36 protein-coding genes, 1 tRNA gene and 2 pseudogenes are annotated in these 43,642 nt (G+C 43.0%); 11 read left to right on the forward strand and 28 right to left on the reverse strand.

Annotation, left to right across the window (positions count from 1 at the left end; genetic code table 11):
• Together D1136_RS10085 and D1136_RS10090 are read right to left on the reverse strand one after the other, a co-directional pair.
• Nucleotides 1-244, reverse strand: a 244-nt coding sequence (locus D1136_RS10085) for a hypothetical protein (RefSeq protein WP_202623109.1), incomplete at its 3' end; no start/stop codon positions are given.
• A gap of 166 nt (nucleotides 245-410) precedes the next feature.
• Nucleotides 411-1,700, reverse strand: a complete 1,290-nt coding sequence (locus D1136_RS10090; protein ID WP_161877536.1) for a DUF4143 domain-containing protein — start codon at nucleotides 1,698-1,700, stop codon at nucleotides 411-413.
• A gap of 1,032 nt (nucleotides 1,701-2,732) precedes the next feature.
• On the opposite strand from D1136_RS10090, the gene D1136_RS10095 reads away from it, so the two are divergent.
• Complete coding sequence (locus tag D1136_RS10095; protein WP_161877512.1) at nucleotides 2,733-2,918, forward strand: hypothetical protein; 186 nt, start codon at nucleotides 2,733-2,735, stop codon at nucleotides 2,916-2,918.
• Here the strand turns inward: D1136_RS10095 and D1136_RS10100 are convergent.
• Nucleotides 2,896-3,738, reverse strand: coding sequence for a DUF748 domain-containing protein (locus tag D1136_RS10100; RefSeq protein WP_161877513.1), 843 nt, complete (start codon nucleotides 3,736-3,738; stop codon nucleotides 2,896-2,898). The two genes, D1136_RS10095 and D1136_RS10100, sit on opposite strands and share 23 nt — an antisense overlap.
• A gap of 6 nt (nucleotides 3,739-3,744) precedes the next feature.
• Nucleotides 3,745-4,467 (reverse strand): hypothetical protein, encoded by a 723-nt coding sequence (locus tag D1136_RS10105; RefSeq protein ID WP_161877514.1) that lies wholly within the window; start codon nucleotides 4,465-4,467, stop codon nucleotides 3,745-3,747.
• A 135-nt stretch (nucleotides 4,468-4,602) separates the two neighbouring features.
• On the opposite strand from D1136_RS10105, the gene D1136_RS10110 reads away from it, so the two are divergent.
• The 3 genes from D1136_RS10110 (at nucleotide 4,603) to D1136_RS10120 (ending at nucleotide 7,842) form a co-directional block, all read left to right on the forward strand.
• On the forward strand, nucleotides 4,603-5,391 hold the full coding sequence (locus D1136_RS10110) for an SDR family NAD(P)-dependent oxidoreductase (protein WP_161877515.1): 789 nt from the start codon (nucleotides 4,603-4,605) through the stop codon (nucleotides 5,389-5,391).
• 11 nt (nucleotides 5,392-5,402) lie between these two features.
• Nucleotides 5,403-6,482, forward strand: a complete 1,080-nt coding sequence (locus D1136_RS10115; RefSeq protein WP_161877516.1) for a linear amide C-N hydrolase — start codon at nucleotides 5,403-5,405, stop codon at nucleotides 6,480-6,482.
• 67 nt (nucleotides 6,483-6,549) lie between these two features.
• A complete protein-coding gene (locus tag D1136_RS10120) occupies nucleotides 6,550-7,842 on the forward strand; it encodes a TIGR01777 family oxidoreductase (RefSeq protein WP_161877517.1) in 1,293 nt (430 codons plus the stop codon).
• Nucleotides 7,843-7,894: 52 nt separating this feature from the next.
• Here the strand turns inward: D1136_RS10120 and D1136_RS10125 are convergent, their stop codons facing one another.
• Nucleotides 7,895-8,593, reverse strand: a complete 699-nt coding sequence (locus D1136_RS10125; RefSeq protein WP_237567053.1) for a YitT family protein — start codon at nucleotides 8,591-8,593, stop codon at nucleotides 7,895-7,897.
• 194 nt (nucleotides 8,594-8,787) lie between these two features.
• On the opposite strand from D1136_RS10125, the gene D1136_RS10130 reads away from it, so the two are divergent.
• Nucleotides 8,788-9,357 carry a DNA-3-methyladenine glycosylase I gene (locus D1136_RS10130; RefSeq protein WP_161877519.1) on the forward strand — a complete coding sequence of 190 codons (570 nt, stop codon included), beginning with the start codon at nucleotides 8,788-8,790 and terminating at the stop codon, nucleotides 9,355-9,357.
• Between the two features lie 23 nt (nucleotides 9,358-9,380).
• Here D1136_RS10130 and D1136_RS10135 read toward each other — a convergent pair whose 3' ends face one another.
• The 4 genes and pseudogenes from D1136_RS10135 to D1136_RS10150 form a co-directional block, all read right to left on the reverse strand.
• Nucleotides 9,381-10,985 (reverse strand): type I restriction-modification system subunit M, encoded by a 1,605-nt coding sequence (locus D1136_RS10135; protein WP_161877520.1) that lies wholly within the window; start codon nucleotides 10,983-10,985, stop codon nucleotides 9,381-9,383.
• 2 nt (nucleotides 10,986-10,987) lie between these two features.
• Nucleotides 10,988-12,121, reverse strand: a complete 1,134-nt coding sequence (locus tag D1136_RS10140; RefSeq protein ID WP_161877521.1) for an AAA family ATPase — start codon at nucleotides 12,119-12,121, stop codon at nucleotides 10,988-10,990.
• Nucleotides 12,088-13,302, reverse strand: coding sequence for a restriction endonuclease subunit S (locus D1136_RS10145; RefSeq protein ID WP_161877522.1), 1,215 nt, complete (start codon nucleotides 13,300-13,302; stop codon nucleotides 12,088-12,090). The genes D1136_RS10140 and D1136_RS10145 overlap by 34 nt, the downstream gene beginning before the upstream one ends.
• A pseudogene (locus D1136_RS10150) lies at nucleotides 13,292-14,809 on the reverse strand (type I restriction endonuclease subunit R); the annotation flags it as partial. The pseudogene D1136_RS10150 and the gene D1136_RS10145, both read right to left, overlap by 11 nt.
• An 18-nt stretch (nucleotides 14,810-14,827) precedes the next feature.
• Between D1136_RS10150 and D1136_RS10155 the strand changes: the two are divergent.
• A complete protein-coding gene (locus D1136_RS10155) occupies nucleotides 14,828-15,241 on the forward strand; it encodes a hypothetical protein (RefSeq protein ID WP_161877523.1) in 414 nt (137 codons plus the stop codon).
• Nucleotides 15,242-15,308: 67 nt separating this feature from the next.
• Here D1136_RS10155 and D1136_RS10160 read toward each other — a convergent pair whose 3' ends face one another.
• The gene (locus D1136_RS10160) at nucleotides 15,309-16,340 is read right to left on the reverse strand and encodes a hypothetical protein (RefSeq protein ID WP_161877524.1); all 1,032 of its coding nucleotides are present in this window, start codon (nucleotides 16,338-16,340) and stop codon (nucleotides 15,309-15,311) included.
• 1,184 nt (nucleotides 16,341-17,524) lie between these two features.
• Nucleotides 17,525-17,716, reverse strand: a pseudogene (locus D1136_RS10165) (MBL fold metallo-hydrolase); the annotation flags it as partial.
• Between the two features lie 98 nt (nucleotides 17,717-17,814).
• On the opposite strand from D1136_RS10165, the gene D1136_RS10170 reads away from it, so the two are divergent.
• The 3 genes from D1136_RS10170 (at nucleotide 17,815) to D1136_RS10180 (ending at nucleotide 22,702) form a co-directional block, all read left to right on the forward strand.
• Nucleotides 17,815-19,953 (forward strand): Tex family protein, encoded by a 2,139-nt coding sequence (locus tag D1136_RS10170; RefSeq protein ID WP_161877538.1) that lies wholly within the window; start codon nucleotides 17,815-17,817, stop codon nucleotides 19,951-19,953.
• A 74-nt stretch (nucleotides 19,954-20,027) separates the two neighbouring features.
• Complete coding sequence (locus D1136_RS10175) at nucleotides 20,028-22,256, forward strand: cation-translocating P-type ATPase (protein WP_161877525.1); 2,229 nt, start codon at nucleotides 20,028-20,030, stop codon at nucleotides 22,254-22,256.
• A gap of 65 nt (nucleotides 22,257-22,321) precedes the next feature.
• Entirely contained in the window at nucleotides 22,322-22,702 is a 381-nt protein-coding gene (locus D1136_RS10180; protein ID WP_161877526.1) for a hypothetical protein, read from the forward strand.
• A 59-nt stretch (nucleotides 22,703-22,761) separates the two neighbouring features.
• Here D1136_RS10180 and D1136_RS10185 read toward each other — a convergent pair whose 3' ends face one another.
• Both D1136_RS10185 and D1136_RS10190 read right to left on the reverse strand, forming a co-directional pair.
• Nucleotides 22,762-25,275, reverse strand: a complete 2,514-nt coding sequence (locus D1136_RS10185) for an AsmA-like C-terminal region-containing protein (protein ID WP_161877527.1) — start codon at nucleotides 25,273-25,275, stop codon at nucleotides 22,762-22,764.
• A gap of 61 nt (nucleotides 25,276-25,336) precedes the next feature.
• Nucleotides 25,337-25,930 (reverse strand): helix-hairpin-helix domain-containing protein, encoded by a 594-nt coding sequence (locus tag D1136_RS10190; protein WP_161877528.1) that lies wholly within the window; start codon nucleotides 25,928-25,930, stop codon nucleotides 25,337-25,339.
• 198 nt (nucleotides 25,931-26,128) lie between these two features.
• Between D1136_RS10190 and D1136_RS10195 the strand changes: the two genes are divergently transcribed.
• Nucleotides 26,129-26,201: transfer RNA gene (locus tag D1136_RS10195), tRNA-Lys, on the forward strand.
• A 271-nt stretch (nucleotides 26,202-26,472) separates the two neighbouring features.
• Complete coding sequence (locus tag D1136_RS10200; protein ID WP_046146156.1) at nucleotides 26,473-27,699, forward strand: site-specific integrase; 1,227 nt, start codon at nucleotides 26,473-26,475, stop codon at nucleotides 27,697-27,699.
• Between the two features lie 381 nt (nucleotides 27,700-28,080).
• Here D1136_RS10200 and D1136_RS10205 read toward each other — a convergent pair whose 3' ends face one another.
• The 15 genes from D1136_RS10205 to D1136_RS10275 form a co-directional block, all read right to left on the reverse strand.
• Entirely contained in the window at nucleotides 28,081-28,941 is an 861-nt protein-coding gene (locus tag D1136_RS10205) for an RteC domain-containing protein (RefSeq protein WP_051572934.1), read from the reverse strand.
• An 18-nt stretch (nucleotides 28,942-28,959) separates the two neighbouring features.
• Nucleotides 28,960-29,928, reverse strand: a complete 969-nt coding sequence (locus tag D1136_RS10210) for a permease (protein WP_046146155.1) — start codon at nucleotides 29,926-29,928, stop codon at nucleotides 28,960-28,962.
• Nucleotides 29,929-29,973: 45 nt separating this feature from the next.
• Nucleotides 29,974-30,423 (reverse strand): arsenate reductase ArsC, encoded by a 450-nt coding sequence (locus D1136_RS10215; protein ID WP_161877529.1) that lies wholly within the window; start codon nucleotides 30,421-30,423, stop codon nucleotides 29,974-29,976.
• Nucleotides 30,420-31,133 carry an aromatic aminobenezylarsenical efflux permease ArsG family transporter gene (locus D1136_RS10220; protein ID WP_046146153.1) on the reverse strand — a complete coding sequence of 238 codons (714 nt, stop codon included), beginning with the start codon at nucleotides 31,131-31,133 and terminating at the stop codon, nucleotides 30,420-30,422. The genes D1136_RS10215 and D1136_RS10220 overlap by 4 nt, the downstream gene beginning before the upstream one ends.
• 10 nt (nucleotides 31,134-31,143) lie before the next feature.
• Nucleotides 31,144-31,548, reverse strand: a complete 405-nt coding sequence (locus D1136_RS10225) for a nitrophenyl compound nitroreductase subunit ArsF family protein (protein ID WP_046146520.1) — start codon at nucleotides 31,546-31,548, stop codon at nucleotides 31,144-31,146.
• Nucleotides 31,549-31,559: 11 nt separating this feature from the next.
• Nucleotides 31,560-31,790 carry a thioredoxin family protein gene (locus D1136_RS10230; RefSeq protein WP_046146152.1) on the reverse strand — a complete coding sequence of 77 codons (231 nt, stop codon included), beginning with the start codon at nucleotides 31,788-31,790 and terminating at the stop codon, nucleotides 31,560-31,562.
• A 70-nt stretch (nucleotides 31,791-31,860) separates the two neighbouring features.
• Nucleotides 31,861-32,241 (reverse strand): helix-turn-helix transcriptional regulator, encoded by a 381-nt coding sequence (locus D1136_RS10235; protein WP_175551331.1) that lies wholly within the window; start codon nucleotides 32,239-32,241, stop codon nucleotides 31,861-31,863.
• Nucleotides 32,242-32,720: 479 nt separating this feature from the next.
• On the reverse strand, nucleotides 32,721-33,146 hold the full coding sequence (locus D1136_RS10240) for a DUF3244 domain-containing protein (RefSeq protein WP_161877530.1): 426 nt from the start codon (nucleotides 33,144-33,146) through the stop codon (nucleotides 32,721-32,723).
• A gap of 154 nt (nucleotides 33,147-33,300) precedes the next feature.
• Nucleotides 33,301-34,269 (reverse strand): DUF5106 domain-containing protein, encoded by a 969-nt coding sequence (locus D1136_RS10245; protein WP_161877531.1) that lies wholly within the window; start codon nucleotides 34,267-34,269, stop codon nucleotides 33,301-33,303.
• 14 nt (nucleotides 34,270-34,283) lie between these two features.
• Nucleotides 34,284-37,325, reverse strand: coding sequence for a DUF4906 domain-containing protein (locus tag D1136_RS10250; RefSeq protein WP_161877532.1), 3,042 nt, complete (start codon nucleotides 37,323-37,325; stop codon nucleotides 34,284-34,286).
• 20 nt (nucleotides 37,326-37,345) lie between these two features.
• Entirely contained in the window at nucleotides 37,346-38,452 is a 1,107-nt protein-coding gene (locus D1136_RS10255; protein ID WP_161877533.1) for a hypothetical protein, read from the reverse strand.
• Nucleotide 38,453: 1 nt separating this feature from the next.
• Nucleotides 38,454-39,464: a FimB/Mfa2 family fimbrial subunit gene (locus D1136_RS10260; protein ID WP_370461331.1), complete on the reverse strand. Its 1,011-nt coding sequence runs from the start codon at nucleotides 39,462-39,464 to the stop codon at nucleotides 38,454-38,456.
• A 15-nt stretch (nucleotides 39,465-39,479) separates the two neighbouring features.
• Nucleotides 39,480-41,486 carry an Mfa1 family fimbria major subunit gene (locus D1136_RS10265; protein WP_202623111.1) on the reverse strand — a complete coding sequence of 669 codons (2,007 nt, stop codon included), beginning with the start codon at nucleotides 41,484-41,486 and terminating at the stop codon, nucleotides 39,480-39,482.
• 28 nt (nucleotides 41,487-41,514) lie between these two features.
• Nucleotides 41,515-42,927: a DUF3868 domain-containing protein gene (locus D1136_RS10270; protein WP_161877540.1), complete on the reverse strand. Its 1,413-nt coding sequence runs from the start codon at nucleotides 42,925-42,927 to the stop codon at nucleotides 41,515-41,517.
• Nucleotides 42,928-42,939: 12 nt separating this feature from the next.
• Nucleotides 42,940-43,536: a DUF3575 domain-containing protein gene (locus tag D1136_RS10275; RefSeq protein WP_161877535.1), complete on the reverse strand. Its 597-nt coding sequence runs from the start codon at nucleotides 43,534-43,536 to the stop codon at nucleotides 42,940-42,942.
• Nucleotides 43,537-43,642: the final 106 nt, after the last annotated feature.

A 43,642-nucleotide genomic window follows, 5' to 3' on the forward strand; every position in this document is an offset into this window, starting at 1 on the left:
TGTCTGTCATGGATAATAAACATTTTGCCGTATGCACGGGTAAAGATAAACGTTTATGGCTTTCTTCCGACATTATGCGAGGTTTATATTTACGCAACCAATCTCCGAAGGTGGAAGAACTCACGCTGTATTTCTCCAAGACTTCGGAATAATCAAGCTCATGGATCACACGATCCCGGACTGCCGATAATTTTACTCGAACCGGAAAGTGGCGACGATGAATAGGTTTAGATAATTCTGACATAAGTTTACTCTTTTATGTTGTAAACTTTTTTCAGGGTAATACACTACCTTAGTTTCGATTTTTAGTTTATTTACAAAAATATCTGTTATTTTCATTATCGTTTCTTTTTTACACTCTTAAATCCCTGCAAATATTTCAACAATTCTCTGCATCGGAATATACATATTTAATCTTTCAAACATCCGATAGGTATGATTTTTACACTATCTTCACGAGTATATGCCATTTCTCCGCCGGTAAGGACAATCAGCAAATCCGGTTCCCGCAATTTTATTTGTTTTTCAGATTTATTCTTTTCTGCTACAAGACGTTTGATTTCAAGAAGATGATTTGCTCCTTCTTCAATCTCCCTACTGCCAAGTTTACATTCTATCAAAGCATATCGTCCATCATCAAGGTGTAAGACAGCATCCGCTTCCAATCCATGTCTGTCATGGTAATAGGATAAACGTCCGCCCATTGCCTGTGAATACACCCGCAAATCACGGAAACAGAGGCATTCAAATATGAAACCGAATGTATTTAGGTCAAGTTCCAGACTTTCCGGCGATGCACCCAATGCAGCGACTGCAATAGAGGGATCCACAAAACAACGCTTCTTACCTGTACGAATGACGGTTTTGGAACGTATTGCAGGTGACCATGCCTCTATGTCATCTATAACAAATAATTTCTCCAATGCGCCGACATATTCATCAAATGTCGGCATTGAAGTACCCTCCATTTCCTCTGAAACATCAGCAAGCATTAACGTTTTCTTTGCCAAAGTACAGATGTTTCTTGCATATGAGCGAAGAATCAGCCGCGCTAATGCCGGATTACGCCGTATTTTATCCACTCGTGAAATATCCTCGTTGCAAATTACATCAATGTAATCTTTCGCTATCAATAGCTTTGCCTTCCTACTTATCTCATCAAGCGAAGCCGGCCATCCTCCACGACAAGCTGCAAATATAAGTTGTTCAATAGAAAGCTGAGAGATTGCCCCGTCAATATCATATTCAGGTTCATCAAAAAGGCGTCCTAACGAAACAGTTCCGTTTGATTCAAGTGATTCAAACAGACTCATCGGATACATTGCCATTTTGGAAATACGCCCTGTACCAGTATGCATTATCTGCTCATCATCAATCACCGTGGAGCCGGTTAAGATAAACTGGCCTTTAGCTCTCCGCTCATCTACGGCGTGACGCACGGCATCCCATATTACCGGAGCAACCTGCCATTCATCAATAAGGCGAGGTACCACACCTTTGAGCAACAGCGACGGTTTTGTCCTTGAAGTTGCAAGATAACCTTCCCGTCGGTCAGGATCCTGCATCTTAATAACGCTTGCCGCGCGACGTTCGGCAGTGGTAGTCTTTCCACACCATTTGGGACCGGCAATTTGTACTGCACCGAAAGCTTCAAGTCTTAAATCAAGAGTCTTGTCAGCAATTCTACTTAGGTATTTTATATCTTTCATAATCAACACAAAAGTAGTGATTTAATCTGAATGAACAAAACAATATAGTGTTTTTGATGAATTTTATTTTGTGTTTTTGATATAAATTGCTTTGTTAAATTGATGCAAAACATTCCTGTAATTACATAACACCACATTAAATGATTAACTTTACATATACAGAACGAATATTGAGGTGTAGGTAAAAATGCCGGATACATATATTCAAGCGTAAAATGCACAAATATAACGATAGATTGCGCAGAACTTTTTCTCCACTTTACAAGATATACCATCGTAATTACTAAAATTTGCAAATGAACTTTTAGGTAATACAAAGATATTCCTACTTTTGAGTCCCCATGTTCAAATGATTTTAGTTAATTCTCCCTGCAATATTTGTTCTTTATAAAGAAAAACAAGTATATTTGTACATATTCTTAGACTTACTACAAAAAGCCGAGTAAAACAGTGAAACCTGCACATTAGGATTAAACATTGAACTTTAAAAATTTTGACGGATTAAGATATTGGTAACAAAAGGATTACGAAGTGTATTCGAGTCCCGTCCGCACCGCTTAAAGTCAAGACGTTACATTAACAAAAGCGGACAAAGCACGTAATATTCAAAGGATTACGTGCTTTTTTTATTGCTCTTCAGAAAACTACAGAAGTTACAAAAATGCCCCAAAAAGACAAAGTTCAGTTACAAATTCGTTACAGAAAAAACGTGAGAGAAAAATTGTAACGATTTTTGAGTTAAAATCTGATTTTGTACTTCTTGTCTCTCAAATGTCTGCCTTGATTTTAGTCGCACTCCCTTCCTTTCCTCTCTCGTTTCACTTTTCTGATTTAATACTTCGGAACTTCCCCTTTTCCCACTCCTCCAACAAAATTACCTCAAACCTGCAATTGCTGTGGGCTTATTCGTTGGACTTTTCCCTATCTTGAAAAGTCCAACGTTTTAAGTAATTTCCCACTAATGCACAACACCTTACCTATAAATTGTCTTATTAGTCCACTGCCAACGGAAATACGCCGGTGATGAACATTCCACCTGATGAATGCGGACGCATACGCGAATACGAAGCGAATGCAACTATCAGACCGGGCAAACGGCCGGAACTGAAGCAAGGAAAGCCATTGCTCAAAAACAGCCGTCCGAAAGGCGAAAAAAAACACCATACCAATGCCCCGTCCCCATGCGTCATAGCCCTACGGACTTTTTGAGGCCGGAAAATAAGGTTTTCCAAAGATAATTGAACTGCGAGCGGTAAGGGTCCCTTTCCGCCGAACCGCACACTTTGCGCTCGCCGCCGGAACCGGGATTGTTCTCCCTCACGATAAGCCCGTTGGCTAACGTGGTAAGAAATGAACGGGTTTCCAGATGCCCGTCCTTTTCCTTCATAATGCGGATGCGCAATTTTTCATACAGGAACAACACATCCGCATCCGCCCTCTGCGCATCCCCTTTCATGCTGAAAGTCATTCCTTCCACCCGGCCTGAGGCGATTTTTACTTTAGCCAAAGGCTCCGTCATCGGATTCAATGCCGCCAGATTCATGGCCCCCAGACGGCCCTCCACTTCAAAAAACGGATTCGAACGCCCGGCAGGCAAACGGAAAACGGCCTGCATCTCCCCCCGATTCATCAACTTCCCTTTAGCCTTAACAGTAAAAGCAGTGCCCCGGTTTGTCAGCCCGTAAAACATCCCCTGCAAACCGTTAAATGTAATCCGCCCCGGAGCCGAACCGTGCTTCGCCAGCTCCAGGTATTCCACATCGGCATGCTGCAAGGCTATCCGCCGCACGGACAACGGAAACGGAAACTCCTGCACCGACTGGTAAAACAGGCGTTTGACCCTGGGCGTCTGCTCTATCTGCCGGTTCTTGAAGTTCCGGACAGAGAGCTTTCCGAAAGAAAGGCTATCCACGTCTATCCATCTCTCCGCCATAAACCGCCGCCAATCAACCCCGGTCCCTTCCAGTCCCGCCGCCTCTATGCGGGTCCAGTCCGCATGCCCCGGCGACCTTCGGGCAAACTCATACATCCCGTACTACGGCAGCAACCGGAGCGCACCCACCGTGAAACGCTCCTCATCCCCCTGCCACCGTAAAGAATCCACTTCCAACAGGGAAGCCCCCTTTGCAAAACGACATTGAAAGGAAGACAACGCCAACTGAATATCCCCGCAGGCGAAAGGCCAGCCCTTTCCCGCCGGAAAGGTACGGAACTCACCGTCCGTGACTTTCCCGGAAAAACCATTCAGGCGATAGTCCACAGAATCCCTGCCCTCTATCACCCGGCAATACATCCGGTCCAGCCGCACACTGACAGTTTCAACCTCCACCTGCACCCCCGCCAGTGTCCGGGCCGCAGACCGTCCGCCCGGCCCCGGCTTCAATATATCAGCCGCCAACCGGGATATTCCCGCATCCAATTCCCTGGCCCGCAGATAAAAAAGCGAATCTCTCTTGCGGAAATGCACCCCCCTGGCCCCTAAGCGGTCAAAATACCCTTCAACCCTTTTAAGAGGCCACCCGGAACGACGCAAAGCCACCGTGTCCGAACTGATTTTCACCTCCTCCAGCCACAACGACCTGCCAATCAGCCGCAACGATACAGAACCGATTTCCGCACGGACAGCCCCCCGGCTCACCTCCTCTACCTTCTTTTCCACGAAATACCGGATTTTTGCCTCCAAAAACCACTCTACAACGAAATAAAGCACCGTCAGTGCAAAAACAACATAAACCGTAACCCTGATACCCTTTCTCATTTCATCTCCGTTTTTCCTTACAAACGGGAAACGGCACAAGAAGTTACGCGCCCGGCCCCGTCCAACCCGTCAAACCTCCCCTCCATTCAAACCATTTCCCCGCCCCATCGTTATAAAAGAAAACAACAAACGAAAATGTACAGATTCAAAAACAAAGTCATCCTCATCACAGGAGCCGCTTCCGGCATCGGGGAAGCCACCACCCGGCGCATCACCTCGGAAGGCGGCACAGTAGTCATGGCAGATTTTGCCAGGGAAAAAAACGAACTCCTGGCCAGGGAACTGAAAGCGGGAAAAGCAGAAGTTTTTCCGGTCTATTTCTCAGCAGAAGACCTGGAAAGCTGCCGGAGCCTGATAGAACAGACGCTGGATAAATACGGACGGATAGACGTCCTGGTCAACAACGTGGGTGGCACCGACCTGCAACGCGACACAGACATCGGAACCCTCGACATCACATTTTTCGACCGGGCTTTCCACCTCAACCTGCGTTCCGCCATCTGCCTAAGCCAGCTCGCCATCCCCGCCATGCTCCGGCAAAAAGGGGGAAATATCGTCAACATCGCCTCCATCGGAGGATTCACCGGAGATTTCAGAGGCACTTACTACGGCACATCCAAAGCGGCACTTATCAACCTAACCCGCTACATCGCCACCCAAACAGGGCGTCACAACATCCGCTGCAACGCCGTTGCGCCGGGACTTGTGCTGACACCCGCCGCACTGAAAAACCTGCCGGAAGAAACACGCAGGATATTCGAACGTCACAATGCCCTCCCCTATCTGGGAGAACCGCAGGACATCGCCTCCGCCATAGCCTTCCTCGCCTCCGAAGACGCCCGGTACATCACCGGACAGACCCTGACCGCCGACGGGGGGCTGACCATCCACAATCCAACCATAGCAGATTTTACAAACCATTAAACACCATACCCATGAAATATCTTATCATCAGTCTGTCCGTTATCCTCCTGAACCTCCCCTCCTCCCTGAACGCCTGCACCGGTCTCTCGCTCAAAGCCAAAGACGGCGCATACGTCCAGGCACGCACCATCGAATGGGGAAGCAGCGACCTGCCAAGCGAATATGTGATTATCCCCAGAGGACAGCAAATTACGTCCTATACCCCGACAGGCGTAAACGGCGCGGTGTTTCAAACCAAATACGGCGTCGTGGGACTCGCCATCATGCGAAAAGAGTTCATCGCCGAGGGACTGAATGAAGCCGGACTTTCCGCCGGGCTTTTCTATTTCCCGCGCTACGGGAGCTACGTAAGCTACAACCCCACAGAAAACCAACGCTCGGTAAACGACCTGCAACTGGTCACCTGGATGCTGTCGCAATTCTCAACCATCGACGAAATCAAAGCGGCACTTCCCTCAATCCGTATCATCGGCATCGACCAGACCGCCGGCTCCACCTCCACCGTCCACTGGCGCATAGGGGAACCCTCCGGCAGACAAGTCGTACTCGAAATCGTGGACGGCATCCCCCATTTCTACGAAAACCCGGTGGGAGTGCTGACCAACGCCCCCGGATTTGAATGGCACCTGACAAACCTGAACAACTACGTCAACCTCACCCCCGGAGGCGTGGCCCCCCACGCCCTGAGCGACCTCACCTTAGCCCCCTTCGGCTCCGGAGCCGGATTCCTGGGCATACCCGGCGACATCACACCCCCCTCCCGTTTCGTGCGCATCGCCTTCTACCGGGCCACAGCCCCCCAACGCCCCACAGCCCTCGAAACCATCCTGGAATGCTTCCACATCCTCAACAACTTCGACATCCCCATCGGCATTGAACACCCCCTCGGCCAATCCCCCGACATCCCCAGTGCCACCCAATGGACATCGGCCACCGACCTCACCAACCGCAAAATATATTACAAAACCGCCTACAATTCCACCATCCGGTGCATTGACCTCCAGACCATCGACTTCGCCGCCACCCCCTACCAGTCTTTCCCCCTGGACGCCACCCGCCAACAACCCATCGAATACCTCAACATCAAATGACACATGGGGACGGGGCATTTGCGTCATGACACAAAAGCCCCGTCCCCATGCGTCACCCACGAGCCAGATGAAAATAGCAATTGCCGGAGCAAGCGGATACATCGGCGGGCATCTCACCCGCTTCTTGCAGGAAAAAGGAAACGAAGTAATCCCGATAGGCCGGGATTTGCTTCAGGAACAGAATTTCGACGCACTCTGCCGGAGAATGGAAGGTGCCCGCGTCGTCATCAATCTTGCCGGGGCATCCATCAACAAACGGTGGACAAAAGCCTGCAAACGGGAACTCTATGACAGCCGTATCCCGGTAACCCGCCGAGTGGTAGAGGCCATCCGCCGGATGCCTGTCCCGCCGCAACTGTTTATATCCGCTTCCGCCGCAGGATACTATGCGGACAACGGAGAACATGACGAATACAACGGCAGGCAGGGCGAAAGTTTTCTGTCCCGCCTGTGTGCCGACTGGGAAAAAGAGGCACGCCGCTGCCCTCCGCCTGTACGCCTGGTCATTGCCCGGTTCGGAATCGTACTTTCCAGGGACGGCGGGGCTCTGCAACAAATGCTGCGCCTGCAACGCCTCTTCCGGACAGGGACGGTGATTGGCAACGGACGGCAGTATTTCCCGTGGATTAGCATACACGATTTATGCCGCTCCTTTGAATCTATGATAGAAAATAAAGAACTGAAAGAAGTGGTCAACCTGGTCGCGCCGGAACGCATCACCCAGAGGCATTTGGCGGACGTGCTCGCAAGGGCCGACGGAATCCGTTGGAGAGTGCGGTTGGGCAAAAGCCTTTTCCGGCTGCTGCTGGGGGAAAGAAGTTCATTTCTGACCCAAGGCCAGCAGGTCCTGCCCGCCAAACTAACGGAATCCGGTTTCACCTACCTGTATCCCACCATCGAGAAACTGATGGGAGTGACGGACCACCGCACGGTACGGCAACTGAATATCAACCGGTATATGGGCCTTTGGCATGAAATTGCCCGCTATGAAAACCGTTTCGAGAAAGGCATGACCAGTGTCACGGCCACCTACACCCTGTTGCCGGGCAATAAAATCCGGGTGGAAAACAAAGGACTGAAAGGCACCAGACCCCGGAAAGCGGCAGGACGCGCCAAACAACCGGACCCGGAAAATAACCCGGGCAAATTAAAAGTCGCCTTCTTCCTCTGGTTCTACGCCGATTACTACATCCTCGAACTGGACGAAGCCTACCGCTACGCCATCGTAGGAAGCAGCTCGGACAAGTACCTATGGATTCTGAGCCGCGAAAAAAACCTCCCCCCGCCTCTCCTCGATGAACTACTCCAACGCATAAAAGACCGGGGATACGACACCGCCCCACTGCTCTTTGCAAAGTGATACATGGGGACGGGGCATTTGCGTCATGACGCAAAAGCCCCGTCCCCATGTGTCATGCTCCCCTGTCGCCGCGACGATAAAGCAATCGCGCCAAACCAAACAGATAACGCCGGAATCCCGGAATATAAGCCAGCACACGGTCAAACCACCCCAGATACGGGGTAATGAACTTCACCACGAGGCCGACATAGACCATCGCGAAAAGTGTCCCGACACCGATGACATTCCATTGCCAACGTCCGAAAAAGAGATAGCAGCTTCCCACGGCAAGCACGACAAGGGCCGTATCCACCCCAATCTTGACTTTGGCGAAAGGACGGCGCGCCACCTGGCTGATAACAATAGAAATACCCTCACCCGGCATGGTAACCGAACCACACCGCACCTCAAAGGCTATACCGATACCCATGATGGTGCATCCCGCAAACTGGACAAACAACTGCGACGGCAGAGTCGCACACTCCAAAGCCGAGGTCAGAAACATATTCAAATCAATGAGCCAGCCAAACACAAACCCGATAACCAATTGGAACAGTTGCACAGGCTCGAATTTTTTCCGCAAAATGAGCACCTGACAAAACACCAGTATGAAATTCATCGCAATGGTATAGCCGCCGATTGTCCATTCCGGAACGCGGCTCACCGGCCCCGCCAGCGAAAATACAAACGGCAGGGAAGATATCACACTGCTGCCCAGGCAGGATTTTACGCAAAGCACCACCCCCAGCGTCATCAAATACAATGAAACCATAAGCAGCAAATGCTGCCAAAAAAACGATATTACTTTTTCCTTCGTTGTCATCACGCCCGAATTTAATCCGTTCACCCCTATTCCGACGGCAAAAATACATAATTTATCCGGGAATCACTCCCCCACCCCCGTCCCCCCATGTGCCACTTCAATATTAATTCGTATTTTTGCACCACACCATAAAAATAAACATCATGCAGGACATCATAAACGGACGCTGCGGCTGGTGCGGAACAGACGAATTATATGTAAAATACCACGACGAAGAATGGGGAAAATTAGTCACCGACGATAAAACACTATTCGAATTCCTTGTACTGGAAAGTGCCCAGGCCGGACTGAGCTGGATTACCATCTTAAGAAAACGCGAAGGCTATCGCCGGGCCTTTTGCAACTTCGATGCCGGACAGGTGGCAAACATGACCGACGAGGACGTGGAACGGCTGATGCTATTTGACGGCATTGTCAGAAACCGACTGAAAATCAAGGCGACCATCACCAATGCCCGCCTATTCCTCGACATACAAAAAGAATTCGGAAGTTTCTACAACTACACCCTATCGTTCTTCCCCAACAGGCAACCGATAACCAACACCGTCCGGTCATTGAGCGAAATTCCGGTATCCTCCCCCGAATCGGATGCCATGAGCCGCGACATGAAAAAACGGGGCTTCAAATTCTTCGGGACAACCATCTGCTACGCCCACCTGCAAGCCTCAGGCTTCATCAACGACCACCTCACCACCTGCATCTGCCGGAAATGACACATGGGGACGGGGGTTTTGCGTCAAACCGGCAGTAAGCCGAGTTCTCTCAGAAAGCGATTGTGTTTTTCTCTCGCCTCATTGATTTTTTCCTCTATTCCTTTCAATTGTTCGTTTACCTCCCGGAGGTCAATTTTTTCTTCTTCTTTGGCCGTGCTAACATAGCGGGAAATATTCAGATTGTAGCCGTTTTCCTCTATTTCTTTCATCGAAACACGGCGGGAATAGCGTTCTTCTTCCTTACGGAATTGATAAGTATCCACTATCTTCTCAATATCCTCCTCCCTTAAAACATTCTGCCGCTTTCCCTTTTCAAAATATTCACTGGCATTGATAAAAAGCACGTCTTCATACTTTTTACATTTTTTCAGCACCATAATACAAACGGGAATACCTGTAGAGAAGAACAAATTGGCAGGCAGTCCGATAATGGCATCTATATTCTCGTCCGTAAGCAATTTGGTGCGGATACGCTCCTCCGCCCCCCCCCGGAACAGAACCCCGTGGGGCAAAATAATTGCCATCGTACCGTCATTCCGCAAAAAATGAAAACCATGCAATAAAAAGGCAAAATCCGCCGCTGACTTAGGGGCAAGCCCATAGCTTTTAAAACGGAAATCCTTCCCCAGTTCCTCCGCGGGTTCCCACCGGTAACTGAAAGGCGGATTGGCAACCACAGCGTCAAACTCGGTCTTTTTAGCAGGATTCATCTCATTCAGCATCCGCCAATCGTTCAGCAGAGAATCGCCGTGGTGAATTTCAAACTCCGAATCTTTCACGCCATGCAGAAGCATATTCATACGGGCGAGGTTGTATGTGGTGATATTTTTCTCCTGCCCATAGATTTTACCGATACCATGCTCTCCCATTTGTTTCCGCACATTCAGCAATAACGAACCGGAACCGCAGGCAAAATCGAGTATCCGCTCCATTTTTTTCCTGGTCCCCAGTGCGGGCTCCTGACAATCCAGCGTCACAATCCGCGACAAGATGGTGGAAATCGGTTGCGGAGTATAGAACTCTCCGGCTTTTTTACCGGAACCGGCGGCAAACTGTCCGATGAGGTATTCATAGGCATCTCCCAATATATCGGTATCGGTTGAAAACCTGGCAATGCCTTCGGCTATTTTCTGAATGATAACGCACAGTTTTGCATTACGCTCTTTATAATCCCGGCCTAATTTCTCCGAATTCAGATTTATTTCTGAAAACAAGCCCTGAAAATTACTGTCGAAGGACTGATTTTCAATGTACTTAAATCCCTCCTCCAGCGTATGCAATAAATCTCCGCTTTGCGTACGCGCCAATTCCGCTATGTTGCTCCACAAATATTTCGGCTTTATCACATAGTGCATCTTACGACGCATCAGTTTTTCAAATTCTCCGACATCCTCCTGATTCTCATCGTACCAAATGGCAAAGGGTATCCGCTGGTCGTTCTTATCCCGTTCCGGATATTCGGGTCCTAATTCTTTTTTTACAGCCATTTCATAGTTGTCGGACAAATAACGTAAAAAGAGAAACGAAAGCATGTAATCACGAAAATCATCGGCATTCATGGCTCCCCGTAACTGATCCGCTATGTCCCAAAGGGTTTTACCCAACTGTTGTTGTTCTTTCGCTGTCATGATTAAATTTCTTCTGTTTCCGTTTCCTGAAATAAATCTTGATTGAATCGGTAGGTATCTGTAAAATCTTTCAGTATTCTCCTGAAATGTTCTTTATTCTCCTCCTGCATTTCCACGGGCTCGAACAACGAGTAATTACCGTGACTCAGAATATTAATCATTCGGGCATGAATAATCCCGTCCACATCGTCTTTCGACCGCTTAATACAATCCCTGAAATCATTGAACCCGTGAAATGCGGCAGTCTTCTCCAATATATTCCGCAAAATATTAAAATGATACGTATACAACTCGCCGGTAGTTGCCGCCTTCTGCAAACTCTGCATCAACGAAACATGATGAAAAAAGGGCGTATCCCTCGTGTCCATCAGCTGAATTTCCTCTTCTTTTCTGCCTTTACACATGTAATACTTCTCAGCCCTTTTCAACTCGTTGTGCATTACATTAAAAAAAAGTCCGTGGTGAGTTGAAATTATTGCATCAATATTATTCTGATTTTTGAGCAGTTGTGCCAAATGGCTGGCCACGGCAATGGCATTATTGTCGTCCAGGGATGAAATAGGATCATCAATGTAGAGGTACTTCACCCATTGATAATTTTCATGCCCATCTATCGCCATCTGAGCAACAGCCAGAAAAAAACACCAGATAAAAATATTTTCCTCTCCTCTGGAAACCTTTATATTATCCACAATTTTCGTCGTCTCAACCGGTTCCGGCTGCTTTTTTGTCGGTTTCTTTACGGTTTTCACCTCACGTTTAAAACTTACTCTTGCCTTTTCGTAATTGATACTAAAATCAAAATCCGCATATCGCTGCAGGAAGGGTCGGATTCTGTTCTCCATATCCGCCCCGTCCAACCCGTCAAAAAAATGAGACTCTCTGTTAAAAACGAGTCCCCTTTCCACATCATGGTACAAATCATTATCCCATGTAAAAAGGTCCTCGGTAAAGGCGTTAAAATAAAGCGTATCCCGTTTATCTTTTCCCCCCTTTTTCCCAGCTTCTTTAAACGCCATCGACAAACGGGTCTTTCCCGTCCCGTTATGGGCAAAAATAAGGGTATTCTTCTTCCGCGAACGAAGATGCTCTACTAAATGATTCAAGTCTGTAAATGTGAGCGTTTCTTTAGCCATACTATATCATTCATATCAGGAAACAATTGTTGCATTAACCCCTTTTTATGGGTTTTAAGCGCGTCCAGTTTTTGCGACAAAGCCGCAATAAGATTATCCAATGAGGAGAGACAACCGGCAATTTTTTGCTGTTCTATCATTTTCTCAGGCAATAATATTGGACATCTCAGCACTTCCTCTTTTTTCAAATTTGTTTGTTTAACCCCATCATCAAAAGATAAAAAATAAGGGTTTCTATCAATGCTATAATATAAAAATAAACTCACAACACTATGAGGTGTCAATTTACAAATACGCTGATTAACAACATATAAATTAGGAATATCCACAATAAAACATTTTGCAATCGCTCTGCCATTGGGAAGATCGCTTAAAACCATTAAAATATCATTTTTGTCAGCTACACTCAAAGCATTATTCGTAAATTTTTTTATTTTTCCCTCTGTTGAAATATACTTAGAATTAACAACAATATATTTTCCGGTTTCCGAAATCTCACTCTCATGAGCCTTCCCATTTTCATAAGACACAACTTCTTTTAATGTTTTTTCCTTCCACTCCCCAGCCCCTCTAAACTCCGGGAATCGCATTGCAGGAACTTTCTCACCTTCGGCAGGAAATAATTGTTGCATCAATCCTTTTTTATGGGCTTTTAATGCTTCTATCTTATTAGCAGTCAATGTTATTAAATCGTCTATAGAAGAAAGACAATCGGCAATTTTTTGCTGCTCAATAACTAACTTCGGAATTATTATTGAAAATTGTTTAAGTATGGGCAAGCGTAATGATAACACAGTTGATTTTACAGCTTTTAAAGCCATTAAGTCATGATGTGCTAAAAGTAAATAGTATACAAATTTTCCAAAACAAGAAAAATTTTTCAATGCATATGCTCTCTGATGCAAATCAAACTTTCCAACATAATATTTAGGAATAAAACGTACACCTTCACCCGGAAGAATTACTGCTTCACAATTAAATAAATAATTATTCGATGCTTTTACTATTTCAGAACGATCAAACAAAGGATATTTACCATTTTCAATATGATCCTGAACATTTGATTTTCCATTCTTAATTTCACACACAGCACCTAAGATTGTTTCCTTCCACTCCCCCTCCTCCCTAAACTCCGGAAACCGCAACTTCGGCACCACCGTTTTCATCTCTTTATTCTTCATACGCTGACAATCCTGAAATTTCATGCCCTGCGGCCAATCGTCTTAACAATGGAATCAAGTCTTCCATCAATACCAGCTCCTTGCGGGTCCGGGCTTTCCATCCCAAATCCAGGGGAGCTAACAAGTCGCTCAGTTTCTCCCCGTCGAATATCATCCGGTCCATAATCTCTTTTACAAACGATTTCAGCGCATCCGCCTCCAAGCCGTGGTTTTCTGCAACCTTAGCTATCTCCCGATCATATTTATTCCGCTTAAACTCCTCGAAACCTTGTTTCACCTCCTCTACCGTCATGCCGTTTACTTCGTCCAAGCTATTGATATACTCCATAATATCTTCCCGTTCCTCTATGAGATCGGCACTCGACATAACCAGATTGATTAACTGCTCCTTCGTCACCCTTCGTTTTGCAGGTTCCCGGCCCGCATATTTGGCAATCAGCCCCATAATATAATCATAGTCGATCACCGACGAAGCAAACAGGACCAATTCAAAATCCAGATCGTCAATCTCCGGGCTCACTCCGCCATCTGCTTTCTCCCGTTTTTCCCTCAACTGTTTTACCGTCTCGATATAAGCCCCCCGGAACGCACGCAGGGATTCGTCCGGCAACAGATTCTCTATCCTCTGGCGGCTCTCCTCGTTCAAGTCCGTGTATTGGTCCAATTTCGTGCGCAGACGTTGCACCTCTTTAAAACAACCGATAAAACCGGCACGGGCTTCGTCGCCTTTCAAATTGCACACCTCCTCCGCTTTACATGCCAGACCGTGGGATTGCATAAACTTCTCCAGTTCGACCACCGCCTCCTTGTATTTCTCCACTACGACCGGCGCAGGGTCCACCAACCAAATCTCCTTCGAGCGTTCCTTTTTCTCATCGGAAAACAAAACAATGGCTTTATCCACAGCCTCCTGCTGACCGCGAAAATCTAGCACATTACCGTACGGCTTCGTATCGTTCAAAATACGGTTTGTACGGGAAAACGCCTGTATCAATCCATGATACTTCAGATTTTTATCGACATACAGAGTATTCAAGTATTTCGAATCGAAGCCCGTCAGCAACATATCCACAACAATCGTTACATCAACCTTGTTCCGGTGTGCATAATCCTTATTACTATACTGCTGGTCCTTTATACGCTGCTGGATATCCTGATAATACCCATCAAATTCATCCAGAATATGATTGGTGCCGTACTGCTGATTGTATTCCCGGATAATAGCCTTCAACGCCCTTTTCTTTCCGGCCGGGTCGTGCATATTATCCATCCTCTCCTGCCACAAATCCTCCTGCATTTGCTGCACATCTTTATTGCCTTCGGCAGGCGGAGAAAACACACACGCGATATTCAACGGCTCAAACTCTGCATTTTCCTGCTGCAATTTCGCCTGTGTCCTTTTAAACAAACGGTAATACTCGATTGCGTCATTGATCGACGCCGTAGCAAACAAAGCGTTAAAACGCCGGGAATGAGTCGCCGCGTCATGCTTGGCCAAGATAGAATCCTTTTTGAATACACATTAATGAGCTTGCTATCCAACGATTTGGCAGAAGGGAAATTCAAAAATATTTTTGGAGATTATTCCGACTATTTGAGTTATGTTCCCACCAGTTTTGAACGGGAAATTGACATGTTGTTGATTTTCAATCATCCTAAAAATCCACAACAAATCATTGCCTATAATATTATAGAACTAAAAAAAGATAGATTCGACAAATCGGGCTTGAAACAGCTGCTGCAATACGAAGACTGGTTCCTGAGGAAAAAGGCACATGGAGATTCCTCCATGCTACGCACTACAGCCATAGCCCAAAAATTCGACAACGAGGTAATAAGCTACCTAAAAAAACGCAAAGAATATGAAAACAAATCGGTATCTCTATTAAAATACGAGTACATCTCCGACAACCTCAAACTAACTGAAGTTCCCTTTTAATTTTTACAAACCCAAACATACTGTCCCCAAATATCATCCCCTATGTGTCCATTTTTTAATAAATGTATCATAATGCCAAAGCCATTGAAATAAAATCACCTATACTTTTACCTAATATAGCCATCCCCGCATCGTGGGGATTTTTTAATTTATAACGCCCTTTTGCAGCACCATTTAAAGCATAATCATATCCGTTAATAGTTACTATGCACCAATGCTTCTGCCTACGTTCAATAATTACTTCATCAACGTAAAAAGGCCAATCACCACTATAATCGCATTTCTTTATCTTTTTTGATTTGAAATCAGGGTTGAAGTTTCTATTAAACCAATCCAACGCCGTCCGCTTGTGTATAGATTTAGGAGTTTCTTTATACTTTGTTGTATGCTTACGATAATCTGTTTTTCCGAAATTTTTTCCATACAACACTCCATAATCAAAAAAAGACCCTATCGTTAATTGTTTTCCTAACTGTCCTAATGTTCCCCAAATTATTTGTCTTGAAAGACTTGCTATAAATCGTTCAAAAATTTCCACAATATAATTTGTTGTTTCTTGGTATACTTCACCATCTAATTCTTTATTTACCAATCTTATAATAATCTGATTATCAGCATACTTCATTTTATTTTCAAATTTACGCCATGACTCTTTCGGATTTATCCCTATTTTGGGACTTCCGGTAATGACGTCAAAATTGTAATAGCGGGCAAATTTCCCAAATTCAGATAATATAAATAGAAGTTCTCTTAAATTTGCATTATCATTTATCAACAACCAATCTGATTCAAACTGAACAGGTTGGTAATGGATATAATAATTTGTCCTAATTTCTGTCAAAAGCCGTTCTAAATCATGTCCTAACGATTTTATATATGAAGAATCAGGCAGAGTTCCGTGCTTCTCTCTATAAGCCACACAGATATAAGTTTTCATGAAACGTTCAAATCCTTGTGACAAAAGTTGAAACGGCAAAAAATAGAAATCATTGACAAGGTTAATATTTTGAAGTTCTCCAAATCCTAACCCAATCAATTTACCAGCAGTCTCAAACTCTTCATTCAATGCAAAAAATTTTGCTACCTCTATTTTGTTCATATCTTATATTCTAAAAACCTTCGATAAATTTCCTCTTTCTTTCCCAATTTGCATATTTTAACGCATATTCAACTTTGGAATTAAGATATTTTTATGGGTATCAGTTTTATTCCCACATCTGATTTTTCCACAATAGAAAATATATTCCGCCACACAGAGGCCTCTAATAATCCTTCTTTTCATCAAAATGCTGGTATTCGCAATTCTTATACGAAAGACAAAAAGCATTATAAGATAAATTTTCCGTCCAAAAAACATTCATTACTTCAATGCTATTTTTGTCTTCCCAACCCCTGCCGTTCCGGTAATTATCAAAAAATCACTCTGACTGACCAATTGCCTGATCTTTTCCAACTCTTTCTCTCTATGCAAAATGTATTATTCAAAAGTGTTGCAATACCCTTAGACGCTTTATTATATTCGTCAACAAAAGTATGGACAGAAACAATTTGCCCTGTATCCAAAGGCAATCTCCTAAATACTCATGGACCAAATCCCTATGTTGCAGATGCAACTCTAATACCAAGGAATCAAGCATGTAAACTGTTAACCTGATTTTAATTTCCCCCAGTAGATGTTCCAAAGACTGAATTTCCTCTGTACTTAAATTGAAGTTTATACAAAGCATTATTTCTGCTATCCCATTTACCGGAATTTTTGTTTTCGTAGCATCGAGACATTTCTCTATATCTTCCTGCAATTTTGCAACACCTTTGGTAACATTGGTTGAGTATTCTACAAATACGTATTTACCATGAGACAACAAAAAAAGTATCAGGTGTTCCTTTTATTGTTTTTTGTTTTCCGCACTGACTTCCAACCCTCGAGAAAATACGATAATTCTCGTTCTTACGAATTAAGAAATTATCACATAGCTCTTGAAAAGCAGCTTCATTTATACTTGCAAGAGCATTTTCTATGGTTTGTAATCTACTCACTGGTTATCTTTCAACTTTACACAATTATTACATTACAGCAAAACAACCGAATTAATATAAAAACTTATATTAACCGAACCTCCTTCTTGTTTGTAAAACTAATAAATATTTGGAAACAGCTAAAATTATGTCTACTTAATAGTATTAAAAACTGCTGATAATAGCATTATAGATTTACTTTTCCCTGCTTCGTTTGGCATCTTATGGCAATAGAAATCATTTTTATGCCATGCCCAACCCCATATATTACAACCTAATCCCCTCCAAATCGTCGGGAACGTAGATGTTGCCGGAAAATTCAGAGGCGGCTTCGGCGGTGTAGGTGGTTTTGCGGATTGCCAGATTCCTATCCTCCGTATGATACAACACCAGATTCTTCACGCCCAGGCTCCCGGCAAGACGCCCGGCATCGCGGGCGGTGCTGTGATGCTTTTTATAAAAGAAGCACGGGAATGGAAGTTCTTCCGCTTTGCTTTTCAATGTTTTGAGGGAAACGGATAATTTGACTATTTTTGTCCAAATTCGTTTTGCCTATGATGGAATATACTATAAATCCGGTAGCATTCATCAGCGAGGAAACCGGAACAGACGGAACCTGTATCGGCCATTTATTGGCCTTGTTGGAGGAGGGGGCAACCATTCCTTTTATTGCCCGTTACCGAAAAGAACGCACCGGTAACATGGATGAAATACAAATCGGAAAGATTAAAACGCTTTATACCCGATTTCAGGAATTAGAAAAACGGAAAGCTACAGTTTTAGAAAATATCAAAGAACAGAATAAGCTGACAGAAGCCCTGGAACAACAAATCCGGACTTGCCGGGATTTACGTTTATTAGAGGACCTGTATTTGCCCTACAAACCTAAAAAACAGACACGTGCCGCAAAAGCCAGGAGCAAAGGACTGGAACCCCTGGCGGCTATTCTGATCAAACAGGAAAATGGGGATATTATCCCCAGAGCTGCCCGTTTTGTGAAAGGAGAAGTGAAAGACATTGAGGAAGCTTTGCAGGGAGCCGGAGATATTATGGCAGAATGGATGAATGAAAGTGAAACTGCCCGCAACCGCCTCCGGCGAATGATAGAACGGGAAGGTATGATTTTTGCCAAAGTACTCAAAGGCCAAGAAAAACAAGCAGAAAAATATACGGATTATTTCGACTATAAAGAACTGCTGAAACGGTGCCCGTCCCACCGCATGTTAGCTATCCGGCGGGGAGAAGCAGAAGGCATGTTAAAAGTAGGACTGGATCTTCCGGAGCCGGAAACACTGCAAATGCTGGAACGTATTTTCGTAAAAGCTGACAACGAAAGCGCCATCCGGGTAAAAATGGCAGTGAAAGATGCTTACAAAAGGTTGTTGTTCCCTTCGATTGAATCTGAATACCTCGCCTGGGGAAAACAAAAGGCGGATGAAGAAGCGATCCGGGTATTTTCAGAAAATCTCCGGCAATTACTATTAGCATCTCCATTGGGAAATAGGCGTGTCCTGGCACTGGACCCGGGATTCCGGACAGGATGTAAAGTGGTGTGCCTGGATGAAACCGGGAAGTTATTGCATAATGAAACAATCTATCCTCACCCTCCCCGCAACGAGGTCAGGCAAGCCTCCACCAAAATAATAAATTTAGTGGAAATGTACGACATACAAGCCTTAGCGATCGGAAACGGAACGGCAGGCCGGGAAACGGAGAATTTTATCCGGAACCTGCGATTTGAGCGCAAGGTGCAGGTATTTGTCGTTTCAGAGAACGGAGCGTCGGTCTATTCGGCTTCTCCTATTGCACGGGAAGAATTTCCGGATTACGACGTAACAGTCCGCGGAGCAGTTTCCATCGGCCGTCGCTTGATGGATCCATTGGCCGAGTTAGTGAAAATTGACCCGAAATCCATCGGCGTAGGACAATACCAACACGATGTAGATCAAGGAAAATTGAAAGAAGCCCTGGACCAGGTTGTGGAGTCCTGCGTCAACCGGGTCGGAGTAAATGTAAATACAGCCGGGAAATATCTTTTGATGCATGTTTCCGGCTTAGGTCCCGTCCTGGCCGAAAACATCGAGCAATACATCCGGGAAAACGGAGCATTGAAAAGCCGGGAGGAACTGAAACAGGTAAAGCGAATGGGAGCAAAAGCTTTTGAACAATGCGCCGGCTTCTTACGAATCCAGGAAGCGACAAATCCCCTAGACAATTCTTCCGTACATCCGGAAGCTTATTACATGGTGGAGAAAATTGCCCGTGACATGGAAGTAGAAGTAAAAGAACTCATCGGAAATGAAAAACTCTGTAATCAGATAAATATTCAGCGCTATGCAGATGATAAAATAGGCCTCCTGACCTTAACTGATATTGTGGAAGAGCTAAAAAAACCCGGACGCGACCCCCGTTCTATGGCAAAAGTATTCAGTTTCGCCGAAGGGATCCATACAATAAACGATTTAGAGATGGGTATGGTTTTACCGGGAATTGTAACAAACCTTACCAACTTCGGAGCATTTGTAGACGTCGGGGTACACCAGGACGGATTGGTGCATATTTCTGAAATAGCGGACCGCTATGTGGCCAATCCGGCAGAAGTGTTGTGCGTACATCAGCAAATAAAAGTGAAAGTGATACAATTGGAAAAAGAAAGAAAAAGAATTGGCCTTTCCATTAAACAAGTGGAAAATTAAGCCTAATAAAATAACAACTCTCATTTTGCTCTTGCAACCTATTCCGGCAAATCTCGTAATGGCGGGAAAAGGCCATGAAAAAAGAGCAAACCAGAAAAGATACATTTTACATTACCGGAATGAGTTGCGCCGGATGTGCTGCCCATGTGGAAAAAGCATTAGCAGCTACAAAAGGCATAAAAGAAGCCAAAGTCAATTTTGCAGCATCCACAGTGATGGTGACGTATGACCCGGAAATCGTAAATCCTACGGATTTACAACTCATTGTCCGGCAGCACGGCTATGAGCTGTTTCTCGAAGAAGAATCCCAAACAGACCCGACAGAGACAATCCGACTCCGGGACTATCAACAACTGAAATGTAAAACAGTATGGGCCATCCTGTTAACACTGCCTGTAGTTATTATCGGCATGTTTTTTATGCACATGCCTTACAGCAACTGGATTATGCTCTTTTTTACCATACCGGTGTTGTTTGTTTCTGGACGAAGTTTTTATGTGAATGCCTGGCAGCAACTAAAGCACGGCCATGCCAATATGGATACCCTGGTTGCCATCAGCACGGGTATTGCTTTCCTTTTCAGCCTATTTAATACCCTATGGCCCTATTACTGGACCACACGAGGCCTAGAATCACACGTATATTACGAAGCTGCCGCCGTTATTATCGCCTTGATTTTATTAGGCCGCCTATTGGAAAGCCGGGCAAAGGCCAATACTTCTTCTGCAATCCGCAAATTGATGGGATTGCGTCCCAAAACTGTGGTTCGGGTACTGGAAAACGGTACTGAGCAGGAAATTCCCTTGAAAGCAATACAACCGGGAGATATCCTGGTGGTAAAGCCAGGCAATCAAATTCCGGTAGACGGTACCGTCACAGAAGGTAGTTCTTTTGTAGATGAGAGTATGATTACCGGTGAACCCATCCCCGTAGAAAAAGTTACGGGAACTCCTGTGTTTTCAGGAACGGTAAATCAAAAAGGGAGCTTTCGGTTTATAGCGGAAAAAGTCGGAAGCGAAACGGTATTGTCACACATCATAAAAATGGTACAGGAAGCCCAGGGAAGTAAAGCCCCTGTCGAGCGTTTGACAGATAAAATAGCAGGTATATTTGTGCCTGTCGTGATAAGTATTGCCGTGATTACTTTCATCATCTGGATGCTGGCCGGCGGAGAAATGGCTTTTACCCGTGCTTTGCTGACCTCGGTAACAGTACTTGTCATTGCCTGTCCGTGTGCTTTAGGATTGGCCACCCCCACCGCTATTATGGTCGGAATAGGCAAAGGAGCAGAACACCACATTCTCATCCGGGATGCTGAAAGTCTCGAGCAACTATACCGTGTGAGTGCCGTAATTCTGGATAAAACAGGCACCATCACGGAGGGTAAACCTACAGTTTCGGCCATTTTCTGGACCCAGGAAGCAGACCATTCTGTTTATCTGCCCATTTTGCTACATCTGGAAAGCAAATCAGAACACCCTCTGGCAGATGCAGTAGTCACTCATTTGACAGAAAAAGGAATAACCTCTTCTTTGAAAGGGGAGTTTGAAAGCATCACCGGACAAGGCGTGCAAGGCGTTATAGACGGAAAGACTTTTTATGTAGGAAACCGCCGTTTGCTGGATGCTCATGATATCTACAGCACGACGGAACAGGATATTCTGGCCGATACTTGCAGTCTGGAAGGCAAAACGGTAGTCTATTTTGCCGACAGCCGACGAGTGTTGGCTCTAATTGTGATTGCCGACCGGATAAAAAAGGGAGCTGCGGATGCGATACGGCAGTTACAGAGAGAAAATATTAAAGTATACATGCTGACGGGAGACAATGCTATCACTGCCCGTGCAGTAGCAAAACAAGCAGGCATAAAACAATACGAGGCGGAGGTCATGCCTTCGGATAAAGCCGGCTTTATAAAAAAATTACAGCAACAAGGGCATGTTGTCGCAATGGCAGGAGACGGGATTAACGACTCTGAGGCATTGGCATTGGCCGATGTCAGCATTGCTATGGGAAAAGGTTCGGATATTGCCATTGATGTGGCAAAAATCACACTCATCACTTCCGACTTGCAAGCCATCCCCCAAGCCTGGAAATTATCCCGGCAAACAGTAACAGCTATCCGGCAAAATTTATTCTGGGCATTTATCTATAATCTTATCGGAATTCCTTTAGCTGCAGGCGTATTATATCCTTGCTGCAGTTTTTTACTGAATCCGATGATTGCTGCGGCAGCTATGGCTTTCAGTTCTGTATCGGTGATAACCAATAGTTTACGGATAAAAGCTAAAAAGATAGAATAAACCTGTCTCCTATCTATTTCGTATAAGAAAAACGGGATAATAATCATTATAAAAGTAACCAAATTATGAATCACGAAGAAAAGAAAAACATGCCTGTCTCCGATGAACCTGTAAAACCAAACAGATGCGGATGTAACAAACCGGGAAAAAGTCAGAAAATGGCAGAAGACCAAACGACGGAAAATGATATTGCAGGAGCTTCCCGGTATGAAAGAGTAGAAAGCGACCAGTCTACCGGAATTTTTGCCCAACAGACACAAGCATATAATAAAGCCATGGACAAAATCCAGGAAAATGATAACGAAAATGCCAAAGACAATCTTTCAGACTATATGGATGAATTGAAAGAAGAATCAGAGACTTTGAACGACCATCCAACTCCTTACGGAAATACCGAGGATTCCTCCGAATTCCCCTCTGAAGGGAAGTTCACCCCTCCCTATTAGAAATAAAACTCCTGCCATCCAGAATCCGGGATGACAGGAGTACATACCATCTCTCTTTCCTATTTCTTTTTCTTGAAAAGATTTTGCAACCCATCCAATAAATTTCCTTTTAATTCTTTTTCAGCTTCTTTAGTCACCCTTTTTATTGCCTTCGAAAGATCCGGTTTAATCACCGGTTTTGTCAGTGTTCCTTCTACTTTAGCATCCAAATCCAGTGATTCTATATTACCAGAACCGGGAATAGATTTTAACAAATTGTTGATGTCACTGCCGAAATATTCACGTCTGACAGTCATGGAAAGGGTGTAATCAAGCTGACCTCCGGCCGTCTGAGTACCGTAAATCGTGACAGGATTACCGGCAAAGGTTGTCTTAAAAGGCTCTACCCTGATATTCCCGTTTTCAAGTTTAAAATCAATTTTCAGGTGACTGATGCTCAATCTGCTGAGTTCCTCATTTTTCAAAACGCTGGCCAATTGATTCATGGCCGGATTATCTTTCAGCAATATTCCCTGCGATTCTACATAACCGCTCCCGTTAGCTGTGGTCATGACAGGGCTCATGGCCTGGTCCAACTGAGAAGAAAATTTCATGGAAGCGGAAATCCGCCCGTTACAATTCATGGCAATGGGTATACTCTGACGAATAAAGGTAAAAGCCTCATAAGCTTCATGGATATCAAAATGATTGACCTGCAGGTTAAAATCTACTTCCGGCGCCCGGGGATCACGCGTATTGTACCGACCATTCATAACCATATTCCCGTCCAGCATATCCATACTCAGATTTTTCAAAGTAGCTACGGCATTGGCCAGGCTCACCCGCCCTTTCACATTTTCAACGGTCAAACGGTCAAAAAGAAGAGTATGGATTTGAGTTGTAAAATGGATATCTATATTTTCGGGTATTTCCAGAGCACCTTCTGTTACAGGAGTTCCTCGCTGCGATGTCCGAGATGCCATGGACACAGTATCTTTCCGGGCCGCCTGCATCTGAGCGATGATAAATTCATTCAGATTGACTTTCGTAGAATTTAAAGAAAAATCCCCCTTTAAAATCCCGTTTCTGAAAACATAGGGCAAATAACCGGACAAATCTCCCTGTAAAACAAAATCTGAAGAAAAAACATTCGCCTGGAACTGATTCAGCTTTAAAGAAGCTGGAGTAATCAGAATTTGGCCCCGAGGTATCGAAAAGCCCTCCGGAAACATGGAATTGACAAACAAAATATCCTTGAAATCCACGTTTCCTTTGGCAACGAACTTCTCATACTGCTCATTTTCAATGTATTTATACATCCCTTTAAAAGTGACATCCGTATTAACGACTCCTTCAAGCCTAACTTCTTTTAAAGGCAAAGCTTTTTTCAAATTAGCAAAATTGAGGGTCCCGACCGCCCCGCCGTTCAATTGAGGGTCATGGGGATTTCGGATGTACAGAAACAAATTGAAAGGATTATCAGCAATAGCAAAACTCATCTTTTTCAAGTTGATTTGCATGGAATCCATAGGGCCACCTGGATGAGTCATGTTTAAATCCATATTGATATTTTGAACGGATTCCGGTAATCCAGGATATTGAATCATCGCCCCGTTTACCTGCAAATTCACCTGAAAAGCCGGCCAATGACCGGTGTAATAATCCCCTTTTACGGTTGCATTTAATTTAAAATCACCGTTTGTCTTCAAGTCTTGAATACACTCCCGGAAGGCCTTGGGAATCAAAGCCAGCAAGCTTTCAAATTGTGTCTCGGGAGAATCCAGCTGCAGATCCATCCGGTATTTATCAGGAAAAACGGCTAAATTTCCGGTTAGGTTGAGTTTGAGGTCATTCATGGTAAGGTCATTCTTTTCAATCTCAAAAACCAAATCCTGCAAATCTGCCTTTATGATAGCCCGCCAATCCAAACCAACCTTATTTAACCATACACTGTTCCGGTGACGCAAAGAAATATCTTTCACAGACAATGATAAATCCGCCAACGTGCTTCTTTCAGAAAAATTTCCCTTCAATTTCAAATCCAGATGCTCCATGCGGAAATAAGTGGAATTTTGATAATCCAGATCATTGATAAAGAGATTATCGATGTGTATATCACTCAATTGCAAACTTTTACCGGCAAACCCTTTTCCCTCAGCCGGAACAAAAGCCCCGGGAGCTGAAGTACCTGTATTATCCTGTATCAGAACATCCCAATTTTTATATCCGGCAGTGTCAGTAATCAGATTTAAACGACAATCCTTCAACAAAAAACGGTTCACAACAACTTCTTTACCGCTAAGCAGGGATTTTAAATTGACGGAAGCCTCAATGCGCGGAATATTCAGCAACGTATCTCCTGAAAATCTTTCACGACCTATAAGCGAAACCTCTTCCAAGGTTACGTTCAAATCCGGAAAACTCCTGAACATACTCAGGCTCATATCTCCAATTTTTAATTCAGCCTTGGTATGGCGAGATATATGTGTTTCAACAAGTTGCAAAATATCCCCCTTAAATAAAAAAGGAATTAAAAACAATAAAACCAGGATTATACCCACAAAAGCAGAAAAAAGAAGGACACATTTTTTCATAGTAAAACAATTTATTGTTTCGAACGGCTGACTTCTGACAAAGTTATAAAAGCCGGAAAAACTATTTGAAATAAGGTTTAATTTTTTTCAGTCTATAGCCCGGCAATACTCCTTTAGCCTCCAATAACCGGTAAGAAAGATTCCCGTATTGTTGTTTCGCCTTAAAAATCATTTTAACATCTTCATATTCGAGGTAAGGATGTCTCAATACAGCCTTAAAATCCAGGCTATCCAGATCACGTTTCACGATTCGGGTGGTATCTACACAGAAAAAAGAGGAGGCCGAGTCCACATCAAAATAAGCCATCTTTAACTCTTTCAATTGTTTTAAACTATAATATCCCCCGAGACGTTCCCGGTAACGGATTATTTTAGAGGCATAATAGGGTCCGATGCCTCTGACTTTAAGCAAGGCCATACTATCGGCAGTATTGAGTTCCACAAGCAGACCGGATTTCTTATTTTGCCTTATAGGAATAACCTGCTGACCGGAATCAGTATGTAAAATAAGACTATCGTGGAAAATCTCCGCCGCTACAGGCAACAGAAATAACCCGGAATCGTCAGGCAGAAACTGCCTGGGAAAGATTAATAAAACCATAATCAAAAAAAGCAGGACGACCACTCCTTTCCTTTCAGATGCATTAAAAATCATAGCACACAGATATTAATAGAACCTATTTGTAATTTACGACAAATGAAAGAAACAACCAACAAGAAAAACCAATTACAGCATTAAAACTTCCACTACGCACCCAAGCTCATCCGAAACGAAAAAATAGCACTTATATTTTTTGTAACTAATAAAAAATGCCCTATATTTGCACCCGCAATCCGGAAGGTATTGCGGTTTGATTCGCTAGCTCAGCCGGTAGAGCACAACACTTTTAATGTTGGGGTCCTGGGTTCGAATCCCAGGCGGATCACTGAAACGCTGGACAGAAATGGACAGTAAATGTACAACTCCTACAATATCAAGGTATTGTAGGAGTTTTTCTTTGTATAATGTCTGTGACCTAAGACACGAAAAGGTCACAAAAAGACACAATTTCGTGACCAATTCGTGACCTGTCCACCCTCTAAGATTTTAGGTCACGGAATGTCTTAAATTGGCGGTTTGTTGTCTTGATTTGTCCGTACTGCAAATATCTCATTTTCAGTTTATCAATTTAAGTTTGTAACTAAAAAAAAGAGATTATGAGAAGTACTTTTAAGCTACTCTATTTCGTCAAACGAAATGCAGTAAAGAAGAACGGTAATGCACCGATTATCGCACGTATCACTATCGACCAAGTTGTAGCCCAGTTTAACACCAAGTTGGAAATAAATCCGGCTCACTGGAGCGTGGAATTAGGCAAGGCTTCCGGCAGAACCGCAGAAGCCGTACACATCAATTCCATGCTGGAAAGTATTCGTAGCACAGTTCATCAACATTACCATGCGTTAATGGCGCAAGACGGATATGTAACCGCAGAACTGGTAAAGAACGCTTTTTTAGGCAAGATAGCAAGGGAACGGACTTTGATAGAGTTCTTCAAACAGCACAACGAACAGTATTTGCAAAAGGTTAAAATGAATACCGCAGACAAAACCTACTCACGTTATGAACTGACAAAGAAACGACTTATGGAGTTTATGAAGTTTAAATACTCCGTTTCCGATATGCTCATTAAAGATATAAATGTGGTATTCATTGAAGATTTCCTGTTGTATATCAAGAATAACTATGGGTGCAGCCATAATACGGCTATGAAGTTCGTACAACGTTTTCGCACGGTAGTAAACTTTGCCAAGAATACGGGTTTAGTGACTGCCGACCCTTTCGGGAGTTATCGGGTAAGGTTTGAACGTACCGATAGGGATTATCTGACTATGGAAGAAATTACCACCATTTACAACCACGAGTTTAGCTCTAAACGGTTGGAGCAGGTACGTGATTTGTTCATTTTCAGTTGTTACACGGCACTTTCCTACATTGATGTATGCGAGTTAAGGCAGGAGGACATTCGTACCGGATTTGACGGTAATTTGTGGATTATACGGAAAAGACACAAAACAAATGTTACATCTACCGTCCGATTGCTGGATATACCAAAAGCCATATTGGAAAAGTACAAAGACAAATTGCCAAACGGTAAGATTTTACCAGTTATCAGCAATCAAAAAATGAATGATTACTTAAAAGAAATCGCAGCCATTTGCGGAATTGAAAAGACCTTGACCTATCATGTAGCGCGCCATTCGTGCGCCACTTCGGTGCTGCTCGCCAATGGTGTACCTATTGAGACAGTATCTAAAATTTTAGGTCATACTAATATCCGGACTACTCAAATTTATGCGAGGATTACCGATTTGAAAGTAAGTGGCGACATGGAAATGTTGGCTCAAAAACTGGACGTTCCAAATCGTACTGCCAGCCGTTAAAATCGTGTTATCGTCAGATAACAGCAAGGTGTGATTTGTGGCACACAAATCTGTTTTCCGTGCCGCAAAACACCTTGGGCAAATTCACTCCGAAGTCGTGTTGCCAATGAAAGAAAGACATTCCCTAACTAAAAATTTTTTCGCTCGTCGGGACGGGTGGTCCCGCCCCTTGCCGCTGGGCGTTCCCCGACCGATGAGTTTATTTCTGTAATTCTACAATCTTGTTTTATTGAAATATTGATAGCTTGATTGATTGAAAGCAAGATTTCAATATGGCAGGATTGAATGAAAACAATAAACCATTCAATATTGATTGAAATACTGAATGGTTTATTTATTGCCAAGAATATAATTACTTGCGAAAATAAAATAAAACTCGCATCATGTATCGTTTTCATCCATTCTTCGGAGCAGACTTTTTTGCAATGTTTCCAAATACCGAGTTCTATTTATCTTACGGCTTCGCATTTCCAAATAAGAATGATATAAATCACCAATATCTATACTGAACACATTTTCAAAATATCCTGCAATCTCTTTTAAAGTAGCCGTTCCTTTATTAAAATCCCCATTCGCTTCTAAAGCATAAATCAGTTCTACCAACGCCCTTTTAGAGCCAGTCCAACGCAAAATAGTTTCTACAACCTGTCCGTTATCCGCTTTGCGCTGTACAATACGCTCCAATTCTTGCAATCTGTTAGTCAAATAGATTTTCAACAGTTCGTTAGTAATAATTTTAGCCACTTTAAAATCATATCCGGTTGAATATAGAGGGTCTTTATCAATATGGGAACTGTCTGTACATATTCGTAAATCGTTTTGGTTTCGGGTAAAATAGTATCTATCCAAATAAGTAGATTTAGAACGGTAATACTGGTAAAAGTCCAAATTCCTACTGAAATAGAATGTTAAACTATTTAGTTCATTGTACAGATATTCTTTTTGCGCAACATCACTACCTGTTGGGAATTTGCTTTCTATAACATAAATTTTGTTGTAGTACATATATTTACTTAATACTTCCGGCTTTAGTTCTTTAAAGAAATAGATTTCTTCCGCCTCGTCCCTAAACTGATAATTTACTGTATACTTCCTAAGTTCATCACACAAAGGTCTAATAAAACGCATCATGTGTAACGCCCTATCAATCCCTATACATTCGTCAGAATTAGAAATATTTATTTCGGTCTGTATCTGAAAGAGTAATTTACTAACGTAGCTTTTAATTGCTGCATATTCCATACTCACAACATATTGCGGCTATAACACAATGTTATAAAGATAACCTAACATAATAATAAATAAGGTTATCAATCCAAAAAATATCCCTATCAGCCGCCAAGTCATTACTTTTTTCAACAGCGTAGCTTCGGGCAATGACAGCCCAACAACTGCCATCATAAAAGCAAGCGCAGTCCCTATGGGGATACCCTTAGCTACAAAAACTTCAATTACCGGTACTATTCCGGCAGCATTGGCATACATTGGAACAGCCAACACTACTGATAAAGGAACTGCAAACCAATTATCCTTAGACATATACTGCTCAAAAAATCCTTCCGGCACATAGCCGTGCATAAATGCACCGATACCGATTCCGATAAGGATATACAGAAGTACACCTTTGACAATGCCCCATGCTTCTTGCATGATAATCGGCAATCGTCTAAAGAACGGAGTATGCTCTTTTTCCCATGTTCCGGAGTCGGAAGTTGAGTTTTGCTGAATTTGTTTTACCCAATCACTCAAATAAGGTTCTAATTTCATCTTGCCCAAAATAAATCCACCTACCATACCTAACAGAATACCGCTAATCACATAAATAGAAGTAATACGCAACCCAAAAGTACCGATAAACATGGCAACAGCAACCTCATTTACCAAAGGCGAGGTTATCAAATAGGCGAATGTTACCCCTAAAGGAATCCCCCCTTTCACAAATCCGATAAACAGCGGTATGGAAGAACAGGAACAGAACGGGGTAATGGCACCAAACAGGGCGGCAAAGAAATATTGTAATCCATATAATTTACGAGAAGTCAAATAATTGCGTAAACGTTCTATCGGGAAATAGGCATTTATAATGCCCATTATCACACTGATAAAAAATAATAATATCAAAATCTTTATCGTATCGTAAAAGAAGAAGTTTATAGCTTCTCCTAAAGCTGTTGAAGCATCCAAACCGAAGATGTCATACACCAGCCAATCTGCAAATCTTTGTATCATAATCCTATTATTGTTTGTGATAATACGAACATATTACCTAAAAAATTAGCGGTTACAAGCACATTTAGGCAGTTCTTGTTTTTTTATCTCTGTAATGTAAAACTTGGCAAATTCATTTTTGATTTCATTACGCACTCTTTCAAATTCGCTTCTGATGAAGTCCGTTGTCCCTATTGCTTCCGAGGGGTCATCAAAACCAATATGCAACCGTTTCCCTACATTGCCCTCAAAAGCCGGACACGTTTCGTTAGCACTACCGCATACTGTTATCACATAATCCCATGTATCACTTAAATAAGCAGTTACATTGGTAGGAATATGCTTACTTATATCAATGCCAACTTCTGACATTATCTTAACAACCAAAGGATTAACTTTCTCTGCCGGATGCGTACCAGCGGAATACACTTGTATATTCTTATCAAACGATTGCAGGAAACCATGCGCCATTTGGCTGCGACAGCTATTTCCTGTACATAAAATTAAAATTTTCATATTATACCCAAATTTATCAATCCATAATAAATGCCAACCAAAATAAACAGTATAGCTACCATGTTATTAAACCACTTCTGAAAAGTCTGCACACGGTTATAAAACTTTCCTATCCCTGCTACACTGTATGCCAAAATCCAAGCGACAAGCATAACTGGAAGCCCTGTTGCCAATGCAAAAATGACAGGTAGCAAATACCCCTCACTTTCCATAGCTGACATGGGAATAAGCATGCCAAAATAAAATAGCCCACTGGTCGGACAAAACGCCATGGCAAACAATATCCCCAGCAACAAACTGCCCCATGAACCTTTTAGTTTTTCTGTCTTTTCAGTAGCGGAAAATCCGAACTTAGGTAATTGCAATTTATCTCCGAATAGCATAAACAGCCCTATCAATATCAAAGCAGGAGCAAGCAGCAGTTCCCCCCATTCGCTGATACCTTTTTGTATGGCAAACATATCTGCACCCTTTCGGAGTATTGCGATAAGTATTGCGCCTAATGCAGAATAAGCCAATACACGCCCTAAAGTATATAGAACACCATTTGTAAATATCCGGTTACGGTTATTTATATCCTTACTGATAAATCCAATAGCGGTAATGTTGGTAGCCAATGGGCAAGGACTTACAGCAGTCAACAGACCGAGCAGAAAAGCGGTAATAATAGGTATCTCACTATTATCCAACCATGTTTGCAAGTATTCCATAAAACTGTATTTATTTTAGCAACTGATTGATTTTCTGTTTTAATTCTTTCTTGAAAGCTGATGTGTTGTTTCGGGCATTCTGAAAACCAAAGCGTGTCATGTCGTTACGTTCTTCTTTACCGTCCTTCCATTTATTAACATAAAGAGAAGACCAACTTACACGATATTTCTCTGCCAGCTTCTCGCCTTCGGGAGTTGAAATATCTACTTCTTTGAAACGTAGTTTACCATTTTTAACCAACTCTGCCAAATCTGCATTGACCACTTCTTTCGTATATTTCTCAATGGCTTTGCAAGTTACACAACGTTGTTTCCCATGAAAATAAAGAACTTCCACATAGGTATCTGCGGCAATCTGAGCCATTCCACAAATAGAAAACAAACAAGCAATGGTAAGGAATAAAAAGCGTTTCATCATAATCTGATTTACTTGGTTAATACATCTTTTACTTCTTTGGCAGAAAGTTTGCCCTTTGCCACAACCTTACCGTCAACAACGAGGGCAGGAAGTGCCATTACATTGTATTCCATAATCTTCATCAAATCTTCTTCTTTGGTTATTACCGCTTCCAAAGCTAATTCTTTTACTACTTGTTCAACCGTTGCATACAGAGCCTTGCAACCTGCACAGCCTGTTCCTAATACTTTAATTTCCATAATTTATAAATTTATTATATTAAACGTAATTCGCAAAACAACGAACATTAATATTAAAAAAAGGGGATTATCAGCAACACTCCCCCGATTTACAGATACATTGCCCGAAAAACTCCTTAAAGAGTTCACGAGCCAATTGCCAATTCTCTCGGTTGATACAGTATTTCACTTTAGGCGTTTCAACCTCTCCTTGTATAAGTCCTGCATCTTTCAACTCTTTCAAGTGCTGTGATACGGTTGCTTTGGCAATGGGAAGTTCTTCGTGAATATCCCCAAAATAACACGTTTTCTGCTTTGCCAAAAAGTGCATAATAGCAATTCGGGCAGGATGTCCCAATGCTTTGGCAAATCTTGCCAACTGTTCCTGCGTAACAGTATAATCTTTCTTTTTTTCCATATCTCGAATATCGTTCGCAAATATACGAACAATATTCGAGATAGCAAATTTCATCATATTTTTTTCAGTGCAAGGTGCAAGTGCGTATATATATATACGCTTGCACCTTGCACTTGAACTATATATATTCATAATCAACCACTTGCATAATTCAAAAATAATGCGTACATTTGAACCCAAGATGTTGGCAGACAGACACCGGACAACAGCAGACAGTTTTTAAGGACTAAAGCGTGACGGATGCAAAGCCAAAATTTCTGAAAGTGCTGATATTGAGGAAGAAATAACGTTTGGTTCATAACCCAGGCGGATCACAGAAACCAAAAGGCTTAAACATCTAAAGTCCGTAATATCAATATATTACAGACTTTTCTTTTCTCCGTCAAAATCCCCGGATATGTCAGAAAAGGTCACTTTTAGACACAAAAAGACACTTTCGCGTGTCTAAAACGTATCCTGTATTTATGCTCCATTGTGCATAAAAAAACAGGATACCCGAACGGGTGGAATTAACTGTATTTGTCTCCATTTGCCTATGTTACTACGGAAGAACCATTGTTGGTTACAATTTGTTTTACCCGGAGTTCCCGTTTTAAAACTATGATTTCGATACTTCCGATCACCCATTTTCCCCCTGCCTGTGTAAGGACTACTTTGTATTTTCCTGCTTCAAAGTTGACTGGTATCGTAAAAGTACCTTCCGTAGTAGTGAAAGTTGCATCGAGTTCCAGGTTTTCTTTGTTCTCATTTTGCAAGGTCAGTTTAGCTGTTGTTACAAATCCTTTTCCCGTAATTGTTACTGTTTCTCCGGTTTCCGCAGAGTCAGGCATCTTTATTTCAGTCACCGGACATTCCTTGTCTCCACCTGCAATGTCTTTCTGTTTATCATCGTCATCTGAACAAGCGCTGAAAGCGCACACACTGCAAATCATGAGCAGCATACACCAAATTTTCTTCATAAATTTAAATTAAAAGGGTTATATATATCAGATAGACAAAAAAGAAAAAAAACGGGTGAGTGATTTTTGGATTTTTTTAACCTTATTTTTACACAACAGGTTATACCACAAAATAGTTATACAAGGTTTTCTACCGGTTTAATTTCTGTACTCCCTATTTATCCTGAGGGAAAGCATCTGATCCCCAAATGCTTGTAAGAAAAGTTGTGATGCTTTGCACTGAAGCTTCTTTAAGAAGTACGGTTTTATCTCTGTCTAAAAGATATAAGGCCGGCAAATTACGCCATACATACCGGTCATGTGCTTGCATACCGCCTTTGTCAAAAGCGGTTTTCCACTCTGGCGGCCATGTCGGGAGCACATGCTGCCATGCCGTGTAGCTGAGACCGGTATCCACAATCAACAGGGTCAACTCTCCTGCCTCCGTCAAACGGCGAAGCAAAATATCTTCTTTCAAAGCCGACATTACTTCATGACAATGGTCACACCCGGTATCATAAAAAACAAGCAACAGATAACGGCCCGGTATCTGATAAAGCAGATGCGACCTGCCATCGGGCAAGAGAAAAGAGAAATCTGCAGCCTGTGTGCCCGGACGGTTTTTCTTCACTATTTCCAATAAATAAGCAGAACGCATTCGGGTATAGCCATTCCATACAGAACTACAAACAATCTCTTCCAAAAACAACAGGAAACAATCTTCACATACCATCGGTGACTCCGGTTCATACAGATATTTTTCTGCCAGTGAGGCCAGAAGAGAATAAACGACACTATCGGCTTCCGCAGCTTTCATTAGTCGTTTTACTGCCACCACCCGAGCTTCCCGGGAAGCATGGGGAAACAGAGATACAAAATTAACGAAATTCTGCTCCATAAAAATGCAGTGACGGCTGTAAAGTGTATCGCTAAAATCCAACGCGTCCCAAAAATGTTCCAACACATATGCCGCCCGTTCGGGAACCGTATGCAATGTACCGGGAACCTCCGGCAGCGGCAACTGAATAACTGTCAACGAATCCGTTCGGGATAAAATTCCCTCATCTAAAACATTCGCCCTGCCGGCTGGATTACCGACAAGGAATCCTACCGACAAGACGAACAAGAAATAAAGGAAATTCATATTTTGAGTATACACTATTTTTCTACGCAACGTACAAAACAGGCATCATTTTTTATAATCTCTGATATATAATTAAAGTCAAAAGTAAAATAATTAAAATCCCATCCTATAGCATCATCCTCATACCTCGAATAAAAATTTCTGCTCACAAATTGTTTTGCCCAGTAAATAGCCCCCGGACGCATATAAAGGTCATAAAAGAGAGGACGTAATTTCAATTGTGTTTCAGGCGAATATTGTTCGTCCCTGCCTACCGAATACCTGAGAATTGCACTTCCTGCCGCATCGGAGTTTTTACGGTGACCATAACCGGAAGCTCCTATAGGGAAAAACAAATTTCTACCGCCATATACTCCATCTTTTTCGTTGGCATTATAAACAAAAGTACCTCTCATTCCATAGCCGCCACTTCCTGATTTACGCTCATCATAGCGATATCCGTATACTTCCTCCACCTTGGTGAGTGTCTCCGTAGCCTCATCACCATATAGTACCCCATAAGCGTATCCAATATCGGAAGATTTGTACAACTCCTCATAATCATGGATAGTAGCCACTGAAAGAGTCCTGCTTTTACCGTTATTTGTAATAATTACATCATCAAAACTTTTAGTTCTGGTATCCAAAGAGGTTATAGAACTCCATTTCACCCTTCTATCGGTGCCCGCTATAAGAAAAAGAGAGTCTTTATGATCCTTGAAATCAGCAGGTCCTACGTTTATCCAAGAAGCCTTGTCATTTTCATTATTCGTTGCATCAATGGGAGCATTCCAATTACCAAACTTAAATAATGAACCTTCTTCCAACGGACATTTCGCTTCCTGAGTTTTCGTACGCATATTGCCAGCCAGCCACTTAGCCTTGCCAGACAATAATGCCATAGGCGCTCCCCCCTGCCGGACAAAAATCAAGTGATAACAACTATAATCCTGATATTCCACCCGAATAATCGCACAGCGGTTCTGAGTACTGTCAAGGCATTTACCATTAAAACCGATAGTAAAATCAATAGGAGAACCTGTACTTCCCCGGACAGTGTCTGTTCCGCCCAAATTAACCAGCCCTGTCGGGTCGATAATCGGATAAGCCTTCCATTTCCCTTCGGAAGTAAACGTCTCAAAAGAAGTCGAATTCTCCATAGGCAAACGCTTTAACACAACATGAAACGAACGGGTACTGTTCCATTTCCGCCAGATACCTTTCGGATTTACAATCCGGCGCACCTGCATGATGTCAGCATGTTTTGTAATGGTAATTCCATTGCTCAGTACCGCATTAAATTCAATAACCGATTTGCGTTGATAAGCTACAAAAGGATTATTACCTGTATAACCTGAGGATATAATCATTTGTTTTGCACGAGTATACATAGGCAACAGAAAATTCGTTACCCCCTCCGCCTCTTGGGTTACATAGTATTTTCCATCTCCATCATCATCGTCATATCCGTTGATATTCGGAGTTACATTATAACTCCTGTTGCCCCGATTATTATCTTCATAATACTTTCTGTTTATTTCTTCACTGTTTTCCCCCCTCTTGGCTTCAATCACTTTTGTCTTGGTCCTCCTCAAAGACAAAAATCCGTTCCACGGTCTCAATCCCCATCCCCCATTAAAATCTTCATTGAATTGTGCATTGTAGGGGTCTAATTTTCTGTAATAATCAAGTCGGGGTGCTGAATAAGGTGCCCATGAATTGGTATCTATTTTTGCCGTGAAACTCCGCAGAGAAGCATTCCCTGCATTGACTTTCACGGGTAACATCATCTTATGATTGTACAAATAAGAAATATAATAAGGATGCGGTACCTGTATACTGGGTTCAGGTTCCTCATAATCAATATGCCAGTCTGCATCGTTAGCGAAATTTTTGAAACGCAAAGTCAGCTTATAATGATGGTTGCGTTCCGCATCATAGTCTGTCGTAACATTCTTCCCCAGCATAAAACGGTAAGTAATATCCCCATTTCCCAAACGCTCCGAATTAATGGAACGATAATAAGCTTCTACTTCTATGTAAGTACCGTAAAGTATACCATCCTTGGGACGATACTCAGGAGACGGATGTTTTGAGGTACCAGGATGATCAAGGCTTCCGTTATGATCTGCATCCTGCTGTTTATTATGGTCCGGGTGAATTCCCTGCATGTTCTCAAAAAAGAAAAGTGCACGCTCAGTTTCCGAATGGAAAGCTTTGTTATACTGATCATCATGCGGATAATAAGGCCTTCCTCTGGTGACCCGTGCCGGATAGTCTTCATCAAAAGGAATTCCCGAAGCAACATATAAAATCGTATCTCCCTCCTCTATCAAAGAATCCCTGGAAGCTTTAACAGTATTTTTATTTCCCAAACGGCAATAAAGCGGAATATCCTTAATCTGTACAGATTTAACGTATACAAACACTCCTTCTTTGAGTTGCGAACCGTCAAACGCGAGTGTAACTTTTGATACCACCCGTCGAATACCTGCCCTCAGCTCCATGTTTTTGCGGTTGATAATCACCCCGTCCACATCGTCGGCATAGTGCCCTTTCTCAGTAAAATGTCCAAGCATCTGATTATTCTTTTCCACATCCTTTTGCCATGTAAGGGAAATATTTTTGAGGCCGTCACGAGTTTGTATCGCTTCTGTAACTTCAGCAGGAGAGGTCAAATCCCCCATATTGGCAACAGCATAAATATGATAACGTCCGTAAGGAAGTTTCAGATTGAACCTGGCATAAGGTGTTGCCGACTCGGCAAGGGTATCACCTTTGCGAACCTGCTCACCTTCGATATAACCCGACACTTTCCCATCTTTCCACTTTATAGGATAATTCTTTATCAACTTGCCGTCCACCCCATACACCAACACACACAGGTCCCTGATTTTTCTAATCGTGTCCCCTGCCACCGCACGAGTCGCCAATGCCGGCGTCAGCGATTGAAATTCCACGGTGACATTTACCGTGGTTTCGCCTTCCGGCAAAGCATCAAAAGAGCGTATTTCATCATCCACACATGCTGTCATACACAACAACATCCAAAAACAGAACAAAACACTGCGTTTCATATATTTTTTAATCCTTTTTATTATAATCCGAAATCCGGCTCAAGAGGAATACCGATATAGGGATGAACGTGTACTTCACACTTTATCTCCAGGTCAGGCTGAATCGTAGCAAAAACCACCACATGCGTGTTGCGACGCAAATATTCCGGCAGGCTGGGAAAATACTCGAAAGTAGTTTCCCACGAATCCTTTCCGAATTCGTCACATTGTAGTTTAAGCGCCATTTTATAATTCAACATTGTATCTTCCTCATCTGACTTCTCATCTTCATATTTCCCCTCCAAAAGGTACACCGGCTTTTCACCTGCCTGCTGCAATAAATGGATATTTTCCGCTTTTGCCGGTATATCAATGGCTTTGGAAAAATTATGTAAGAAAGAATAATATTCATTGCTGCCATTTACAGAAGGAACAACAAAGTATCCCCCATCAAATTCCCTCGGCATAAAATATTCGCTATGTGCCATTTTTTCCATTTTCAACCCAACAACCCTCAGATTTTTATCGCTTTTATTAGTCACATAGTATGTAAATTTAACAGCAATACGCCTAACTGTAAGCGGCACTTCCAACGAATGTTCCTGACCGTCCGCAGAGTAACGCGGTATTTCCACCTGATGCATATCGCTCATAGGCAATGGCCCAGTCAATTGTTCGGTTTTCCCATTCAGACAGACTGTTAAATTGTAGATAGTATCCACCGGAAACAATTCCCCCTGTCCGATTTTCGAAAAATCATAAGAGACTACCGGCCTCACAATTCCATTTTCTTCTGTTTTTGTTGCATGTTCGTTGACAACCAGAAAAATCCTTTTACTCTCTCCGCTGACAATCTCTTTAAATTCACAAACACGCTCGGTTACAGGTTCGTTTTCCAAATCTATATATTCCGTTTTTTCAACGACCCCATTCGGACGAACGATTATGACACGTAAAGAATGCATCTTTTCATCTTCATTCTCCGCATCGGAATAATCAGCCCGTGTTTCTGGCAGAGAGCCGGACAATCCCACGTTGATTTTCAGTGTCATCAACGCCGGCAGTTCCTCTGTATATTCTCCTTTTCTGCAACCAGCAAACCAAAGGGATGCAGCAAACAAGAGTATGATATATACCGATTTGCTCATTTTATAAACCCGTTTCGTTAAGCCTTACCGTCCAATCATTAATCTTAATATAAGTTTGCACCCATCTTTTCTGGCTGTCCAGCAGGAAAAGCATCGTCCATTCGCTCTGGCGGTCAAGAAATTCCTGTGTTTCCATCCTGGCATAAAGGTCGCTCTTATATAACATCAGATATTTCAACAAGGGGATATCAATGACATATTCCCCCGTCAACGTACTCCTTATTTGCAGTACAGGTGAATTCCCCGTCATCAGCCGCGATACAGATAACTCAGCATAAGCACCAACTACCTCTCTCCCGGCATCATCCATACCGATAAACGTATTGCCCTGTGCCCAAGGAGTATAAGTTACCCGACCGTTCTCTATCAGCTCGTTGTTCTGGCTGAAAAGCGTATTGTCGTCTGTTACGGAAAAAATGAAATCTTTTCCGTACACCGGCTGTTCACTATTCACGTCCTGCAATACAATACGGATGTTATTCGTATTTTTCATCATTTTCACCGTTCCCTCTTGGAAAAGGTCAGCTGTTTTCAACTGTAAATCACCCCAGTAAAAGCCATGAAGGTTGCGTCGTGCCGAATCTTCCGATGTCAGACAATCCATATCCATCAATGTCCGGAGTTCCTCAAACCGGGAAGTTTCTCCCGGCTCCTGCACTAACGAAAAAGAACTCTTGTCACAAGCAAGCCCACCATAAGCCACGAAATGATAGCTCCCCTCAGGCAATTCCAGTTGCATCCGCCATTCCTCATCCTGCAACAACGAATCGGCAGTCACGACATGTGTTGCAATATAATTTTCTTCACTATCGTACACATAGAGTGTCAGACAATCCACCTTTTTGGGGAATGCATTAGCATAAGCCATATTATAATCATACACGAAACGCAGGGAAACCCCATGCGGACAAGCCTCCAGATCATCGTAAATCTTCTCGCACGAAGACAGGGAGACGAGCATCAGAAAGGCATACACCATTCCCGGCCAACGTAACATCATATCTCGTTTCATCCCTTGCATGATAGTTTAAAATATAATATTGTTTACCCGAACAGTCCAAGGCAATACTTTCACGTCTACGGTAAAATACAATTTGCCTACTTCATCAGGAGTATCCGGAGTCGGTTTTTCAGGATCATTATCGGAAATACGCGGATGCCCCAAACTATGGATTTCCGTCACAGACAACTTATATACATTATTACGGACCACAGCAAATTCCATCGGTCCCATTACACCGTTTCTACCGTTATTGTTATGGCGGTTCCAATAGTAATAATAAAAATAATAACCGGGACCATATGTTTCCTCTTTTTGTTGATCCGGATTGTAATCCTGGGTATCATCACTTGCCTGATACAATGTAAATCCTTGCTTTGTAGCAGCTTTACGGAATTTACCCAATGCAGTCTCGACAGCAACTTTAGAAGAATTTTCATCATTGGCAATTGCTACCAATTCCTGATACAATTCATCAGCTGATTTCCCCTCTTCCACTTTATCGTGCACAGCCGCATATATTGCAGAACCGGGTTTCTCCTCACTATATCCTTTTACCTGGTTGTTCCATCCGACAAACAAACTACCCATATATTGGTAAAGTATCGGATAATCGACACCATCGACCGAATAAACATATACTTTTCCCTTTAAATTATCAGGTACTTTATATTTTCCGTTAACAGCCATTCTGAGAGTTTCATTCACGGATTCATCGTTTTCATTAATCAACAATTTTCCTTTAAATACAATTCCGGTTGAAACAGCATTGGCCTGGTACTCATTATTTGAAACTGTATTTTCTGTAACATACCGCCAAATATGGTAACCGGATTTATCTGTTGCACCATCTGCCCCTGTCCAGTTGTTTCCTTCTCCAAGTACATCACCATCATTGCCAAGCACTGCGTTTATGTTCCAATTGTTCCAATAGTAACGGCTTCCTTCATCTATCGTTCCATCTCCATTAAATAAAAGGAAATTGAAATATTTTCCCAATTCCAGCTCATCCGGAGTTTGTCCTTTTATATCCGAGTATTTGTGTTTTTTTGCCGCATCAACATCCACCACATGATTATTTCGTCTCTCCACCCCACAAATCACCGGTTCTCCATATCCGTTCGTATGATTTGAAATGCGCCGTAAATAATAAAAATTTTTGCTCATATTCACCAGGGCCATACGCACCAATTGTACACGTAAAGCTCCTCCTGACTGCCCTGTGACTTTATCTATAATATAAGTATTGGGCAGAGTATTTGCAGGACTGCCGTCTTTAAAATCAAAACGCGCAACGGAACGTTCCACCGGAACAACTTTCGTAAACTCAAGAGGCGAATTGATTTCAGCGTATTTTACCAACCATTCATCGAAAGTACGCGGAATTTCTACCTCAACGATTTCTGCACTCGACATCAGGAAGTTTCCTTTTGCCCAAATGGAGCGGTTAGTACCATCCGTTGCCCCGATTTCGTCATCGCCTGCCTCATAGTTTTTTCCTACCACCTCACAAAAGGCGTCCACCCAAGCAGTGGGATTATTTTCATCCCACTTGTCAAAAACATCCAGCAAATCTTTCGGCGGATTACAATAAGCAAACACATAAATTTTCTCAGCTCCCTGCGGAAGAGAAGCCCCCCGGTTATTGCCCGTTTTTTTATCATAGTAACTGGCAAGTGCCGTCTGGGTAATGGCTGCCGTCGCAGACACCAATCCGTCATTCTTTACTGCCAATGCACCGGCCAGACCATGCGCAATATAAGTATAGTCCTTTTCTGCCAATACCAACAAAAGGCTGCTTACTCTATTTTCATAATCTTGCCCTGTTTCCGTTCCACTCTCTGTTCCCCCTTCCTCTCCAGTTACACTACGTGTGCCAGGACTTGCCGGAAGTTGAAGATTAACATTCATATAAACGACATTTTTATCGTCTATAGGTTCCCATTCCTTGTTTAAACTTTCGGAATGTTTATTACATCCTGCCATCACGATGAAGGCAAACACACCCACTAAGAATTTACCCCAAAGTTTCATCTTACTCTGTTTTTGATTATATATAATTTTATCTCTTTATTTCTTCTAACTGTCTGAGTGCTGCCGCAGCCTGAGTAATCCCTTTCTGTTGTGCTTCAGCAAACAGTTTGCCGGCCCTCTCATAATCGTTACCTAAGGCCGCGTAAATGGCCCGCGCATACACAGCTTCTGCACCCGTTCCCGCCTTAGAAAGATAACGTCCGGCATTTTTCAGGTCGCCCAATTCCATCGCCATATTGGCAGCATTGAGGTTAGCTGTCTCATCATTAGGAAACATACGCACCGCAATAGCAAATACCTCATTATATTCATCGCTGCCTGGTACACAATCCAGAGCTACGAGATACAATTCCTGCAGACTCAGCTTTTGTGGTTCCGTAGTCATCAACTTCCGGATTTCAGCTACATCTGTATAAGTGCGTACATGATATTGAACCGCATAATCCGAATGACGCAATCCCGGATATACATTCCGGTAGAGATAAGCATAATCCGACGGATAACGTTTCTTCAACTCAGCTTCTTTTCTATCCGGCTCCATCTCACTACCAATCAGGTCCAAAATCCCCGTCTTATTGGGAAGGTCAGACGTTTCCACATACCGTGTCAGTCCCTCCCAGTCTTCCGGTTCATAAGCCGTGACCATCAAACTGTCGGGAAATTCATACAATTTGCGTACATATTCTTTCACCGCAGCAGTACGCCCTTTCGCCAAACGAGCATTGTTGGCATACAAACCTTCCGGAGAAGCAAATCCTTTTATAAATACGGATGTAATCCGCGTATCGGCATCATTACGCACAATGTCAATGGTATTCCGTATCTTCTGCAATTCAACATAATTGTCGCGGTAATTTTCATTAATATAGGTGCGGTTGACCGGAAAATCAACATAAGCCGAACCTTTTACCTCCCGGATCTTCACCGTTTCTGCCTGTGGTGCCAAATAGACGAAAGTAGGTTTGAATACATCTGGTTTAAAATTCAATGCCATCAACATTTCATTATCCGACATGACCACCTCACACCGACACCCACATTCCCCTTCATCCATCATCAAGGTAGCAGCAGCCATCCATCCTTGAAAAGGCACTACGGTACGATAGTTAACCACAGTATCTTTTTTGGTACGTCTCACCAACAACTGCTCTGGCAGTGAATCGTTGCGCCTATGATGGAAATAACGGTTGCGTCCAGCGATCACCATCGCCGGCAAACGCAATGAGTCGGTTCCGTTGCATAACACAGGCGTCAGCACCATCTCACGTTCTATTTTCAACTCTAAACCCGAAATATCCACATCCATCGAAATAAACAAATTACCTTCCGTACGAGCGATATCCAGATTATTTACTGTTACACGTCCATCCAACAAGGCCTGGGCCTGCAATGCCGTTGACATGAACCACGCCAGCAGGCATATCGTATATATTCTCTTCATCATCATCTTTCGTTAAAAAGTATATACTAAATTCACCGCCGCTTTCGTCGGACCAACATAATTGTGCGTCTTATTCTCGGACAATTTCTTACCACAATTAGCGCACGGGTATGAATCATAACGGGTATAAATCCACCCAAAACCGATTTCACCTTCCAAGTTCCAGTGTTCTCCCAAAATCCAGGCATAACCATACGCTACCCCCGCTCCCATCATCCACCCCTGATAACGTTTGTGCCCGATTTGAGAAAAATCACTTCCTAAAAAACGAATGTGATTCTTCAATCCGCCGATATTAAACTGCCCGCCAAGCAAATGTGCACCTACGAAATGCCCTGCAAAACGGTCACAAAACCAATAACGCGCCTCCGGTTGCAAAAGCCAGTGCTTCCACCGGCGATCGTGAGAAAGCGTCCAGCCGTTGTAATTGGCAGAAATATCCAATGTCCAGCTTTTAAACAGACCAAACTCAATACCTGCATTAGCAGTCAAAGCAGGAATGTCATAAAGCAGATTGGTCTTAACTGCTATTTTCTGACATTTCCCTCCCGTACCGAGAAAAAGTCCCAGAAGCAAAACTCCATAAAGTTTTAAAATCCTCTTATTCATATTTGATATTCATTGATTATACAGCACCTGTTTCACTTACCTTCCCTTTTCTATCTGCATATAACACAATAAATGCATTCCTATCTCTTTGTAAGAGATACTATAA

This window comes from Odoribacter sp. Z80 (assembly GCF_009935865.1).
Classification (GTDB): domain Bacteria; phylum Bacteroidota; class Bacteroidia; order Bacteroidales; family Marinifilaceae; genus Odoribacter.

Excerpts from the sequence above, each read along its gene's own strand:
- D1136_RS10095 (WP_161877512.1), top strand. The coding sequence starts at position 2,733 with ATGAACATTCCACCTGATGAATGCGGACGCATACGCGAATACGAAGCG.
- D1136_RS10100 (WP_161877513.1), bottom strand. The coding sequence starts at position 3,738 with ATGTATGAGTTTGCCCGAAGGTCGCCGGGGCATGCGGACTGGACCCGC.
- D1136_RS10105 (WP_161877514.1), bottom strand. The coding sequence starts at position 4,467 with ATGAGAAAGGGTATCAGGGTTACGGTTTATGTTGTTTTTGCACTGACG.
- D1136_RS10110 (WP_161877515.1), top strand. The coding sequence starts at position 4,603 with ATGTACAGATTCAAAAACAAAGTCATCCTCATCACAGGAGCCGCTTCC.
- D1136_RS10115 (WP_161877516.1), top strand. The coding sequence starts at position 5,403 with ATGAAATATCTTATCATCAGTCTGTCCGTTATCCTCCTGAACCTCCCC.
- D1136_RS10120 (WP_161877517.1), top strand. The coding sequence starts at position 6,550 with ATGAAAATAGCAATTGCCGGAGCAAGCGGATACATCGGCGGGCATCTC.
- D1136_RS10125 (WP_237567053.1), bottom strand. The coding sequence starts at position 8,593 with ATGGTTTCATTGTATTTGATGACGCTGGGGGTGGTGCTTTGCGTAAAA.
- D1136_RS10130 (WP_161877519.1), top strand. The coding sequence starts at position 8,788 with ATGCAGGACATCATAAACGGACGCTGCGGCTGGTGCGGAACAGACGAA.
- D1136_RS10135 (WP_161877520.1), bottom strand. The coding sequence starts at position 10,985 with ATGACAGCGAAAGAACAACAACAGTTGGGTAAAACCCTTTGGGACATA.
- D1136_RS10140 (WP_161877521.1), bottom strand. The coding sequence starts at position 12,121 with ATGGCTAAAGAAACGCTCACATTTACAGACTTGAATCATTTAGTAGAG.
- D1136_RS10145 (WP_161877522.1), bottom strand. The coding sequence starts at position 13,302 with ATGAAGAATAAAGAGATGAAAACGGTGGTGCCGAAGTTGCGGTTTCCG.
- D1136_RS10155 (WP_161877523.1), top strand. The coding sequence starts at position 14,828 with ATGAGCTTGCTATCCAACGATTTGGCAGAAGGGAAATTCAAAAATATT.
- D1136_RS10160 (WP_161877524.1), bottom strand. The coding sequence starts at position 16,340 with ATGAACAAAATAGAGGTAGCAAAATTTTTTGCATTGAATGAAGAGTTT.
- D1136_RS10170 (WP_161877538.1), top strand. The coding sequence starts at position 17,815 with ATGGAATATACTATAAATCCGGTAGCATTCATCAGCGAGGAAACCGGA.
- D1136_RS10175 (WP_161877525.1), top strand. The coding sequence starts at position 20,028 with ATGAAAAAAGAGCAAACCAGAAAAGATACATTTTACATTACCGGAATG.
- D1136_RS10180 (WP_161877526.1), top strand. The coding sequence starts at position 22,322 with ATGAATCACGAAGAAAAGAAAAACATGCCTGTCTCCGATGAACCTGTA.
- D1136_RS10185 (WP_161877527.1), bottom strand. The coding sequence starts at position 25,275 with ATGAAAAAATGTGTCCTTCTTTTTTCTGCTTTTGTGGGTATAATCCTG.
- D1136_RS10190 (WP_161877528.1), bottom strand. The coding sequence starts at position 25,930 with ATGATTTTTAATGCATCTGAAAGGAAAGGAGTGGTCGTCCTGCTTTTT.
- D1136_RS10200 (WP_046146156.1), top strand. The coding sequence starts at position 26,473 with ATGAGAAGTACTTTTAAGCTACTCTATTTCGTCAAACGAAATGCAGTA.
- D1136_RS10205 (WP_051572934.1), bottom strand. The coding sequence starts at position 28,941 with ATGGAATATGCAGCAATTAAAAGCTACGTTAGTAAATTACTCTTTCAG.
- D1136_RS10210 (WP_046146155.1), bottom strand. The coding sequence starts at position 29,928 with ATGATACAAAGATTTGCAGATTGGCTGGTGTATGACATCTTCGGTTTG.
- D1136_RS10215 (WP_161877529.1), bottom strand. The coding sequence starts at position 30,423 with ATGAAAATTTTAATTTTATGTACAGGAAATAGCTGTCGCAGCCAAATG.
- D1136_RS10220 (WP_046146153.1), bottom strand. The coding sequence starts at position 31,133 with ATGGAATACTTGCAAACATGGTTGGATAATAGTGAGATACCTATTATT.
- D1136_RS10225 (WP_046146520.1), bottom strand. The coding sequence starts at position 31,548 with ATGAAACGCTTTTTATTCCTTACCATTGCTTGTTTGTTTTCTATTTGT.
- D1136_RS10230 (WP_046146152.1), bottom strand. The coding sequence starts at position 31,790 with ATGGAAATTAAAGTATTAGGAACAGGCTGTGCAGGTTGCAAGGCTCTG.
- D1136_RS10235 (WP_175551331.1), bottom strand. The coding sequence starts at position 32,241 with ATGAAATTTGCTATCTCGAATATTGTTCGTATATTTGCGAACGATATT.
- D1136_RS10240 (WP_161877530.1), bottom strand. The coding sequence starts at position 33,146 with ATGAAGAAAATTTGGTGTATGCTGCTCATGATTTGCAGTGTGTGCGCT.
- D1136_RS10245 (WP_161877531.1), bottom strand. The coding sequence starts at position 34,269 with ATGAATTTCCTTTATTTCTTGTTCGTCTTGTCGGTAGGATTCCTTGTC.
- D1136_RS10250 (WP_161877532.1), bottom strand. The coding sequence starts at position 37,325 with ATGAAACGCAGTGTTTTGTTCTGTTTTTGGATGTTGTTGTGTATGACA.
- D1136_RS10255 (WP_161877533.1), bottom strand. The coding sequence starts at position 38,452 with ATGAGCAAATCGGTATATATCATACTCTTGTTTGCTGCATCCCTTTGG.
- D1136_RS10260 (WP_370461331.1), bottom strand. The coding sequence starts at position 39,464 with ATGAAACGAGATATGATGTTACGTTGGCCGGGAATGGTGTATGCCTTT.
- D1136_RS10265 (WP_202623111.1), bottom strand. The coding sequence starts at position 41,486 with ATGAAACTTTGGGGTAAATTCTTAGTGGGTGTGTTTGCCTTCATCGTG.
- D1136_RS10270 (WP_161877540.1), bottom strand. The coding sequence starts at position 42,927 with ATGAAGAGAATATATACGATATGCCTGCTGGCGTGGTTCATGTCAACG.
- D1136_RS10275 (WP_161877535.1), bottom strand. The coding sequence starts at position 43,536 with ATGAATAAGAGGATTTTAAAACTTTATGGAGTTTTGCTTCTGGGACTT.